The organism is Streptomyces shenzhenensis (genome assembly GCF_003688995.1).
In the GTDB taxonomy this organism is placed as follows: Bacteria; Actinomycetota; Actinomycetes; order Streptomycetales; family Streptomycetaceae; genus Streptomyces; species Streptomyces shenzhenensis_A.
The window spans coordinates 1-57,015 of the sequence record NZ_PENI01000040.1; the positions used below are offsets into that span (position 1 = coordinate 1).

A 57,015-nucleotide genomic window follows, 5' to 3' on the forward strand; every position below is an offset into this window, starting at 1 on the left:
CCCGCGGAGCGGGTTCCCTCCGGGCTACGCCCGGAGTAAGCGAACCCCCGCGCTGCGCGCGGGGATTGTGCTCCGCTGCGCAGAGCACTCATCGAAGGCTGCCCCCAGCACAACCTGACTGCTGCGCAGTCAGGTTGACGATCCGTCCGCTGCGCTCCCGGAACAGCGGGACGCAGTCCCGCTACCAGGCTTCCGCTCTGCTCCAGCCTGGCGGGCGCGTCCGCTGCGCTCCCCGCGCCAAGCGGCCCTTCCGGCTTCGTCTTCAGGCCTGTTAGGCCCGCTGACGCGGGCCAGGCTGGCTGCGAGGGAAGGGGGGCTCGATCGTGTTAGCGAATGCATCCGCTCTGATGTGCATGTGCCATTGGCGGAAACACAGGATACCCTGAGCCGCCCGGCCCCCGAGAGAAACGACCACAGATGACTGTTCATCATGAACCTACCGGAACCACCCCCGTATTGAGCAGCGATTCATGTGAAGGCTGATTAGGTATCAGGCTACACAGTGTCAACGCCCGGTTGAGACTATTCGCGCTCCTGAAGCCGCAGGGCAGTGGGTACCGACGGGACGAACAGCTTGGTGGCAGCAGTGGAGGCCAAAGCGGTCCCTGAGACATAGTCCGAGATGGTGGAGCTGGACGGCATGACGCCGGCCTCCCAGGGCAAGGTGCCCAAAGACAGCCGGGACCGGGGAGTGACAACCGTGAACGAGACCCCGGCACACATCACAGACCAGGAACGACCACAGCACAGCAGCACCGTTGACGGAGCCGCTGAACTCGCCGTACATCACGGACCCGAGACAGCATGAGCACGCCGGGCTGCGACACCCGGAAACGTTCCCACGGAAAACCGCACCGCCGCACACCCACCCCAACACCAAGAAACAACCACGCATCCCGAAAGCACCGAGTGAGACTGGCAGCGCAGCTACGCCGGAGTGGCACCGCTGGTGGCACTCGGCGCCGAGCTGGCCGACATCGTGGCGGGCGTGACCTCGCACGGGACAGACATAGGGCGGTGGCTTCAGCGGCAGCGTCGGCACGTGGTCTGGGAAGGGCTCGCACCGGGGCAGCGCGAGCGCCAGACCGCCCTTGGGCCCCGCCTCTGCCCCTGGAGCAGAAGACGCCTGCGAAGCCGTCCGGGGCGGCCTGGCGGCGTTCGAGCGGGGGGTGTGCAGCCCTGGCACAGTACCGGGAACGCACCGCACCGTACGGCCCGTCAGCCGCTCCCACATCGAGACACTGCCAGACGGGACCAAGGTCAAACTGGCAGTGTTCCTGTCGAACACCAAGACCAGGCGGGCCAAGCCGGAGCGGCTGGCTGACCTCGGACTGCAATGGGCGACGCGGACAGTGACCACGGCGTAGAACACGGCCCGGATCCAGTGGCGGGCGCTCGAGGGATCATCCCCGGGCGCCCGCCACTTCGTGTCGGCGGCGTCGTGTGCACCCCCGGGCAGACAGAAACCCGGACGCCGATCACTACGTCATCCGAGATGATCACTGAACTCGCACCTTCAGGACCGCTGCAACTCCCGCGGCTTCACGAAAACCCCAGCTCGGAACTGCACCGCATCCGATCACTGGATCCCCAGTTCAGCGCCTCGCTCATCCAGTGATCACCGATGGATTTGTGGCCGCCACCGGCAGCTCAACGCAGCGTGGCAAAGGTGAGTTACGCAGACGTCGAGCGTCGGCGAATGAGAGACACGGTGCCTCCGGCCGCGAGAACGGCAGCCGCGGCGCCCGCGCCGACAACGGGGTCGACCAGCGGAATGTCCCCGACGGGTACGGATGTTGCTCGGTTGTTTCCGGGGTTGCTGTCGGGCTCGTTCCCCGTGACGGCGGCCGCATTGCGCTTCCCGTCTGCGGCAGTGACCTCGATGACGGTGCTGGCGCCGACGGCCAGCGGGCCGCCCTTACATTCCAGGGCCTTCTGAGCGACGCCCCCGTGATAGCCGGTCGCGATGATTGCGCAGCGCGGGTCGGAGGACCTGATGTCGCCCGGGGCGTCAATCTGGGCAACACCATTCATGACATCGAGGACAGTCCACCCGGAGGACGCGTCAGGCCCGTTGTTCGTGACGGTGATCTGGTAAGCGAACCTCCCGTCCGGAGTCTGAGTCGGGCCGACCTTGGTGATGGACAGGTCAGCACTTGCTTCTGCCGCAACGGCGTGCGGAGCTCCCAGCAACCCGAGCACACCTCCGGCAGCACCTGCCGTCAACGCGAAGGCCAGCAGCCGACCCGAACGGATTTTCATCATGTCCCGCATCTCTTTCCCACTCTCGGAAGCCTCTCCACCTGCGTAAAGAGGCATCCCTTCCAAGACCCCTCATCCCTCGCTTCCATGACGATCAGGTTCGGCCAAACGGGTGAAGCCCGGCGGAGGTCTTGCCGGTGCGCAGGGCCCGGGATCCGGTCGATGGCCCGCCCAGCGGCTTCGATGCCGGTCAACAGTGCCAGTCCGCTGCGGCGGACCGGGACTCTGCGGCGGTTCGCCCTCAGATGTGGCGGCCGAAGAGTACTTTGAGGAGCCCTGGGGACTACTGGGCAAGGCCCGCCCGGCGAGTACGGTGCCGGCGCCGCAGAGTCGGCCGACTGCGCCGCGCCCGGGTGCTGGTCCCCGGTACGGGCCGGGGCTGGTGCCTGCCGGCCCCAAGCAGTTGCCAGACGCGCCCCTTCCCCGCGCTCCTGGTGAAGCCGTTCTTCGCGGGCGAGGCGGCGTTCTTCGTCGCGTGCGTGCCAGGCGTCGGCGTCGTTGGGGTTGGTCGGCGCGGCGGGGAGGTCTTCCCACCGGCCGCGCCCGCACCGCCACCACACCGCAGCGTGCGGGCCTCGGGTCTGGAGGCGTTCCAGGGTGGTGAACAGGACCGGGATCGCGTCGGCGTAGTCGTAGTAGCCGTCCCCGCTGCCCCCTCCGTACGGGCCCATGCTCTCGTAGCTACCGGACCAGATGACGCGCGTGAGTTCCATGACCTGGCTCATGCGGTTCTTCAGCCCGGCCGCCCCGAGCCGGGTGCCGGGGTTGAATACCACGGCGAACGGGCGGGTAGCCCTCGCGGCCGGTGGCCGGGTAGAGGGTGCGCCACACCGGGACGTTATGGCCCTGGTGGTCCCGGGTCTTCAAGCGGAAGAAGCGGCGGTACCTGTCGAACGGCCCCGGGCGCCCCGGTGGCCAGGCCGGTCATGCCAGCGGTCCGGCGGGGAACCGGACGCGTGGGAGGGCGGGGTGCGGGGGAAAGCGATGGCCGTCTCATTGACCGCCAGCGCATGCGGGGCACCGGAAGCCGATTTGACCAAACCGGCTGAGCTTCCATGGAGGACGCCCCGCGTTGCGAGCGTCTCGGGCGCGGGTTTCGCACGTAGCGGTGGAGTATCGCGGAGTTGGCCCCTATTGGTCCAGACCATCAAGCGGGGCATCAGAGATCAGTAGGTGAGTACGAACCGAATCGGGCTCTTCCGGGGCCTTGTTCGATGAAGCTTCGCATCCCGGTCTCGCGGTCCTCGGTGGCGAACAGCCCGGCGAACAAGCCGCGTTCGATTGCCAGACCGGCCTCAAGGCTGGTTTTCAGCCCAGCGTCAATGGCTTCCTTCGCGGCGCGAAGCGCGAGCTGTGGCCCACGCGCCATCTGCGCAGCCCAGGCGTGGGCTTCTGCGTAGACGCGGTCGGCTGGCACCACATGGTCTATCAGCCCGAAGGCATGTGCTTCAGGAGCCTGCACGGTACGACCGGTAAAGATCAGCTCCTTTGCTCTGGAGGGTCCGATCAATCGGGCGAGCCGCTGGGTACCGCCTCCGCCCGGCATCAGTCCCAGAAGGATTTCTGGGAGGCCGAACCGTGCGTCTTCTGCCGCGATTCTGATGTCGGCGCACAGCGCCAGCTCACATCCTCCGCCCAGTGCGTAACCGGCCACACCTGCCACCACAGGCTTGGGAATGCGGGTGACGCTGGTGAAGGCGTCCTGGAAGGCACGAACGCGCACCGCCATGTCCTCGTACCCCATGGCCTGCATCTCTGCGATGTCCGCTCCGATCCCGAACGTCTGGCCGCCCCACAGGACGACGGCACGCACATCGCTCCGGCACGCCGCCTCCTCAGCGGCCGTACGCAATGCGTCCAGGGTGGCCGTATCGAGAGCGTTCATCGGGGGGCGGGCCACACGGATGACACCGACACTGTCAGAGACTTCAAGGTGAACGGTCAACAGACGCCTCCTGGGAAACGCTCGCTATGAGAGGACCGCCCCGCGGAGCGGCGGGCCGCCGCTTGGTGCCGAGCCGGATGGCGGCGCCCCGGCCGCTCGTGCCCAGGGCCTTACTCGCAACTCGTACTTCACTGCGCGCAGACTCGGCGTGGTGGCTGCCTCGGCTGTGGCGTAGGCACGGCTCTCTGCCGGCTGCGCCGGTGGGTCCACAGGTCAGCTCGCCTACGTGGTGTCAGGCCGAGGGGCGGAGCGTCGGTAGGTGCGCATGGGGTAGAGCTCCACTTCGCCGCCGGGCATCTGGATGGGATCACCGACACGAGCGAATCCGGCGTTGCTCCAGCGCTCCATCGCGCCGAGCGAGGACGCTTCAAGGTAATGCTCGAGTCCCAGGGCGTCCGCGTATCCCTTGTGCCAGTTGATGATGTCGGCGATGGCCCCTCGCTCGTACCTGTCAGGCAGGACACCGCCGAGGCACCAGTGGATGTGGGGCGGGAGACCTTGCGGCTTCTTGTCTTCCAGAAGCTCCACGAAGGTGATGAACCGTTCTGCCGCGGGGCCGGTGGCTTGTGTGATCTCGTCGTGGAACCGCTTGATGTCGGCGTCGCTGAGGGGAGGGTCGTGGTAGGGCTCGGTGATGATCGCGCTAGCCCGGCTTGAATCCATGACGGCGAATCCTCCGTGGCGGCGGATGAACATGTGCCAGGTGTGGAGGAAGCCAAGAAGCCAGCGCTCACGCTCCGGCATGTCGAAGGGCGTGGTCCAGGCGAACGACGGGTCGGCGGCGAAGGCACTGACCATGATGTGATCGACGTGCTCGATGTCGTCACACAGGAAGACATCCCGTTGGCGTTCAGCCATGGTTCTGGTTCCCTTCTTTCGCTTCGCGGAAGATCCGGACGAATCCCTCGGCGACCTGTTCTGCGGTATGCACAGTGGTCTGCCAGCTGCTCACGGACACCCTCAGCGCGGGCTGCCCCTTCCAGGTGGTCGTGGTGAACCACCCCACCCGCTCGGCGGCGAGGCGCTCGGCGACGTGCTGGGTCAGCGTGTGGCTGCCCACGTGGATGAGTACCTGGTTGAGGCGTACTGGAGCAAGGATGCGGATGCCTGGCTCGGCTTCCAGGCGCTGGGCGATGCATTGTGCCGCGGCACATCCCTGCTGGATGAGCTGGGCAACGCCTGTCTTGCCGAGATGGTGGAGGGTGGCCCACAGCGGCAGGGCGCGGGCGCGCTGGGAAACTTCCATCCGGTAATTCATGGGATGCCGCACGTTCGATGTGGTGTTGTCGAGATAGCTGGCGCCGATGGCCATGGCGTGAGCCAGGACTTCCGGGTGGGCGCAGAAGACCATGCCGCAGTCGTACGGGCAGTTGAGCCATTTGTGGCCGTCCGTCGACCACGAGTCAGCCTTTTCCATACCGGTCACCAGGGGGCGGAGCTCGGGGGAGGCCGCGGCCCACATGCCGAACGCGGCATCCAGATGCAGCCAGCCCTCGTATTCGTCCCTGATCTCGCTCAGCTGGGTGATCGGGTCGATGGAACCACCATCGGTGGCCCCGACCTGCCCGATGATGATCAGCCCTTTGCCGTGCTGGCGGCGAGCGATCTGCCGTGCGTGAGTGGCGTCGATGCGGCCCTCTTCGTCGGTACGGGCATAGTGCATCTGTCCGCTCAGTCCCAGCAGATGCAGGCAGCGCGGCACACTGGCGTGTGTCTGCTCGCTGAGGATGACGGCCACACCCGGGGCATCCTGCATGCCGTCGCGATTTACGTCCCAGCCAAAACGACGCAGCTGGGCTTCGCGTCCTGCGGCGAGACCGACGAGATTTGCCGACGTACATCCGGAGGTCAGGCCCATCACGGTGTTGGCCGGCAGACCCAGCAGGTCCACGAGCCAGCGTTCACAGACCATTTCGGCCTGGGCGGTGACGGGGCTGGCGTTGTGGGTGATGGCCACCTGGTCCCACACCGTGGTCAGCCAGTCGGCCGCGATACCGACAGGCAGAGTTCCGCCGAAGACGTAACCGAAGGCGGTCGGATCGGTCGTGGGCTGAATGCCTGCCGTGCCGGCCTCCACGAGCCGGGCGATCGTCACGGCAGCTGGAGTACCCGCAACCGGCATCGCTGTGTCAAGCAGGTCGCGTGAGCGCTTGGGGTCACGCGGTCGGGCGCCTCGCTGGGAGCCGAGGTGTGCGATCGCCTGCTCATAAGCGGTCTGCAACAGGCCGCTGGTGTCCGTCTGTTCCGGAAACATGCGCATCTCCCGTGTGCGTGGGCGAGGTGTCTCAGTGCCCTTGCTTGGGCAGATGGGCCGCTTCCTGCCGACGTAGATACCCCTCGATCTCACCGAGTGTGTTACGCGAGACGAAGTGGCTGTCGTCCACCGGAAAGCCAAGACGCCGCTCCAATGCCTGAGCGATCTCCACTTCGGCCAGGGAGTCAACTCCGAGCGCACCGAGTGTGGCCTCGCGCGTGATCTTCTGCGAGTCCACTTTCGGGGCCTTTTCGACGATTGTTTCGGCGAGCTGGGCGAAGACGTCCATGAGGAACCTCCTGTTGAGTGTCGGTGCTGATCACAGATCAGTTGAAAGGCGAGACCGATGTGGGTTGATGTGCGCCGTACCGCTGAGCGGGGAGTGCGACAAGCCCAGTTGTGCGGTGAATGATGGCGCGGTTGCTCAGCTGGGGCCGGCGGTGATCAGGGAGTCAGGTGCACTTGAGGCCAATGCAGGGCCGCGGCGCCCCAGGTCAGCCCTCCGCCGAAGGCCGTCAGCAGGACCCGCTGGTCGGCTCTCAGCTGGCCGCGGGCGACTGCGTCGGCCAGGGCAAGAGGGATGGACGCGGCCGAGGTGTTGCCTACGCGGTCCAGATTGACCACGGCCCGTGCGGCCGGAATCCCCATCTGGGCACATACGGCGTGCACAATTCGCACGTTGGCCTGGTGAGCGACCAGCCAGTCGACATCTTCCGGCTGCCACCCCACCTTCTTCAGCACCCGGCATGAAGTGTCCGCCATGTGGAACACCGCCTGCTGGAACACTTCCCGGCCACGCATCCGGAAGTAGTGGTCACCCGGTCCAGGCGGGCGTCCGGTTCCACGTTGTCGAGACCCGCCGGCCATGACCTGGATCAGGTCGGCGCCGCTCCCGTCGCTGCCCAAGTCCATGCCCAGGAGCGCACCAGGCTCTGATCGGTGTCCTGCTCGCAACACCACCGCTCCGGCTCCGTCACCAAAGATGGGGCGCGTGGTGCGGTCCTGCGGGTCAAGGATGGTGCTGTAGGCCTCCGCACCTATCACCAGGACGGTCGTGGCCTGCTCGGTGGCGATCAAGCCCGCCCCCACAGCCAGCGCATAGATGAACCCCGAGCACACCGCGGCCACATCCATCGCAGGAATCCCGTCAAGGCCCAGGCGGGTGGCTACCGCAGGCGCCGTAGCCGGGCAAGGGTGATCCGGTGTCACAGTCGCCAGCACGAGTGCATCCGGTCTGAGCGGACAAGCCGAGGCGATGGCCCGCTTGCCTGCTTCAACCGCCAGGTCGGAGGTGGCCATGCCGGCTTCGATCACGTGACGGGTCACAATGCCCGTACGGGAGCGGATCCATTCATCCGACGTATCCAGCTCCTCAGCCAGCATGTCGTTGGTCACCACCCGCCTCGGGACCCACGCTCCAAGCCCAGCGATCACAGCAGCCGGCGTCACCCCCTTGTCCTCCCGTAGCGACCTCGCACGCTGCACCTCAATTACCCGATCACGGACCGGCATCGAACCACCCACTGCTCCTGCCATGCCTCGGCTGCCTGCCTAGAACCACGTGCACTAGAGGAAAGCCGATACAACTAGGCGGTAGTAGAACTAAGTGTCGGTCAGAACGTGAAAGCGTTGAAAAACATATAAATGAGCGAAAATAGAGCAAGTGTTCACAAGAGCTGGGCGAAGTCCCCGATGGCGACGTCCAGTTGGGTCATCGTCGGGGCAGGCGGCAGAAACTCTGGGAGGAGATCCTCCTGCCCCGAACTGGAAGCCCTCGCCGGCATCGACTGTGACCGCAACGCCGTCATCGCCGGCTTCCGCCGAGCCGGTGGGCGACGCGCTGTAAACGGTGCCGAGCAGGAACGTGCACCGTCGCGTGTCTTCCGCGGCCCAGTCGACGCCGAGCGCGGCAATCCCCGAGAGGCCGTACGGGCAAGGGAACGTTCGGGGGCATTGGGTGAACGGGCAACGAAGATCCGTCACTTAGGGTTACGATGTGTGATGGGGGCGGCCTAGCCTCCCGGCATGTCTGATGTTTCCCGCCGTAAGGTTCTCGGTGCGCTCGCCGGTGGAACCGCGCTCTCTTTTCTGCCTCCTTCGCTGCACCAGGCGATGGCCGCGCCCATGCCGCGCGGCGGCATGCGTGCGATCGAGCATGTGATCGTCCTGATGCAGGAGAACCGTTCCTTCGACAACTACTTCGGGACCCTCAAGGGTGTGCGCGGCTTCGGCGACCGTACTCCGCTGCGGCTGCCCACCGGAGGAAGTGTCTTCGAGCAGCCGCGGGCAGGTGGTGGTGAGGTTCTGCCGTTCTCGGCCCGGCAGGCGGCGGTCGACGCGGGGCGCCCCGAGAGCGACATCCAGTACCTGGGTTCGCTCGCGCACGGGTTCTCCGACGGCACCCAGGCGTGGGGGAACGGCTGGTGGGACGACTGGATCGCCGCCAAGAGCCAGAGCACGATGGCCTTCTACGACCGGCGCGACATTCCGCTGCAGTACGAACTGGCTGACCGCTTCACCATCTGTGACTCGTACTTCTGCTCCGTCTACGGCTCGACCAACCCCAACCGCAACTATCTGTGGACCGGCACGACCGGGTACGAGCCGGGCGGTGTCAACCGGGCCGTCACCAACGCCGCGTACTCCTACACGCATCAGGGGTACGACTGGACGACGTACCCGGAGCGTCTGGAGGCCGCCGGTGTCTCCTGGCAGATCTATCAGGAATGGGACAACTTCACCGACAACGCGGTGGAGTACTTCCGGCCCTGGAAGGAGATCGGCCGGAAGATCCTGGCCAAGGTCAGCGGCCAGTACTCCACCACCGAGCAGTTCTACGACAGCCTGTGGAACAAGACCGCGGATCAGCGCAAGGCCGCGCTGGCCGAGTTCCAGCGGGGTGTCGATGCGCTGACCGAGGCCGAGAGGCAGCTGTTCATGCGGGGCGCCTACCGCTCCGAGCCGGACACCCTCGTCCAGCGGCTCACCTCGGACATCAAGAAGGGCACGCTGCCTCAGGTCAGCTGGATCGTTCCGACGGCGGCGCTGTCCGAGCATCCCAGCAGTTCCACCCCCGTCGGCAGCGCCAACCTCGTCTACGACCTCCTCGATGCCATCGCCAGCGACCCGAAGACCTGGTCGAAGACGGCGCTGTTCATCAACTTCGACGAGAACGACGGCTACTTCGACCACGTGCCCGCCCCGGTCGCGCCGAAGCCGGCCGACGGCAATGGCGACGACTGGTTCAACGGCAGCCCGGTCGGTCCCGGCCCGCGCGTACCGATGACGGTCGTGTCGCCCTGGACGGTGGGCGGTTTCGTCAGCTCTGAGGCGTTCGACCACACCTCGGTCATCCGGTTCCTGGAGAAGTGGACCGGCGTCCGTGAGCCCAACATCAGCGCCTGGCGCCGCAGTGTCTTCGGCGACCTGACCTCCGCCTTCGACTTCGACCGCGCCCACCGGCAGCCCGAGGTGGAGCAGCCCGGCCAGGTGCCGGCGCCCGTCGGGCGGTGGAACCCCGTACCGCCCAAGGACCAGGCGCTCCCGGAGCAGGAGGCCGGCACCCGCCGGACGCGCCGCTCCCCGTACCGGCTGTCCCTGCGCGCGGACATCACCCGCTCCGCCGTACGCCTCCGGCTCGGCAACGAGGGCGGCACCGGCGCCACGTTCACCGCCTACCCCGGCGACGGCACCGCTCCGCGCACCTGGACCGTCCCCGCCGGCAAGAGCGCCACCGAAACGGTGGAGTACGGCGCCGACGGCTACGACCTGCAGGTCCACGGCCCCGGATGGTCGGTGTGGGAGCTGCGCGGAACCGGTGCGGGCGCCGAGGCGCGCCTCGTCGAGCACACCGCCCCCGGCCGGGTGAAAGTGGTGTGCTCCAACCCCTCCCCCACCACCCGTACGCTCCTCGTCGGTGAGTCGGTCTACTCCCGCAGGCACGGTGACCGCGTGCAGACCGTCACCCTCAGGCCCGGCCAGTCCCGCACGGTGCAGCTCCAGGTCCCGGACCACGGCTGGTACGACGTGGTGGTCGTCGACCGCGATGACCCGTCCTTCCTGCGGCGTGCGACCGGTCACCTGGCCGACGGCAAGCCCGGCGTCACCGACCCGGCGACCGGCACGGCCCCGGCGCTGGCCGCGACGATCGGCCTGCCGGCGGCGCTGCCGTCCCTGGGCACGCCTTTCGCGCAGGGCAACCCGACCGATGTCACGGTCACCGTGCAGAACCAGGGCGCCCACCGGCTCGACGCTCTCTCCGTCGCCCTGCTCGCCCCGTCCGGCTGGACGGTCCGGCGGACCGGTAGGACGCCGGCCGTGCTCCGGGCCGGTGACTCGGCCGAGGTGCGCTTCGCGGTCACGCCCGCCCCCGACGCCACCGCCGGGCACCTGGTCGTCGCCGCGCACGCCGACGGCGACGGCCTGCTCAGGCTCGCCGACGCGCGCGTGCAGACCAAGGTCGCCCCGGCCATGAGCGTCGCGCTGACCGGTCCGGCCAGTTCCCCCGGGACCGACGGCACCGTGCTGTCACCGGGCAAGCCGGTCACCGTGACGGCCACTGTCACCAATGCCGCCGGCACATCGCTCACCGGCCTGACCGCCACGCTGTCCCTCCCGGAGGGCTGGACCGCCACCGCCAAGGGCAGCGCGCCGACGTCGGTTCCGGCCCGCTCCTCCGCGTCCGTGGCCTGGGACGTCGTCGCGCCCGCCGCCGCGGCACGTGTCTCCGGCAGCCTCAAGGCGACCGTCACGGCGAAGCTGAGCGGCGGCGACGCGGAGGCGTCCGCGTCGCTGTCCGCCAAGACCGGGCCCGTCATGACCGGTTACCTCCTCGCGGAGGACTTCGAGTCCGTCGCCCCCGCGCTCGCTGCAGCGGCCGACCTCAGCCGGCCCGGTCTGCTCGGCTGGACCCGGACCACCCCCGAGGGCTGGACGATCACCGATGCTCCGGGCATGCCGCAGGGTACGCGGGAGCTGCAGGGCTGGACGTTCCTGTCCAAGCAGTTCTGGTTCCCCGGCGGGCAGGACCGCCCCAGCTTCAGCCGGGCTCTCGGCGTGGTGGCCGTGGCCGACCCCGACGACTGGGACGACACCGGCAGCCCGTCCGGCCGGGGCCGGTTCGACTCGACCCTGACCACCCCGGCGGTGGCCGTCCCCTCGGGCACGTCCACGCTCCACCTGGGCTTCGACTCCCACTACCGGCAGGAGAGCCCGCAGGAGGCCGAGGTCACCGTCGTGTTCGACACCGGCGAACCGGTGCGGCTGCTCCACTACAGCAGTGCGACGTCCGGGAACACCAACCTGGGCCAGGACCAGCAGAACCGGCTCGTCCGGCTCTCCTGCCCCGTCCCCGCCGGGGCGACGTCGGCGAAAGCCAGCTTCCGGATCTTCAACGCGGGCAACAACTGGTTCTGGGCGATCGACAACGTCCGTCTGGGCACCAGCCCGATCGCCGACGCCTGACCGGCCGTAGGCGGACCAGTTCCGGTGGGGCGGCAGGCCAGTGGCCCGCCGCCCCACCGTTGCGTCCCGGCCGTGGCCCTCCGCGGCTCTTCCGGTCAGGAAGCGGGACGGGTGAGGGTGCGGTACAGGGTCAGGTGACGGTGGGCCGTGTCGGTCCAGGTGTGGTGGGCCGCGAGGTCCTGGCCGGCGGTGCGGCGGGCCGGGTCGTGGTCCGTGAGCGCGGCCGCCAGTTCGCGGGCCAGGTCCTCAGGGGTTGTGGCGAAGCGGGCGGCAGGGCCGAACACCTCGCGCAGTACCGGCAGTTCGCGTACGACCAGGGGTACGCCCGCGGCCAGTGCCTCCATGGCGGCCAGTCCGAAGCCCTCCTTGACGGAGGGGAAGGCGAAGGCGTCGGCGGCGGCCACCAGGGACGGCAGCTCGTCGTCGGGCACCGGTCCCTGTACGACCGGTGCCAGGCCGAGTTCGGCTGCCCGCCGCTCCCAGCGGGCCCGGTAGTCGCGGTAGTCGAAGAGGGTCTCGCCGCCCGCGACGACCAGCCGTACGTCGGGGTGTTCGGCGCGCAGCAGGGCGTACGCCTCCAGCAGGTCCAGGGAGCCCTTGCGGGGTTCGATGCCGCCGACGGTGAGGATGTAGCGGCCCAGGCGGGAGCGCCAACTCGCCCTCGCCGCCCGGTCGGTGGCGGCGAACCGGTCGTAGGCCACCCCGTTGGGGATGACGGTGGCCTCGATGCCCCAGCCGTCCGCGAGTTCGGTGGCCACGGCCGCCGACACGCACACGTGTGCGTACGGTTCGACGATGGCCCGTTCGTGGCAGGCGGCCAGTTCGGGGGTGGTGAAGTGGTCGATGTGGTGGACGGTGCGCACGCAGCGGCCCACGGCGTTGGCGCTGATGCAGTCCTGGGCGTGCACGATGTCGTAGGGCGCGGGGTCGAAGGCGGCGCGGAGGGCGGCGATGGAGCGCAGGACGCGTGCGCCGACCGTCTCGCCGGCGGGTCCGTCGGGGAAGGGGACGATCCGCAGCCGTACCGCCGGGTCGACGGGGCGGAAGAAACCCGCGTCGCCGCCCCGGCCCAGGGTCCACACGGTGACGTCCTCGCCCAAGGCCGCGAGGGCCTCGGCGAGGGCGAGGGTGTGGACGACGCCGCCGCGCGGCTTGGTGGAGTAGCTGAGCAGGGCGATCTTCACGAGGGGTGCTCCCGGTAGGCGGCGGGGCGCCGTTCGTCGAGATGGCGCAGGACGCGGCGGGCGCGGTCGGTCTCCGCGGCGACGTCGAGTTCGGCGACGGCGAGGCCGGCCTTGGACCAGGTCCGGGCGAGGATGTCGCCGCCGGGGCCGACGACCTTGGCCTGGCCGAGGAAACGCATGCCGCCCATGGCGCCGGTCTGGTTGGAGGAGGCGAGGACGACCTGGTTCTCGGCGGCGCGGGCCTGGTCGTACAGGTCGAAGAGCTTGGCCTGGCGGTCCTGGGCCAGGCGCGGGGCGCGGTTGGTGATGCTGGTGGGCCAGGCGGACAGGCAGGCGAGGATCTCGGCGCCGTCCAGGGCCAGGGAGCGGGCCGACTCGGGGAACGTCTTGTCGTAGTCGATGAGCATGCCGAGGCGGCCGACGGGGGTGTCGAAGGCGGCGAAGCGGTCGCCGGCGGTGTAGGCGGCGACCTCGCCGGCCGGCAGGTGGACCTTGCGGTGGCGGCCGAGGATCCCGTCGCCGCTGACGCACACGGCGGCGTTGTAGCGTTCGCTGCCGCCGTCCTCGCAGTAGCCGACGCACACCAGCATCTCGGCGGCCAGCCGGGCGACGTGGAGGATCAGCGGGTCGTCCGGTTTGAGGGCCGGGGGCAGGGCCTCGGGGTCGGGGTGGCGCAGGTCGGCGAGGTAGCCGCCGAGGGCGGCGTCGGGCAGCACGAGCAGTCCGGTGCCCAGGGCGCGCGCGTCGTCGATCAGTTTGGCGATGCGGGCCAGGTCGAAGTCCAGGTCGCGGCCGAAGTGGGCGGCCGCGGCCGCGATCCGGATCGTGCTCATGCGGTGACCGCTCCTGCGTACGTATAGGTGTCGGGCCGCCGGTCGCGCAGGTGTCCCATGGCGCGGCGGGCGGTCTCCAGGGCCTGTACGACGTCGAGTTCGGCGACGGCGAGGCCGGCTCCCACTCCGGTGTCGGCGAGGATGTCGCCGCCCGGGTCGACGACCTTGGCGCTGCCGACGAAGCGCAGCGAGCCGAAGGTGCCCGCCTGGTTGGCCGACAGCCACACGATCTGGTTCTCCAGGGCACGGGCCCGGTCGAACAGGTCGAAGCGGCGCTTCCAGCGGTCCTGGGCGAGGTCGGCGGCGGGGCTGGTGCGTGCGCCCGGCCAGGCGGAGACGCACACCCCGATCTCGGCGCCGTCCAGGGCGAGCGCCCGTGCCGACTCCGGGAACGCCTTGTCGTAGCAGATCATCATGCCGATCCGGCCGACCGGGGTGTCGAAGGCGTGGAAGCGGTCGCCGGAGGCGTACGACGCGTCCTCGTTGAGCGGTTGGTGGACCTTGCGGTGGTTGCCGAGGACGCCGTCGCCGCTGACGCAGACGACGCTGTTGTAGCGGGTGTCGCCTGCACTCTCGCAGTAGCCGGCGACGACCGTCATCTCCCCGGCCAGGGAGGCGAGTCGGCGGATCTCGGGGCCGTCGAGGGCGAGCGCGGGCGGGCCCGTGTCGAGGGCGGTGTCGTCGTCGAGGCTCAGCAGGTATCCGCCGAGGCATGCCTCCGGCAGGGCGAGCAGCCGTACGCCCTGGTTCCGGGCGTCCTTGATGAGGTGTTCGACGGTCGCGAAGTCTTCTTCGAGGTCGCGGCCGAACTCGGCGGCCGCGGCCGCCATGCGCAGGGTGGTCATGCGGCTCCCATCCCGGTCACTGTCGAGGCGACCGCTTCGGTGATCTCGCCGTCGGGCCAGCGCAGCCCGACGCCTTCCCCGGTGGTCAGTTCGCCGCACTCGGCGCCCGTCGCGGGGCCCGCGGGCAGCGGTGCGGTCCCGGGCCGGTCGGCGGTGAGCATGGCGAAGCCCGGGAAGCAGGTCAGCCAGTCGCCCATGTCGGCGGTCCGCGGGCGGGGCACGGCGGCCATGTCGAGGACCGCGCGGCAGCCGCTCGCCTCGGCGAGCATGCCGAGGGTCCCGGCGATCCCGGCCATGGAGACGTCCTTGGCGGCCGCCGGGCGGGCTGCCTGCACCGCGCCGGTCATGGCGCGCAGTTCGTCGGTGCGGCGGTGGCTGGTGGTGTCCCACTGGCGGCCCGGGTATCCGGGTCGCCAGCCGCCGCCGAGGTCGGCGGTGAGCCGGACGGCGTGCCCCGGCCGTCCTCCGCCGCCGGGTACCGGATGCGGGGTGCGGCCCAGCGCGGTGACGGACAGGGCGGCGGGGACGCCGAGTTGGGTGTGCCCGCCGAGCACGGGGACGCCGTAGGCCCGTGCGGCCCGGCCCAGCCCGGCGAGTACGCGGGCCGCGTGTGCGGCGTCCCGTGCGCCGAGGGCGTCGAGCAGGCCGAGGGGTGAAGCACCCATCGCGGCGAGGTCGTTGACGTTGACGAGGACGGAGCACCAGCCTGCCCAGTCGGGGTCGCGTTCGACCATGGCCGGGACGATCGCGTCGCATGCGGCGATCATGTCGGTGCCGGGCAGGGGTGCGCCGTCGTCGCCGATGAATCCGGCGCCGCCGAGGACGGCCCGCGATGCTCTGTCCGGGGCCCCGCCGACCGGGTCCCGGGCGGCGCCGCGGGCCGCCGGTTCGAGGAGCCCGCCGAGCAGCGGGCCGAGGGCGGACTTGGTCGCGGCGGCCTGCGCCGCGATCCGCCGGATGGGCCAGCGCATCAGGACGTGCGGCGTGTTCGCGACCGTGGCCGGACGCACGGACCGCCAGCCGAGCCGCCGGAACAGGGGCTCGTTGCGCCCCTGCACGGTCGCGTCGAAGCGCAGCACGCCCTCGGTCTCCGCCCGTGCGCAGGCCGCGCGTACCAGGGCGGCGCCGATGCCGCTGAGGCCGCGGGCGCGCCGTGCGACGACGAGCCGGCCGCCCGTCCACCATCCGAGGTCCGGTCCTTCGGTGGCCGGCCCGAGCCGTACCCCGCCGACGACCGTGCCCGTGGCGTCCTTGGCGACGAGGACCAGGGTGCGCGGGTCGGCGTCCCGGTCGTCCAGGTCCTGGCCGCGGAAGAGTCCCTGCTCGTACACGAACACCTCCCGGCGCAGCCGCCGGTACGCGGCCAGTTCGCCGTGCCCGCAGGCCTCTTCGACGTGGAACGAGGGTTCGCGTGCGAGGGTGCTCCGGTCGCCCAGCAGGGCCAGGATGTCGTAGGGCCCTTCCGTCGCCGCCGGTGCCGGGGATCCGTCGAGCAGCATGCCGCTCACCCGCCCGCTGCCGGCAGGACGCTGCACGCTCCGCAGGCGGCGCAGCCAGCCTGCTGGTCGGCGCCGCGCATCCCGGCCGCGCGCAGCTTGGCGGCGACCGCCTCGGTGACGTACCGCAGCAGTTCCGCGTCCGGCGCCGGGACGCCGTCGCGGGCGGCGAGTGTGCCGCGCATGGGCCGGAAGGGGACGACGAACGGATACACCCCGCGGCCGATCAACTCGCCCGCTCCTGCGATGAGTTCGTCGGGGTCCTCGCCGAGGCCGACGAGCAGGTACGTGGAGACGCGGTTCGCTCCGAAGACGCGCACGGCCTCGTCCCAGGCCGCCCGGTACTCGGCCAGCGGGACCGTCGACTTGCCGGGCATCCAGCGGCGGCGCACCTCCTCGTCGAGGGACTCGGCGTGGATGCCGATCGCCGTGGCTCCGGCGTCGTGCAGGGCGCGGATCCAGGCGAGGTCGCGGGGTGGTTCGCACTGCACCTGGATCGGCAGGTCCGGTACGGCCCGCAGCACCGCGCGCACCGAGCGGACGAGGTTGCGGGCGCCCCGGTCCGCGCCGGTGGTCGTGCCGGTGGTCATGACCATCTGCTTGATGCCGTCGAGCCGCACCGCCGCCTCGGCGACCTCGGCGAGCTGGGCCGGTGTCTTGGCGGCGACCGTGGCACCGGAGCGCAGGGACTCCTCGATGGTGCAGAAGCGGCAGCGGTCGGACTCGGCGTAGCGGATGCAGGTCTGGACGACGGTGGTGGCCAGCACGTCCGCGCCGTGCAGCCGGGCGATGTGCTCGTAGGGGATGCCGTCGGCCGTGGTGAGGTCGTAGAACCGCGGGCGGTGTACGGCGGTGAGGGTGAGGCCGGTGTCCTCCTCGCCGAGCCATACCCGGCCGTCGCGCACCCGGTAGGTGCTCGCGGGGTTGGTGGGCAGGGCGGCGTTGGCACCGTCGACGAGGACATGGCCGTCGTCGCTCGGGCCCGCTCCGTCCGGCCGGCGCACGGGTGCGTCCGACGCCACGCCGTGCAGGGCGAGTTCGGCACGCGTCATGATCCGCACATCCACCGCCGTACTGGTCGTACCGGTGCCAACGCTCACGGCTGCCCCCTTACAGCTGGTAGGTGGAGTTGATGACGGCGCCCTTGCGCGCGTAGTGGATCAGCGCGTCCTGGACGTCGAGGGGGTGGGTGGGGATGACGCCCTCGATGAGGTCCTCCTCGCGTGCGCCGTGCAGGGAGAGGCCGAACCGGCAGCAGTAGACCTTGCCGCCCTCGGCGATGAACGTCTTGAGCTGGTTGTTGATGTTGTGCTCGCCGGGGAAGGCGGAGTTGCCGGTGGTCGGGAAGCCCCGGGTGGCCAGGCAGTTGAGGGAGCCGGGGCCGTAGAAGTAGATGGCGGTCTCGAAGCCCTTGCGCAGCGCGCGGGTGGCCTGCAGGACGGCGACGAAGGACACCGAGGACTCGTGGGCGATGCCGTGGACGAGGGTGAAGTAGCTCTCGCCGTTCTCGGCCTGGTAGTCGGGGAAGACCTTGGTGGAGCCGTAGATGCTGGAGCCCTCGGGCAGGGAGGGGTGCGGAATCTCGTTGAGGGACTTCTGCTCGACGTCGCTGAGCTGAGCGGTTCCGGACATGGGGTGTCTCCTTGCGCGAGGGGGTGGTTGGGGGGCGGTCAGTCGTAGAGGGCGGCGAAGGTGTCGCGGAAGACGAGGCCGGCCAGGTCGCCGCCGCCGGTTGCGGCGGTCATCCGGGCCAGCTCGCCGGCGAAGTCGCCCCACGGCTGGTCACTGGCGAAGAGCACGCGGTCGTGGCCGATGCCGCGGTGCTCGATCTCCTGGGCCAGCCAGTACGGCAGGAAGCCGATGGCCCAGGAGAGGTCGGTGTAGACGTGTTTGCCGGCGGTGATCCAGTCGAAGAACCGGGCGCCGGCGAGCTTGATGTGGCCGCTCATCCCGCCGCCGAAGTGCACGAGGTGGACGCGGACCTGGTCGGCGTACCAGTCGACGAGGTGGCCGACCTCGTCGATGTCGGAGGCGGCGCCGGGCGAGGTGTGGATGTGCACTACCAGCCGGTGCCGGGCCGCGGTGGCGAAGATCTCGTCGAGGAGCGGGCGGCAGGCCGGGTCCGTGGGCCGTCCGCCGAGCAGGAAGCTCAACTTCAGTGCTCTGACGCCCCCTTCGCCGGCCAGGGACAGGGCGCGGGCGGTGCGTTCCTTGTCCTCGGGGCGCGCGGACACCCACAGTCCGGCACGGATCCGGTCGTCCGTCTGTGCCGCCTCGATCACCAGCTCGTTGAAGCCGAAGGCGATGTCCGGGTCCGGTACGCCGTAGTTGGGGATGACCAGGGCGCGTTCGGTGCCCTCCGCGTCCAGGTCGGCGACCAGTTGCCTGATGGTGGCGCGCGCGGTGGTGTCGGGGTGGACCGGCGGGCCGCCGTAGAACGGGTGGGCGGGCAGGACACCCAGGTGGCGGTGTGCGTCGAAGACCATGTTCTTCAGCCGATCGGGAGGGCGGAGGCGAGTTCGCTGGGCGCGCCGGTCAGGGTGCCGCACACGTCGGCCAGGCGGCGCGAGGCGTCGATGTGGCCGGCGAGGAACTCGGCGTCCCGGCCCACGGCCTCCAGCCGGCCCGAGCCCCAGGTGAACTGCCAGGGCAGGCCCAGGAAGTACAGGCCGGGGACGCTGCTGACGCCTCGCCAGTGCATCGGGTAGCCGCGTCCGTCGAAGGCGGGGATCTCGATCCACCGGTGGTCGCGGGTGAAGCCGGTCGCCCAGACGACGGATGTGATGCCGGCGGCGGCCAGGTCGAGGGTGCGCGGCTGCTCGCCGGGCTGCCACACGGGCCGGTAGCGGGCCTCCTCGGGTGCCTCGATGCCGTGGGCCTCGATGTGCGCGTCGATCGCGTCCTTGATGCCCTCGGCCACGGCGTCGGCGTGGTCGAGGTTGGTGGCGAGGTCGTCGGCGAACTCCAGCGCCGGGCCTTCGATCCCCGTCAGGCGCCCGTACAGCCGCATCCCGTCCCGGGCGAAGGCGCGCAGGTCGATGTCGCGGCCGCCGTCACGCCCGGTGACGTAGTGGTTGACCCGCAGGCGCACCGCGTCGGCGTCGTCGAAGTCGTCGATGCTCTTCCGGTAGTGGCCCATGTCGTCGAGCCAGGCCACGCAGTCCCGGCCGCGGTAGAAGCGCGCGACCCGGGGCGCGCTGCCGACCGCGAGGTGCACCTGCCGGCCGGCCAGGTGGAGGTCCTCGGCTATCTGGCAGCCGGACTGGCCGGTGCCCACCACGAGGACGGCGCCGTCCGGGAGCCGGTCCGGGTTGCGGTAGTCGGAGGAGTGCACCTGCTCGACGGCGGCGGGCAGGCGCTCGGCCATCCGGGGCAGCTTCGGGGTGTGATACGGGCCGGTCGCCACGACCACCTGGTCGGCGGTGAACTCCCCTGCCGTGGTGGTGAGTTCGAAGACACCGCTCGCCGAGCGTCGCAGCCGGGTCACGGACACCCCCTCCACCAGCGGCGGGCGGAAGGCGGCGACGTACTCCTCCAGGTACCGGACGACCTCGTCGCGGACCATGAAGCCGTCGGGGTCATTACCGCGGTAGGGGTGACCGGGCAGCCTGCACTGCCAGTTGGGGGTCACGAGGCAGAAGGAGTCCCAGCGGCGCTCCCGCCACTCGTGCCCTACCCGGTGGGCCTCGATCACCACATGGTCGACACCGCGTGCGCGCAGGCCGTGGCTGACCGAGAGGCCCGCCTGGCCGCCGCCGATCACGGCCACCGCGTGGTGGGCGCCGCCGAGCCGGGGTACCGCCGGGGTCACCGTGTCGTCCCGTCGGCGTCGAGGAGCGCCTCGACCGTGACCTTGCTGCCGGCCGGGAAGGCGCGGACGCGCGCCGTCTCCTCGATCTGCTCCAGCTGGCCGGAGGCGCCGGTGCAGAAGAAACCGAATTTCTCCCGCACTCTCTCCCCGGCGATTCCGAGCGCGGTCCTGCTGCGCTCCAGGAAGTCGGCCAGGTCGTACTGCGCACCGGCCGTGAAGTAGTCCTCGATCACCGTGGAGGGGGAATAGCAGCGCTGGGTCGCACCGTCGGGCCAGCGCACATCGAAATACATCTCGGGCATGACATCCTCCATGCCGGGCGCCGAGGTCGGGACGCCTCGCCGCTGTGTGTGAGCACCACTTCAGCCAGCGGCGATTACCGAACCAAGTCATCCGGAATAAAGCGGAGTTACGGAAGCCTCACGCTCGGCCAGGGATGTTGTACGCAGAGTTGCCTCAGAGGTAAAAACAGGGCTCTTGGGGCGCGCAGAACCAGTGGAGCCGGGGCGCCGACCGTTTGCCAAGCTCTCGATGAACGGCGAAACGGGGAATCCGCTCGTCGGTCCGGGAATCTCATCGCGGCCGTTTTCCGCGCCGCTGGGTGGTTTCCATGGATACGACGGTCTGGTGTCGTATGCCGCGAGCTCGCGGAGGCCCGGCATGGACACGCTGGTGCGGGGCACCGTGGTGTCGCCTACGGGGCCGGTCGTGGCGGGGGCCGCCGGCCGGGCCGTCGCCGGCTGCGTGAACCCGGGTCCTGCCCGAGGGCTGGGTCCGTGACTCGGTGACCGTGGCCGTTTCGTGCCTCGCAGCGGGACGTGTCCTTGTCGCGGGGTGTCCTGTCGGCGTAACCGCCGGTACGGCACCTCACCCCGGCGAGGGAGACCGTCGGGTTCCTCAGGGGCATCGCCCGGCGGAACAGCTGACCCGGAGGGGGGGAGGTCCACGGTGGAGGAGGTACTCCCCCGCTCCCCCTCCAGCGGCGGCTGGGGTGCGGGGTCCACCCCGGCTGAGTCTGTCCGAACGACAGTCGCTTCAGTCGCTTCGGTCGCTGGACGGCGCAGCGGCCGGGCTCCCCCGGGCCTTCACTTTCTGACGGTGTCGTCGGGCTCGGCGCCCCTTTTGCGCTGGTGTTCGTTGAGGATGTGCAGCATCTTGTCGAACTCGGTGTCCCCCATCCTCTTGATGAGGTGCATGGCGATGAAGGTGCCGTCGTCGTAAGGGAGCTTGGGCGGCGTGCCCGCGGGGCGCCGGGCGGCGGACTGGGCGTCACCGCGCGGCTCGGGAATCGTGTCTGTTCGGGAAGCCGCTTCCTGCTTGGGCCGCGGCGCATCTCCGGCCGACGCTGCCGGGGGCTCGCCCTCGGTGATTACGTCGTAATCACCCGGCCGGTGCTGCGGTTCGGGCCCGGCGGGAGCAGGGGGCCCGGCCGGCGAGCTGAAGGCTTGGACCTTGAAGGCCGCCTTCTCCACTTCCTTGCGGGCGCGTTCGGCCTTGAGTTCCTCCAGAGCCGCGATCTGCTCCTCGTGCGGCCGGTTCCCGACCGCGCGCAGCAGCTCGATGGGCTCCTCACGGATGCGCGCCTGCAACTCGGGCGTGAGATTGAGCAGGGCCAGCCGCTGCGACACCCATCCCTGGGAGCGGTGCAGCCGCTTGGCCAGCGCGCGCTGGCTGCCATGGATGGCCAGCAGGCGTTGCAGGGCACGGGCCTCGTCCAGCTCTTCGAGGTCCTGGCGGTGGATATTGGCGACGAGGGCTGATTCGAGGAGTTCCTCGGAGGTGGCGCCCTGCTCATCGCTGACCATCACCTTGACCGCGGCAAGTCCGGCCTCGCGGGCGGCGGCGAGGCGGCTGCTGCCGTCGATGACGACGTACGCGGTCTCCGGCTCGATATCGGCTTCCCGGTCGGGGTTGGCCTTGACGTAGGCATCACGGTTCATGACCGTGATGGCCTGCTTCTGGCCGTGGGTCTTCAGGCTGCCCGCGAGATCGGTGAGATCTCCGAGCGTCGAACGCGGGTTGTCAGGGTTGAGGCTGATGCGATGCGGGGGCAGTTCCGTCGGCGGGGCGATGCCCGCGGTGGGGACACCGGTGGCCGCGGCCACGGCCTGGCGGCGGGCGCTGACGGTGCGCACTCCCCCGCCGAAACGGCCGGCGCCCAGCTGGTCGGCCTTGCTCACAGCACCTCCCTGGCAAGAGCGCGCATACCGATCGCCTGCTGCGACTTGGGGGCGTACGACAGCAGGGGCTGCTTCACTCGGACGGCCTCCTTCTGTTCCTTGAGGTCTCCGATGAGCCCGACGACCCGGGGATCCTTTATGTCCACCCATCCCTGGAGGGACGAGGTCGCGATGTAACCGCGGCGGGAGTCATAGAGGTTGACGACAATGCCGAGATAGTCGATGTCGACCTGGAGGTCGCCGCGCAGGTCGTCGAACTGCGTGGTGAGCAGGTCGTAGGCGTCCGCGGAGCTGTCCTCGGCCTGGACGACGATCAGTGCGCCCGAGTTGCCGGGCCGTTCGCTCTCGCGCCGGCGACCGTAGTAGGCCGCCGCGTCCATGCTGAGGCCGAGGCTGGGCGGGCAGTCGACGATGATTACGTCGTAATCAGCTTCGAGGGGCGCGAGGGCCCGCTCGAGTCCGGCCTCACGCGCACGCACCGCCGAGAGGCGTACGTCGAGAAGAAAGGCGTCGTGGCAGGCCGGGAGGAGATGAAGCCTGCCGTTGAACCCCTCCTCGTCGACCGAGACGATGAGGTCACGGAGGTCGCCCTTGGGGTCGCCGGCCATGTGATTGGTGAGGCTGTCACCATCCATCGGCAGGGGAGTGGCGCCCAGTTGGTTGGTGAGGTGGCACTGCGGGTCGAAGTCGACGAGGAGCACACGCTGGCCGGGGCCCGGCAGGTTCTCGATGTCGAGCGGGTTCTCGTCCTGCGCCGGTTCGTCGGCATGCGTCTCGCTCTGCCGCAGTGCCTGGGTCAGTGCCTTGGCGACTCGTACGGGACGCAGTGCATCGGGATCCTCGGCGAGCGCTTCGCCGAGGCCGGCGGTGATGGCCGTCTTGCCGACCCCGCCCTTCTGATTGCACACGACGATACGGCGCGTGATCTCGGGGCGGGCGACGTGGGGCGCGGGGTTGGTGTCGAGCCACAGCTGTACGGACTGGGCGAGTCCCTGGATCAGGGAGACCCGTCGGTCGGTGGCGATCTGCCGGAAGTCCTCCCACTGTCCCGGGGGCAGGAAGGTGGAGAAGGAGTCGGCGCCGGAGGTGTCAACGGCCGTGGTGGCAGAGGCCAGATTGCACCAGTCCCTGATGCCCTGTTCGACCGCGGCCTGGATCTCGACGCCGTGCTGGGCGGCCCTGATCTTCAGACTCTGACGGAGCCATCCGGGCAGCTTGCTGACGACCTTTTCGCGGTCGCTGGTTGCTGGTGAGCTCATATCGGACACCATACTAACGCCGGTGATCCTTAGGGCCGCCAACACGTTAGTTATCACTAGTTCGTGGCCAACCAGCCGCTCAGCCAAGGTAGCGGGGGAGTGATTACGACGTAATCACCTCGGCCGTTACGCCGTGGGCGTGTCGCGTCTGCCTGCCGTCCCAACTGCGGCCAGACACGGCTTGCTTCTGACGGACGGTCCGGTTCTCGGGCTCGCCGGCCACGGTCCTCCGTGCAGGGAAGCGCGCCCGGGGGAGCCCCGCCTTCATGGTCTGCCGACGCCGGGTGATTACGACGTAATCACCCGGCGGGTCCGGCTCGGGCCTACGGCAGGGCGGCGCCGGCGCTTGCCCCCTTCTCTGCCCTCACCGGTCCGCGTCCTGTCGGCGAAGGCCTTCGAGGATGACGTTCATCAGAGGCCGTGCCGTTGATTCCCACTCGTCCCGGTCCAGCCGGCTGAGGTAGGCGATGAGCAGGAGGACCCCGTGGGCATCCACGTCCGCGCGGAGGGAACCGGCCGCTTTCCCGGCGTTCAGCAGGTGGCCGAGGGCGCCTTCGATGGGGTTGTGGCTGTGGGCGACAAGGTCCTGCCACGCCGCCGGCTCGAGCGCCGCCAGGACGCCGCGCTTGACCTCGGCGTAGTCGATCACTCGGTCGAGCCAGTGCCGCAGGGCTTCCACGGGCTCGTGTTCCGCCAGGAGGGCGGAGGCGGTGGTTACGAGTTCTTCGACGTCGCGCCGGTAGACCTCGGCGAGGAGCGCTTCACGGTTGGGGAAGTTCCGGTAGAGCGTTCCCTGTCCCACGCCGGCGCGCTTGGCGATCTCGTTGAGGTGGATGTGGTGGGACTCGGCGAGGGCTGCGCGGGCGGCCTCCACGATGCGGGTCCGGTTCTGCACCGCATCCGAACGGCGTGCCGATGCACTCATGGGCCTCTCCTGATGTTCCGCCTCGACCAAGTGGACACGTGTCCGGTAAGCTGAACCGCGTAGCGGACACGTGTCCACTTTACTTGGAGGCGGCAGTGCTCTCTCTTCACGGCAAGATCGTCGCTATCACCGGAGCGAGTGGCGGCATCGGCGAAGCCACGGCCCGGCTGCTCGCCCGGCGGGGCGCCGCGGTCGTCCTCGCGGCGCGCCGCGGCGACCGCATCGACGCCATAGCCCAGGACATCCGGGAGGCGGGGGGCCGCGCCGCCACGTGCGTCGTCGACGTCACCGAGGCCGCGGATCTACGGCGGCTGGTCTCCGCCACCGTCGACCGGTACGGCCGTATCGATGTACTGGTGAACAACGCCGGCATCGCCCCGATCAGCCCGCTGGCCGACCTCGACACCGAAGGCTGGTCGGCCATGATCGATGTCAACCTCCGCGGCATGCTCAACGGCGTCGCCGCCGCGCTGCCCGTCTTCCGCGCGCAGGGGTCGGGCCATCTGGTCACCATCGTCTCCGTGGCCGGCCTGGCGTCCGTGTCGCCCTCGATGGCTGTCTACGCCGCGACCAAGAACGCGGTACGCACCGTCCACGAGGGGCTGCGCAGGGAGTCCACCGACGGGGTGGTGCGCACGACAGCCGTCTCGCCGGGATACGTCCGTACCGATCTCGCCGACTCCATGGCGGACCCGCGCCTCCGCGCGCAGACGCGGAAGAACATGGACGCGGTGGGCATCTCTCCGGCCGCGGTGGCCCGCGCGGTGGCCTTCGCCATCGAGCAGCCCGGCGACGTCGAGATCGGTGAGATCAACGTGCGCCCCACCGTCCAGGCCTGACACGGCCCCGAAGTCCTGGCTCGGACGCCCCGGGGTCGGTCACAGTCGACTGACTTACCGGGCGTCGCTCAGAGCCATCCCGTGTCCGAGAGCGCTCCATGCCGTCGCGAGGATGTGCGGCCGGGTCTCCGGGGAGGCGGGCGCAGCGGCGTCATCCGGTCCGGCTACGGCGAGCGTGCAGAGGGCGCCGAGCGCTCCGATCACCCGGCACCGGCGTTCGAGGCTCCCTTGTCCGGGCCCGGGCAGGCAGAACATGCGGCAGATGTCGCTGCCGAGAAGTTCGACTTCACGCTGCAGGTGCGGCTCCTCCAGGGGGGTCGCGAAGGCGGAGACGAGGCTGATGTAGCCCGGCCGGCGCAGCGCGAGATCGGTCAACGCGACGAGGGAAGCCGCGTCGCGTGCCGGCCCGCAGGGCAGGTCGCTCACGGAGCGCAGGACGGCGTGGGTCTGACTCCGGCACTGCTCGACCGACTTGCCGATCAGTGTGTCCTTGCTCGTGAAGCGGTTGAGGATCCCGGCCTTGGAGTAGCCCGTGGCGTCGGCGACGGCCTGGATCGAGGTGCCCTTCACGCCGCGGCGGGCCAGCAGTCCTGCGGCGACGTCGAGGACCGCTGCGTCGATCTCCTCTTTGGAGGGTCGGATTCCCATGCGGCCACCCTACCCGTCCCTGAACAGCCCAGACAGTGACTGACCAAATCGATAATTGCCTGACCGAATCGGTCATATACTCTGGCGGGCGGCGCGTATCGGCTCGTCAACGGCAGCCGCCCGCAGGCACTTTCCGTAGGAGGAGATCGCTCATGCCACAGAACGCATCGTCGACGCCCGGCGTTCTGATCGTCGGAGCCGGAGCCATGGGCCTCACATCCGGCTACCACCTGCAACTGGCCGGCACTGAGGTGACGTTCCTGGTACGCCCGCAGCGCGCGGAGAGTCTGGCCCGCCCGCAGGTGCTGTACTCCTACGACGACGCAAGCCTGAAGCGTTTCTCCGGCTACCGGGTCCTCTCGGATGTCGGCGACGCCGGCGATCGGGCCTACGACTACGTCATCGTCACTCTCGACGGCGCGTCCTCACGCTCCGCGGAGGGCACGGCTCTGCTGAACGGCCTCGGTGACGCCATCCGTGACACCGATGCCGTCGTCATCGTCGGCGGCATCGGCCTCGACCTGCGCCTGCACTGCCTGGACGCCCTCGACATCGGCGAGGAGCGCGTCATCAGCGGATGGCTGGGCCTGCTGGCCCACCAGGTGGCCTCCGCCGACCTGCCCGTCCACCCGCCCACCGATCCTCACGTCCTGGCCCGGGCCGACATGGCTTACCGCACCCTGTCCGCAGGCGGTTTCATGGTCGAGGACAGGTTCCCGGGCGTAGCGGCTCGCTTCAAGGCGCTGTACGACGGCTGCGGCGTGTCGCGTTGTGACATCGTCGACCACGACCACTTCCCGGCCCAGGTGGCCGGCCTCTTCCCGGTCTTCCAGGCGTGCCACTTGATGGGATGGCCGCCCGCGGCACGGCTGACCGACCACGAAGAAACCTGGAGGCTTGCGGTCGACGCGGTCCGGGAGGTCGTCTCCGTCCATGGGGACAGCCGTACGGAAGCGGTCAGCGGGAAGAATCTGACGCGGATGCTGGTGGCCTTCGAGAAGGAATCCCTGCCCCTGGACTGGAACGGGTTCAACGCGTTCCACCATGGCGCAAAGGTCGCACGGCAGGATCTGAAGCTGCTGCGGGACTATGTGGCAGCCGGAGAGCGCCAGGGCAAGCACATGGTGGCGCTGCGGGAGCTTGTTGCCGCAGCGACGGCATTTCACCGGCAGAACGCCTGACGGGCGGCCGGCCCGGGAGCAGGGCCGGACAACCGATCCGGGGGCCGGCATCCTTCGGTCACCGGTCACGGGAGACGACCACCGGCCGACTAAGGTCCGTGGATCGAGAGCCTGTTCGGGAGGAGAACATGGATGCTGCGGCACCTGCGCAGGGCGGCCTGTGCCGGACTGGTCGGGGTGGCGGTTGCCGTGGCTGGGTGCACGAGCCGTTCGCCCGAGCCCGCCGTTGCCGAGATGTCGCCCAGCGCGCGGGCCTACTTGTCGAGGTCGCTGGACATCATGGAAAAGCACTCTCTCCTCCGTCACGAGGTCGACTGGGCGGACGTGCGAAGCAAGGCGTACGTGCGTGCACGCGGCGCGCGGAACGCGGCGGACACGTACGGGGCGATCGAACTGGCTCTGCACTTGCTGGGCGACGGACACAGCGTCTTCTGGGAGCCGGATGAGGCAAAGGACCGTCTGGGGGCCTCGGCGGGCGAGTTCGACTGTCTGGAAGGCCGTTCGCTGAAAAGTGGCGTGGGCTACGTTTCCCTGCCCGGCGTGCAGGGGTCGCAAGAGGCGTACGACCAGTACGGGCGGCAGGGCCGAAGTGCCGTGGCGAAGGCCGACGAGGCCGGAGCCTGCGGCTGGGTGGTGGATCTGCGCTCGGGCACCGCGGGCAACATGTGGCCAATGCTTGCCGTCGTGGGTCCGATCCTGGGCGACGGCGAGGTCGGCGCGTTCGTGGATGCCGACGGTGGCAGAACCGTCTGGTCGATCAGGCACAGCAGCCCCTACCTGGACGGCGTGTCGGCCGGTTGGGGGGAGGGCCGACCGCTCGCCAGAAGCGGCCCGCCGGGCGCGGTCCTGACCGGGAAGCGGACAGCCAGTGCGGGGGAGGCGGTCGTGGTGGCCTTCCGAGGGCGTCCCGGCACCCGGTTCTTCGGCGAGCGGACCAGCGGGCTTCCCACGGCGAACGAGGGGCACCGGCTGGCCGACGGAGCCGTGCTGGTCCTCACGGGAGCCAAGCACGCGGATCGCACGGGCCGCGCCTATGACGCGCCGATCCCTCCGGACGTGGAGATCGTCAAGGATCCACGCCCGGTGGCCCGGCACCGGGACGAGGTCCTGCAGACGGCAGAGAGCTGGCTCCTCGATCAGGCTGCCTGCCGTCGGTCGTGAGGAGGCTGCGCCGGTTTCCTCGGCCGGCTCGGGGACGCGCTTCTCCGGGCCGGCCAGGGGGACGGAGGCAGGCCTGACGGCGGGCCAGGTGGGGGAGTGGGAGCCCGTGTGGGTGCATCCAATTGGGTGGGGCTTGTCCGGGGGCCGGTCGCTTCAGTCGCTTGGGTCGCTGGCTCTCAGGGGGCTCCGGAGGCACAGCGACTGAAGCGCAGCTACTCAGCGACTGTTCGGTCGCTGCCCTGGGGCAGGATAAAAGCGCAGGTCAGCGCGGTGTCGTTGCGGAGACAGCGACTGAAGCGACTCAAGGCCCGTATATATGAGGAAGTTAGTGTGTGTGCGTGTGCGTGATATATAGAAGCCTTCAGTCGCTTCAGTCGCTGTTTCGGGTAGAGCACCCAGTCTGACCTGCGGTTTTCTTCTGGCTGTTGAGTAGCTACTGAAGGGCCTTCAGTAGCTGCCCTTTTCCTTCAGTCGCTGCCGGCTGCTGGATCTGCCTGTCGGGGGACGTGTTCCACGCCCCCGCGGGCCCCATTCGCTAGTCTGTGTCCGTCGTTGAGTCGCTTCGGTCGCTGATAGGGGGTGCAGATGCCAGCTGATCTGCGGTTTCTTTCCAGCGACTCAGCACGGGCCGCCCCCGGTCCTCCGGTCGCTGAGCTGTCGCTGGCCACCGCCCGCTGGTGTGCCCGCCGAGGCTGGCCCGTCCATCCCCTGGCCAAGGGCCGCAAGACCCCGGCTGCGAACTGCCCCGACTGCCGGGCGCATCCCCATCCGCCGGCGGGCTGCCCCTGCCTCCAGGCAGGCCGCTGGTGCCACGGCTTCCACGCGGCCACCCTCGACCAGGACCGCATCCAGCAGTGGTGGGGAGCCAACCCGGAGTTCGGCATCGGCGTGGCCTGCGGCCTGGCCGACCTGATCGTCATCGACATCGACGCGCACTCCGCCGAGCCGCCCACTCGGGACCGGATCCTGCCCGGCATCCCCATCGCCGACCACATCGACCTCACGGGCCTTGCCAGCGGCTTCCACACCCTCGCCGTCCTGGCCGCCCTGCGGGGCCGTCCCAGCCCCGCAGACGACGAGACAACGCTGCGCGTCCGCACCCCCTCGGGCGGCCTGCACGTCTGGTACCGGGCGGACGGCCGCCGTTGGCAGTCCTCCGTCGGCTCCAGCCCCGGCCGGGCCCTGGCCTGGCAGGTGGACGTCCGCGCGCACGGCAGCTACATCATCGCTCCCGGCACCACCACGCAGCACGGGACGTACACGCCCGTCGGCGAGGCCCGCGAACCGGCGGCGCTCCCGCTCTGGCTCGCCCAGGAACTGGAGCGCACCGGACATCTGCCCGCACCGGACATCCCCGCGCCCAGGCCGGTCCCGCCCCGCGCCCGCCAGGCCGTGCTCGCCGCGGGCGGCGGACGTGAGCGGGCGCGGCACACGCTCGACACGGTGCTCGCGCCGGTGGAGGCCTGCGGGCAGGTCGCCGAGGGCGCCGGGTTCTCCGACGCCCTCAACCGCGCCGCCTACACGCTCGGCGGGCTCGTCGCGGCCGGCCGCCTGCCCCGCGAGGAGGCCGTACAGGCGCTCAGGGACACCGCGCTCGCGGCCCGCCCCGGTCAGGAGCGGCGGATCGACCAGATCGTCCAGAGCGGTCTGACGGCGGGTCTGAAGCGGCCTCTGTACGGCTCTGGGAGGCGCCTGTGACGTCCCCCAGGCCGGAGACGCTCTTCGAGTTCGACCCCGAGGCCGTCGCCGCTCAGATCAGGGCTCAGGGAGCCACCTCGGTGCCGCGCCCCGCCCAGGCCGACGACGGCCGTGCGGCCGCCGGGGAGGCGACCGCGACCGGGCTGCTGCCGGACACCCTGTCCGACCGCGGCAACGCCAAGCTGTTCGTCAAGCTGTACGCCAATGACTACCGGCACGTTCCCGGTATCGGCTGGTACCGGTGGGACACCACCCGCTGGCAGATCGACGAGGACGACACCGTGCTGTGGGCGGCCGGCGACCTTGCGGAGAGCATCACCGGCCATGATCCCCGCGGCGTCTTCACGACCACGGCGCTGCAACAGCACCGCCGCCGGGCACTGTCGACCACCGGTATCAACGCCATGCTCGCCCAGGCCAAGTCGGCCCCCGGCATGGTGTTGAACGCGGCTCTGCTGGACGCCGATCCGTATGCCCTGTGCACGCCCGACGGCATCGTCGATCTGCGCACGGGACTGGTGAAGAACCCCGACCCGAACAAGGACTTCCACTCCCGTTCCACCACCGTCGGACCGCGGCACGGGCCCACCCCGCGCTGGGAGAGGTTCCTGACCGACACCTTCGGCGACGACGCCGAGGGCCGGGAGATGATCGACTACCTGCAACTGCTGCTCGGGTACTCCGTCACCGGTGACGTCGGCGGCCAGATCCTCCCCTTCCTGTTCGGTTCGGGGAAGAACGGCAAGTCGGTTCTGCTGGATGTCCTGATGAAGTTGTTGGGGGATTATGCGGATGCGGCTCCTCCTGGTTTTTTGATGGCGCGGCCTTATGAGGGGCATCCGACGGATCTGGCGGAGTTGCATGGTCGGCGGGTGATCGTGTGTTCGGAGGTGAAGCCGGGGGACAAGTTCGATGAGGCCCGGGTGAAGCTTCTGACCGGTGGTGACCGGATCAAGGCGCGTCGGATGCGGCAGGATTTCTTCAGTTTCGAACCCACGCACAAGCTCTGGCTGTTGGGCAACCACCGGCCCGAGGTCGGCACGGGCGGGTTCGCTTTCTGGCGCCGTATGCGGCTGATCCCCTTCGAACGTGTCGTCCCCGACCACCGCAAGATCGACAACCTCGCCGACATCCTTGTCACCGAGGAGGGCCCGGGTATTCTCGGCTGGCTCATCGACGGCGCCCGCCGCTACCTCGCCAGCGACCGCGACCTCACCGGTCCCGAACGCGTCCGTATCGCCACCAACGCGTACGCCGAGACCGAGGACCACACCGGCCGGTTCTACGACGAGTGCTGCGTGCTGGGCCCCGATCTCCGGGCCGAGCAGACGGCCCTCTACGCGGCCTACAGGACGTGGTGTCAGAATGAGGGCGCGCCGGTCATGTCCTCAAGGGCGTTCGCCGCCCGCACCCGGGAACTCGTGGGACTGGCTTCGCCCAAGGAGATGATCCTGTCCAACCAGCGCAAGCATTACCCGGGTATCGGACTGCTCACCGACCAGGAAAGGGACGCCGAGGCATGAGCTCCCTGATCGCCGAGGACGAGATCAGCCACGAGACGGAACTCGTCTGGCTCGAGGACATCGACAGCCTCGACTACGTCCGTCAGAGCCTGGACCGGCTGCCCACCCGCAGGGGCAGGCCGCCCTACCACCGCGACGGCCGCATGGTCGGCTACGCCCGGCTCGGCGCGACCGCGAAGCCGTCCCGCCAGTCCGGAACCTTCCGCCGCCGGGTCTTCTGGCTGCTGCCGCACGACCGCGACAGCGTCCCCGACGGCCTCTACGCGAAGAGCGCCCCCGCCGAAGCGGTCGACCCCCACACCCTGGCGCCACGGAGCAAGGGGTACAAGACGGAACGCTCCGAAGGCGGCCCGCCCTCCAGCGCCATGCAGCAGCTCGGCATAACGCTCCCGCTGTGACCGCCGTACGTGCCTTCGCGGCCGGCCGCCGACAAGGAATCCCCGCGTCGAGCGGAGCCCCGGGCCCGCGAGGCGCCGCGGCTCGGGCGGCCGAAAGCCGGGATGCCGGCTCTCCGGTCGCCCTCACCTATCGGCGGGCAGGTCATGGATGCGTCCTGCCGTGCGTCGAGTGCACCTGGAACAGCCGCGGCTGCACATCGGTGGCGATCTTCGCCGCCTGGTCCATGTGGACGCGGGCCTCGGGGTTGGCGAGCATCGTGCGGTAGTGCTCCTCGGACTCCCACTGGGCGTAGTTGATGACACGCTCGCCGTCCTGGGAGGCGTGGAAGTTGGCGCAGACGAAGCCGGGCTGATGCTTCATCGTCTCCTCGGTGGCGTGGGCCAGCAGCGCGAGGAGTTCGCCCTGGCGGTCGGGCGAGACGGTGAAGGTGTTGATCAGAGTCGCCACCGGGCGGCTGCTGTCGATGCGTGCGGTAACAGTCATGATCCTTTCCCTCCCCTTACCCGGGGTGCGGGGAGGCGAGCGAGGGGCCGCTTTCCACCGATCGGACGCGGACCTTCACGCAAGCGGCGCCGATACCGCCGTAGCGGTCGTACGCGATCCGTACGGCATCGGTACGCGAGGCGTACGTTCCGTGGGATGATCGAGGGGCAGGAGGTGACCATGTCCGAGCTGTTCGACCGGGTCGACGCGCTGATCGCGTCCCGGTCCCCGCTGCCGCCCCCGGCCGAGCGCAGACGGCTGCGCCAGGCGCACGGTCTGACGCTGGACGAAGTGGCGTCCGCGCTGAAGGTGCGCCGGGCCACGGTGTCCGGCTGGGAGTCCGTCAAGAAGCCGACCGAGCCGCGCGGCCCGGAGCGGGAGGCGTACGCGCGCCTGCTGGACAAGCTCGTGGACCTCTACCCGCCGGACGCCACGACCACGGCGCCCGCTGAGGACACGGCTGTTCCCGTTCCGGTTCCAGAACGGGAACAGGAGCGGGAACCGCTGACCGTGTCCGCGGACCCGGCCGCCGGTGCCGCGCCCCCGGCGGCCGGACCGGACTCCCAGGCCCGGCCCGCCGCCCCGGCCACCGCCTCGCGGCCGGCGCGCGGCACCAGGCCGCCGGCGACGCCACAGCGGCCGGCGGCGAAGAAGGCCGCCCCCGGGCCGGCCGCCACCGCGGCCGCGGACCCGCGCTTCGAGAACGGCCCGCTCGCCGTGATCGACGCCGACGCAGGCGGCCAGGTGCTGGCGTACTGCCCCGGCGGTCTGATCCTGGACGTACCCGCGAAGTCCCTGCCGGCCCTGGTCGACTGGACACTGACGGAGGCCAGACTCGGGCAGCCGAGGCTGTCCGGGCCGGGCAAGGACGCCGATCCGCTGCTCGTGCTCACCGAGGCCGCGCTGGAGCGCTACGGCCTGCCCGGCGCCCTCACGGACGAGGAACGGATCGCCGGGCGGCTGCCGGAGGACCACAAGGCCGTCAGGCAACTGGCCCGCGCCGACTGGAAACTGACCAAGCGCGGGCTCGGGCCGTGGGCGCGGATCTACCGCCCCGCCCGCGGCTCCGAGCGGGCCTGCGTGCAGCTGTGCATCCCGTCCTGGCACGCGCTCGACGCCCGGCACTGGGGCACGGCCGCCCAGCTTCCGCCCGCGGAACTCGCCCGGCTGCTGGGCGTGTACGCGTCCCGGGTGATGACACCGCGCGGCTCCACCGCCGTCACCGGCCTGGAACTGATGACCGCGCTGCACCCGCCGACCCGCGCCTCCGAGCCCGACGCCGACGGCCGCCGGCACTCCGAGCACAACCCCGGCAGCCTGGGCACGGACCCGGTCGACTGCGCGCCGTGCGAGGCCCCCGACGGACACCCGCTCCTGGCGGACCTGCCGCGCTTCCACGTCCGCGGACCGGCGGAGAAACTGTTCGAGGAGGCGTACGACTGGGCACGGCCGATGACCGACGCCGAATGCACCCGGCGGCACCTGGTCGGCATCGACGTCAACATGGCCTTCGCCGCCGGCGCCAACGGCCTGGTCGTCGGCCTCGGCGCGCCCACCCACGTCAAGGCGCCGGTGTTCGATGCGAAACTGCCCGGATCGTGGCTGGTCGACCTGTCCCATGTCGACCTGTCCCGCGTGAAGATCGCCAAGGACACGTGGGCGGACCTGGACGGCGAGATGCTGCCCAGCCCGTTCACGCCGAAGGGCGACCGCCCCGAAGGCCCGGCCTGGTACGCGACGCCCACCGTCGCCTACGCCCAGGAGCTGGGCTACGAGGTGCGCCCGGTCGAGGCATGGGTGCGCCACGACAACGGCCGTTACCTGGACGGCTGGTACAACCGGCTGCGCGACGCCTACCTCGCCACGATGGCCGACCTCGGCGTCACCGCCGACCTGCCGCCGGCCGGCTTCCTGGCGGCCATGGACGGCTACAAGGAACGCGACCCGGAACTGGCGGTCGTCGTCTCGGCGGTCAAGGCGACGGTCAAGGGCGGCCTGGGCAAGCTGCGCGAGCGGCCCCGCGGCGAGGGCTGGCGGCCCGGCCGGCCGTGGCGGGCCCTCGCCCGGCCCACCTGGCGGCCGGACATCCGCGCCGCGGTCATCTCCCGTACGCGCGTCAACCTGCACCGCAAGATCGTCAAGCACGCGGCGTTCACCGGGCAGTACCCGGTCGCGGTCCTCTCCGACTGCGTCGTGTACGCGGCCGACGGGACGTCGCCGCTGGACTTCCTTCCCTACCGGGACGGCAAGCCGCTGCCCGGCGGCTTCAAACTCGGTGTCAACCCGGGCCTGGTCAAGCACGAGGGCACCCAGAGCGTGCTGTGGGGCGAGGAGGTCCGCGAGCGGTTCGGCGCCCCGGAGCTCAACCTCGCCCGGTACATCAAGGACGGCACCGTCACCGACGTCGACAACGGGGAGTAGGCAGGCATGACCATGTTCGGCGACGGCCTGGAAGCGGCGGTGCAGAAGGCGTTCACCCGCCCGGCACCCAGGAGCGCGGGCGCGCAGATGCGGTACCTGGTCAAGCAGCTCAAGGGCACCAGGCAGGTCGCCCAGCTGCTGCGGATCTCCCAGCGCACCGTCGAACGGTATGTGAAGGACCAGATCAAGAAGCCCCGCCCGGACCTCGCCGCCCGCCTGGAGCGCGAGGTGCGCAAGCGGTGGCAGCCGCAGATCCGCGCCAGGGCCCGCGCGAGGGCCGCGACGACCGACGGGATCGTGATCGACACCCGTGCCCGCATCGGCTACACCGCCCCGGTCGGCACCACCGACGACGCCCGCCTCCGGCATCTGACCGTCGCGCTGCCGCCCCGCTACGCCGCCCGCCTCTTCGACGCCCACCAGGCCGGCGCCGGAGACCAGCAGCTGCGGCAGATCGCCGCCGAAGGACTCAGGGAGATCTACTTCCAGGACAGCGGCCGCCGCGCCGGCAGCTTGGAGGAGGTCCGCCTCACCGACGTCGAACACGTGGAGTTCGACCTGTAGCCGCCCCTGCGGACGCGGGCCCCGGACCGTTCATCCCTGTGAATTGCTGAATTTAGCAATTCGTTGGATGCTGGGCCGACTGCGCCCGCAGGTAGCCGTGGGCGCGGTCCTCTGTGTCGGGAAGTCGAGGCGCCGTGTCCGTTCCGCCTGCGCAGTCGCTCGCGCTGGGCTTCGGCGTCTCGTCCGGGCTGGGCGCCGTGGCCGAGCACATCGTGGCGTGCCGGATCGACGGGCCCTTGTTCTTCGCCGCCGCCCACCGCTTCCTGCCGGAACTGCCGCGCCACGAGGGCCAGGACCACGCCACCACCCCCGACGCGATCCGCCCGGTGAGCACGTCGCGCACACGGTGCACAGGGCCGAGATGCCTGGCGCACGCGCGTCGCGAGCAGGCCGTCGTCCGGCCCGCCCGGTGCGTGGGGGAGTGCCTGGCCGTCCGTACCCCCGTCCCGGGCACCGTCACGTACCACGCGGACGGGATCCGGGGGAGCGGCGGCGCAGGGACCGGCACCCGGTCCGGCCCCGCCGAAGTGATCGCCGGCCGGGCCGTGGGCCGGGCCGCCCACCACCGGCGCGCCCCCGGCCGGCCGGACCTGCGGCCCGCACGACACGCTCCCGCTCATCCGTCCGACGACGGTGAGCGGCTTTTGACCCATCCGCCCGGAGAAATGACACGCATGCAGCCGCACGACCTGCTCCACCGGCATGTGCTCACCCTGCCCGCCGAACCGAACGCCGTCCGCCTCGCACGCGAGACGGCCGAACAGGCGTGGACGGAATGGGGCATCAGCCTGCGCCACCCCACCATAGGCCCGGCCCTGCTGATCCTGAGCGAGCTCGTCACCAACAGCGTCCGGCACGCCGCCGCTCTTTCCCCGCAGGTCACGGTGATCTACGCGACCGGCCCCGGCCGCCTGGCCGTCGCCGTCCACGACCGCCATCCCTACCGGCCGCCGCTGTACGCGGCGCTGTCCGGCGCCGGCACCGGGGGACTGGCCACCGTCATGGAACTCACCATCGGCCTGGACGGCACCGCGGACGTGCAGGCGGACGCCGACAGAGGAGGAAAGAGCATCTGGGTCACCCTGCCCCTGTGAGCCGCCCGGGCCGCGGCGGCCCCGCCGGCGCGGATTCGGTGCTGCCGCTGTGGCAGGCGAGGATGGGCCCATGCTGTCGATGAGTGGGTGGAAGCCATGGACCGACGTCCGGCCGGTGCGGCCGTGCCGCCGGGAAGGGAAGGGAACGGCCCGGTGAGTACGCCGCTGTACCAGCTGAAAGCCGAGTTCTTCAAGACGCTCGGCCATCCGGCGCGGATCCGCGTCCTGGAGCTCCTGAGCGAGCGCGAGCACGCGGTCGCCGAGATGCTGCCCGAGGTGGGTATCGAGCCCGCGCACCTGTCCCAGCAGCTCGCGGTGCTGCGCCGGGCGAACCTGGTCAAGACCCGCAAGGAGGGCTCGAACGTGTACTACTCGCTGACCAGCCCGCACGTCGCGGAACTGCTGCGCGTGGCTCGGACCATTCTGTCCGGCGTCCTGGCCGAGCAGGCCGAACTCCTCGCCGGCCTCAAGGCCGCCCAGCGGGAGACGAAGCAGCCGTAGCGGCTACGGCCCCGGTCTCACAGCCGTTCGATGTGCGGGGCGTCCGGCATGACGCCCCGCGTGTCCAGCACGTACCCGCTCTCCGCGGTGACACGCGCCAGGTCGAACCCGTCGTGCACGGTGAGCAGCACCACGGCGTCGTAGGACGAGTACGGCAGCGGGGCGCACAGCGGGTGCGGCCCCTCCGTGATGAGGGGGTCCACGACGTCGACGAGCGCGCCCCTGCGCTCCAGCTCGACGACCACCTCGGCGGCGGGTGACCGGCGCGAGCCGGTGACGGTCCTGCAGGCGAGCCCGAGCGCCAGCACCCGGGCACCCTCGAGGTCCTTGCCGTGCCGCGTGTCGAGGCCTTCCTGGAGGCGGCCGACGACATAGGCCGGCTGCGCCTCGTTGATCTCCTGGGCCAGTTCGACCAGCCGGAACGCCTTCTCCTGCGGCGCCCTGCCGTGCTGGCTCAGATGCACCGGGTCGACCGGCAGGCCGTGGCCGTCGGCCCCGGGCCCCGGCGTGAACGTCGCGAAGCCGACCGGGTCCGAGCCGGACAGGGCGAGGGCGTGCCCGGCCGTCACGTCCAACGTGTGCGCCACCCGGCACAGCTCGTTGACGAGCGCGATGTTGACATACCGGAAGGCGTCCTCGAACACCTTGGCCAGCTCGGCCTCTTCGAGGCTGTTCGCCGGCACCACGTTCTGCGTGATGCCGGTGTAGAACGCCTCCACCTGGTCACGGCATTTCTCGGTGAGCCCGGAGACGATCTTCGGAGTGTGCGTGAGCGACCACTGCTCGTTGCCCGGTTCGACGCGTGCCGGGCTGAACCCGAGATGGAAACTGGTCCCGGCCCGCATCCACGAGAGCGCCTCCAGGATCGGGCGCACGATGTTGCGGGTGGTGCCGGGATGCGCGGCGGTGGACTCGAGGACGACCGTGGCGCCCTTGCGCACATGCCGCGCGAGGGCCTCCGCCGCCTCCCGCACGGCCCCGAGGTCCGCCACCCGCGCGTTCTGCGGTGTGGGCATGGCGATGACGGCGACGTCGAAGCCGGCCAGCAGTTCCTCCTCGCAGGTCACCCGGTACCGGCCGGACTTCAGGGCCGCCTCCAGCGTCTGGTCGGGGATGCCCTCGACGGGGGAGACGCCGCCGCGCAACTGCTCCAGGCACCGCGCGTCGGGCTCGAAACCGATCACGTGATGGCCCGCCTCGACGGCTGCCATGGCCAGCGGCAGACCGATAGGGCCCTGTCCCATGACGGCAATGTTCACTGGTCTCCCTTTCCGGGATGTGCGCCGGTGGTTGCTCACACAGGAAGAGGCCAGGGCGGCGAATATATGATGATAGATCGCTCATGTGGCGTAATGATCTTGGAAAAGTGCATACGACTGGTGCATAAGTGATGCAGGTCACGTTTGATCTGTGCGGATTCCGCGTAATACGAGACGTCTTCGCGGGTCTTAAGGGCACGTCGGCATCCGTCGGCGTCGGCCTCAACGTGGAGAAGGACCCATGGACATCACTGTCGAGCAGCCCGTCCGCGCCCGACTGATCACCTCGGAGAGCCAGGAGCTCCCCGTGTCGGCCACGCTGCAGTACACCTCGGGAGACCCGTTCGCCGTCCACATCGGTTTCCCGCCCGACGTCTCGCTCAGCGGCACCGACGTCACCTGGACCTTCTCGCGTGAGCTGCTGCAGGCAGGACTGGACGCACCGGCCGGCCAGGGCGACGTGCACATCTGGCCGTGCGGCCGGGTCCATACGGTCCTGGAGTTCCACGCGCCGGAGGGCCTGGCGCTGATCCAGTTCGACACGGACGCCCTGCGCCGCTTCCTGAAGCGCACGTTCGCCGCCGTGGCCCTCGGCAAGGAGAACATCGACGTGGCCGTCGACCGCGGCCTGGCCGCCCTGGTGGGGGGAGTGTGAGCGGCGCCGGCCGGGGGAGGGGGCGGCGCGGCCGTCAGCCGTACGACAGGTTGGAACACGGGTCGTCGTCGGCGGACCGGACGTTGCCGGTCACCGGGGTGGGCTCGGGGGCCGGGGTATGTGCTGTATAGGACCGGCCCAGGATCACATTGATGCCCAGCGCGCCGATCGACTGGAGCCGGGCCCCGGGGAAGAGCCCGGCGACCGTCCGGGCCTGGGACTCGAGCCCCGTGCCGTACTGGACCACGGTGGTGGTGTGGTCCTGGCCGCGGGCGTTCGCGGTGCCGGCGACGGTGAAGCCGCTCTCGGTGAGTTCCGCGGCGGCGGCCGCGGCCAGGCCGGACGTGGCGGTGCCGTTGTAGACGGCGACGCTGATGCCCGCTCCGGAGACGGCGTCGGCGGCGCCCGGTGAGGCGGAAGCCGACCCCGGTGCCGCGTCCTTTCCGCCGTCGGTGCCCAGGTCGTCGATGGGGCGGTCGTTCTTGAGCGCGGCCCACAGCCGGTCGGCGTCCGGCTGGACGATCGCGATGCGTGCCCCCTGGTAGCGCCAGGGAACCGTGACGAACTTGGTGTCGTGCAGGTCGATGTCCTTGAGGGACATGGCGAACGAGATGAGCTTGTGCGCGGTGCCGAGGCCCCGGTCGACGGTCATCGACTTGGTGACGGCGTCGGCCAGCGGCAGCAGCTTGGCCGGGGTGAGCCCGTCGCTCTTGACCTTCTTGACCAGACCGGCGACGAACGCCTGCTGACGCTTGATCCGTCCCATGTCGGAGCCGTCGCCGATGCCGTGCCGGATACGGACGTAGTCCAGGGCCCGTTGCCCGGATACCGTCTGTTCGCCCTTCCGGAACAACAGCTCGCCCTGGGTGCCGCGGTTGGGGTCGAGGTCCTTCGCGTAGACGTCGTTCGGCACACACACCCGCACCCCGCCGACCACGTCCGTCACCGCCGCGAAACCCTTGAAGTCGACGACCAGGGTGTGGTCGACATGCAGCCCGGTCAGCTGCTCCACGGTGTTCTGGGTGCAGGCCGGGTTGCCCTTCTCCGTCTGCCCGACCGAGAAGGCGGCGTTGAACATGGCGTTCGTCCGGGCCTGTGTCCAGCTGCCGTCGGGCAGCCTGCACGGGGGAATGGTGACCAGGGTGTCCCGCGGGATCGACACCGCGACCGCGTGCCTGCGATCGGCGGGGATGTGCAGCAGCAGCACGGTGTCGGAACGGCCCGTGTCGTCCTTGTGGCCGCCGCCCAGCGCACTGTTGCCGTCGTTGCGTGCGTCGGAGCCGATGACCAGCACGTTCTCGCCCTTGGAGGAGCGGGCGTCGGGACGGTCCTCGGACAGGCCGTTCCCGTCGAAGGTACGGATGTTCCCGTTCAGCCTCAGCTGGATCCAGCCCACGCCGACCGCGCCGAGCACCATCAGGGTCAGCATGATGAACAGTGCCGACCGCAGCCGGTTGCGGGTACGCCGCCGTGCCGCTCGCCTGCCGCGGCGCGGTTCGCCCTGGCGCCGGTGGCGGGAGGGGGAGGGCGCAGCCCGGTCAGTGGTGGTCATCCGAGCGTCCTCATTCGTCCGACTGGTACGGAGGGGACGGCCGACACCACCCCGGGGCCCTGTCGGACTGCGGTGGCACGCACGGGGCACGTGCCGGGGTCGGGCGTGCTGCACCCCACACGGCCGGGGCGAGGGCTGACACCCCCGCCCCGGCGGAACTTCATTGCCTCACCGCGCACATGAGCCCGTACGTCGCCCTGCACGGGAACCCGTGCTCCGGCGGCGACGGCGGGAATGCGCGGTGAGGCATGTGTGCGACGCATGCCGCGCGAGGCGGCAGGACGTCCGGACGCGCTGCTGCGCGGCCGTTATCAGAAGAGCAGGTCGTCCGGGGCCAGGTCGCCGACGACACCGCCGGCCAGGCCGTCGGCGACACCGTCGGCCGCGTCACCGGCGACACCGCCGACGACACCGCCGGCGACATCGCCGATCGCACCGCCCGCGACACCGTCGACCGCACCGCCCGCGACACCGCCGACCGGGGCGGTGTCCTGCGGCTGGGCCGCGTGCTTGCACCCGTTGTTGGCACCGGACGAAAGGGGCTCAAGCCCGAGGATGCTGATGGTGTTCCCGCACACCGTGACCGGAATGTTCAGCGGCAGCTGGAGCAGGTTGCCGGACAGGGCCGAGGTGCCGTTGCCCGAGTCTCCGGGAGCGGCGGGCGCTGCGGCAGCACCCAGCGCACTGGTCAGGACCAGCGAGGCGGAGGAGGCCCCAAGGACGGCAGCCGTCATGATCTTGCGCACGGATTGTCTCCAGATCTGGTTGGACGCTTCCTGGCAGGCTGCGTGTCTGTACTCGCTCAAGAAGGCATGCGGAGCACCCGGGCCGTGGCACGGCCCCGGCAGCCTGTAGTGAAAGAGAGGCCACGAGAGGGGTTATGACGCGGGGCGGCAACGTAGGTTGACGTCTATCCGGTTCACTGCCGTACCGGCCCGAATGCCAGGGGTTCACACCACCCGTTCGGCGCAAGTGTGGTTTCCCGCGAAGGCCATCGGCGTTGTGCGGGGAGAACCGCGGGATCCCCTGCCATGGCGCGGCAGGGGACCCCGTAAGGTGAAACTTCCTCAGCTCCCCATGACGGCCGGCAATTGGTTCCCGCGGCGCGTTACCCGGCCGCCGGGTCACCCTGTGGCCGGGTGAATACGGTGACGGCTCGGCCGCGTGTCACAGGGCCTCCGGAGAAAGGGTATTCTGGGCGCGTCCTGGGGAGTGTGGCGGAACTGGAAGACGCGCCGGATTCAAGTCCCGGTGTCCTGTGGCGTGAGGGTTCGAATCCCTCCACTCCTACTTCGACGGATTCCCGCGAGCTGTGGGTGAATATGCCCGCAGACTCGCGGTTTCGCGGCTGCGTCGCTGGTGACCGCAGGACGCTCCGGATCCCGGCTGCTGGCTGGATGATCTGAAAAAGGCCTTTGCAGCGCCTTTTCATTCCCGTGGTGACATATCACATGCGATACGTAGGCGCGGAGTCGCCGATGGCAGCGGAAGACTGAGTTCCGTTCAGTATGGCAGCGCGAGGCGGCCGTCACCTATATCTCCGGCGGGAGCACTGAAGGTCGCTCACGGCCACATACTCCGGCCGGTTCGGGGAACGCTCAGAGCGACCGTACGGCCAGGCCAAAAGAATCAAGGTTCACGTCGGGCGCCGTGGCCAAATATCGCCAGTACGCTTGTCTGATCTTGACGGAAAGAGATCGGCGTTGTGTTGACAAGTAAATCACTCGGGAGGGTGTATTACCCGATACGGTGAACTTGGCGCGAAACCCCGTGGGTCCGGACCGTGGCCACCCCTCTGCGAGGTAGGTTGATGGCTGCTCAATTTTCCACGCCGACTTGAGGGGGATCCCTTGGGGAGCCCAACGCACCGGGGCCCTGACCGACGCCCGGGTCTCACATCCGGGGAAATCGCCCGGATGTCAGGTACGGTCACGCGGCCCACGGTCGCTTCGGTGGCGACGACCGCCGGAGTGCCGGGACATGGAGTCCGCAGAGGGATCTCCCAGGAGAACGGCCGGCGCATGGCGGCCGCGATGTCCGTCGGCCTGCTGACCGAACGTTCCGCGCGATGCATCGCCGAGGATCCGCAGGCGGTCATCAGGGCGGCACAGGAGCTGCAGGCCCTGGTGTGGGAGATCATGCGCGCCAGATTCGAGGAAGAAAGCGCTGACACAACGGCAATTGCCTAGGTAGGAAGACACCGGCCCGGCCGCACCTCAGCCAAAGAAGCATCCGAGCCGGTGTCCACAGATAGTTCGCTCACCGGGCCCATGTTCGGTCATGGGACGCAAAGGTGACGAACCACTGCTAGGGGAAAGAGAATACCCATGTCTGCGGCAATTCGGGGGAGCGGACTGCCAAGTCTCCTCAACGTCACTTTCACGGCATCTCCGCATCAAGACGGAGGAACTGGGCCCGCCATGACGGCCGTTCCCGGATGTCATGGCTGGTGGTATGCAGTTCCGACGGAGCGTCAGGAGAGCGGGGTCTGGAACCGATCCGGAGATCGGACGGTGCAAGTTCTCACCTGGTGCCCGGAAGTACTCGCCAGGCTCGCGGCACTGGACGCCGACGGCACCTGCCACCGGCAGCACTTCGTGGTCCGGGTGAACCAGCAGCTGGCCCTGCTCTGCGACCGGGACCTCCCGGACGGAAAAGGCTGGGAGCAGTTCACGGCCATCGACATCTGGGAGAGCCTCGCCCTCAAGGACCTCCTGGCCGACATCGTCCACGACCAGGCCCGGCAGCTCCCCCGGATCGTCGTCCGGGAGGAGGACCGGTGACGGTCGAGACCCTCGCAGGCGACGTGTCCGCGGCACCGTACGCCGGCTACGCGCGGGGCAGGGAAGCGGAGCAACTCGCGCACGGCGGCCGGGACCACCTCGCCCCGGTCCCGGACGGGGAGGGGGACCCCGGCGACGGACCCCCGGGCCGCCCGGTCATCGGATCCGCCGGCTGGTACTACGAGGCCCATGAGGACCACGGCACGGTCTGGAAGGCCAGCCGCGGCAAGGAGGCCGGCTGGGACGTCGTCCTGGACTGGGCGCCCTACGTCTCCGAACGCCTGGTGCTGATCGGCGAGGACGGCAAGTCCGCCGGTCGCTACTACACCATCACCATCGGAGCGGACACCCTCACCAAGAGCCTCTCGGACCTGCGCACCGCCGACGGCTGGAACGACTTCAGCGACGACAGCGGCGCCGCTTCGCGCGCCATCCGCGAAGTCCTCATCAACATCATCACCGACCAGGGCAAGCGCCTGCCCCGTACCCCCGTGGTGGCCCACACCGGCTGGCACCGCCTGCCGGTGGCCGGCCTGACCTATGTGTACGCGGATGGCCGCAGCTACCCCAGCACCGGCTCCGTCCGTGTCATCGGCGCCCCGGAACCCCTGCGGCAGGCCGCCGCCCCCCTCGAACGCACCGCCACGGACGAGGAGTGCCGCCGGGCGGTCGACGACATCGCCACCCACGGCTGGGCCTCCCTGATGACCCTGGCGGTCGGGGCCCGTTCCCTCGCCTACTCGCTGCGCCCGGTCTCCGCGGCCTTCGTGCTCGACGCCTCACCCAACTCGGGCAAGACCTCGGCCGCCAACACCGCGCGCAGTCTCCTTCTCACCTCCCGGCCCCACGCCTGGCCCCCGGTGCCGACCAAGGGCATGAGCAGCACCGCCACGGACATCGAGTGCGCACTCGATTTCGAGGGGGACATCCCGACCCTCCTCGACGACATCCCCCTCACCCGGGCGTCGTCCGCCGCGCAGATGCGCGACATGGAGAAGAAGCTCGAACTCGTGATCCGCGCGGCAGGGAACGCGACGGAGATCAAGGGCCGGCGCAACCGCGATCTGACGGCCAGGCCGGCCAACCGGATCCGTTCCATTCCCGTCATCGCCGCCCAGATGCTGCCCCCCACCATGCAGGAATCCCTGTACCGGCGCTCGGTGGTCATCTACCTCTCGCGGGACGGCGGCGAAGTCGACTGGCGCTGGTACAAATCCGGCGGCGGACAGAGCCTCACCGTTCCCCTTCGCACCCTCGGCGACCGGATCATCGCCCATCTCCACGCCCTGCCGGACGCCGACAGCTACCTCGCGGAGCTGGAGAAACAGGCCCACGAACGGCTCAGCCCCCATGTGGACGCGGTCCTGCCGGAGCCGGGCGACACGATGGACGGCGTCATCACCGCCGCGGCCGCCATGCTGTCGGGCCTCGGTCTGGTCGCGGCGGTCACCGGCACGAGCATGTCCGACCTGGTCGATGTCGTGGCCGCGCCGCTCGCCGCCTCGCTCGCCCGGCAGGCCGCCTGCATGGACGCGCAGAGCACCGCCCAGGACGGAGTGGCCACCGCCGTCGGCGAGGTCCTGCGCAGGGCCTTCTCGCGGGGGCGGCTGCACATCCGGGACGAGAAGGGCGTCGTACGCCCCGCGGTTTCCGGGCAGGTGGAACAGGACCAGGGCCTGGTCCGCAAGCGGGACGGCAGCGGCTGGGAGGGCAAGGGGCCCGCCGCCTACTGGCTTCCCCAGCGCGGCCCGGCCCTGGGCATCACCACCAAGAACCTCAACATGCTGCTCAAGGCCAGCGGGGACTCCCGGGTGAACTGCTACGTCGACCGTTCCCTGCCCGACGCCCTGCTCCAGGCCGACGCGATCCTGCGGAACAACAGCCAGAAGGACCGGATCGCCTCCCACCGTGTGCGCGTGGGCACGGAGAACCTGCGGCTTCTGCTCCTGAAACCGGACCTGATCTGGGACTTCTAGACGGAGAGCGGAGCCGTGACCTCCTGCTGCAGCCCTGACACCGCAGCAGGAGGTCACGGGGCAGGAGGGGCCGGCACCGGCTGCCGCTACAGGTGCTGGTCGCGTTGGTCCTCCTGTTCGACGGCGAGGAGGCGTGCGCGGCAGTGCCGTTGCACGCTGCGGTGGTCTCCCGGCGTCCTCAGCGTCAGATCCTGCGCGAGGCTGTGGGCGACGTCGTGGGGTCCGGAAAGGGGTGCGGTGATTTCGGTGTACTCCAACAAGTCCTTCAGGGCGCGCAGTTCACTGTGCCGGATGGGCAGGAAGAGGACCCGGTCGTCTCCGGAGGCCAGCGCTTTGAGGACGCGGTCGCGGTAGGCGGCGCCCTGCGCCTCCACGAAGCGGTACTCATGGTTCGTCTGGGCGAGCGGGGTGTGCTGCGCTCCGGGCGCAAACCTGGTGAAACCGGCCGCGAGCTCGTGCAGATGATCGCCGGAGGTGCGATAACAAGGGCGTTCACTGCTTCCGGCCGTGTCGGGATCGACGCGAACGGCGGAGACGAACGCGGCCACCCGGTCGGGAGAGGGCAGCAGGCCCGCGTCGAGCCAGCGGGCGTACTCGGAAGGGGAACCGGCGCCCGTTTCATGGTGGATGGTCCGATAACACCAGCCCGACGTGCCCACCCAGTGCAGGAAGGACTCCGCCGGCCCGTTGAGACTGGTCTGGAAGGCCTTCTGGAAGTGAATGCTCCCCTCGATATCGTTGTCATCGATCAACCGCTCGTCGTCGGCGGCATAGGCATAGAGAGACGTGATCGGCAGTCCGTCGGCGAGAAGCCGCTCCGCCACGGCGGCCAGGTAGTGGCCGACACCGGTTTCGAGTTTTTCCTTGAGGCCCTTCCAGCTCGCATCCTTCGTGGTCTCTCTCATGCGGTTCCTCCCGGTGCGCATTCGGTGATCGATGGGGGCTGTCCGACCGGAGCCGGAAAGATACCGGTGGGTCGGTCTGTTCATGGGAGCCTCCAGAGCTTCGGCGGATGCCCCGTCAGAAGCGGTTCGAGACAGGGGCCAGCCACAGGCCGACGATCGCATCGATCAGGCCGGCGCTGGTGTCGTGCCAACTCGGGCGGGACGAGGGCGTGTTGTCGGCCAGGGCGCTCTCACGCTCCGCGCACATGTGCACGATCAGCTGGAGAGCCATGCCGACGCGCTCGGCGTGCACCTGGGCCGGCAGATCCATGCGGCATCGGCGCAGCCCTTCGAGGACGCGGTGCAGCGCGGGGGAGTGGTGCGCCTCCCGGTCCGCGATGTCGCGCAGCGCGGGATCGATCATCACCTGCGCGCAGAACCGGGCGTACCAGCTGGGGCTGCCCAGGGCTGTCAGGTGTTCGGTGACCGGTTGCACGAGGCAGGCCACCCAGTCCCGTACGTCCCCGGAGTCGCCGGTCTCGGCCAGCAGGCGCACGCGGATCCGCTCGATGCTCTCGCCGTGGGTGCGGACGATCGCCCGCACGAGGTCGGCCCTGGAACCGAAGCGGTGGTCGGCGGCGCCGTGCGTGAGCGGCTCGCCGCCCTGGCGGTGGGCGAACGCGGGGACCCTGCGCTCGGCGAACAGCCGCTCGGCCGTCGCCAGGATCATCTCCCGTGTCGCGTCGGCGCGTTCCGCGTGTCCGGCTCGGCCCACCGCGGTCGCCTCCCCTCCGGACCTCCCGATGTGCTCGGGTGCCCGAGATCGCCGAACCGCGCAGCGCCGATACGCCAACGAACGCGCGGAACTGCGGTTCGCTGATTGGGGAGTGCGGCTCGGCCCTCTGGGGAGCGTTGCCTGGAAAGCCCTCATGGACAGATCAACGCGCTACCGACACGGCAGTTACGAGTGAACTCTTTAACTTTTTTTCAACCGACAAACAGGTCATGAATATGTCATCACTATCGACAGAATGTCAATAGTGGGATTGAGTGGGGGCGGTGTTCCGCCCATGCCTCTGGCGGCCGGAGACAAAGCGCCATTGCTTCGCTCCGACCGCCTCGGACACGGGTTCCTTCCGCCCCCGGAAAAGGTTACCTGCGCACGGCCGGCAGGCCGTTTTACCGCGCTTCCTCGCCGGTGTTGCGCCGACGGCGGAGGACGACGGTGCCGAGTGCGCTCGCGCCCGCGACGGCGGCCGCACCCACGGCCGGGTCGATGAGCGGGACGGGTACCACCTCGGTGGTCGTCTTGGATTCGTTGTTCTCGGGCTTGGGGTCGGGGTCGTTGCCGCGGACGGTGACGGTGTTGTCCAGCACGACACCGCCGGGGATGGGCGCCATGCCGGTGACGGTGATGGTGGCGCTCTCCCCCACGGGCAGGGCCCCGCCGGTGCAGGACATCTGCGAGCCGGTGATGGTGCAGCCCGGGGTGGAGGTGGTGGGGTTCTGGAGCAGGGTCGGCAGGGTGTCGTTGACCGTCCAGCCCGAGGAATCGGCCGGGCCGTTGTTCGTCACCACGATCTGGTAGCTGACCGGAGCGCCCTCGTCGACCTCGAGCGGCGCGACCTTGATCACCTGGAGGTCCGCCCGCGCAACGAAGCACGCGGCGCCGTCGACGGCGCTGGCCGCGGCCGCCTCCTGCGAGGAGACGAGGGTGAACGTGGGCGCCGCGGCGGCCGGGTTCTTCACGGCGATGCGGTTCAGGGTGCCGCCGTTGTCGAAGAAGCCCAGGTCGTTGTTGCCGTAGGTGAAGGCGCCGCCGTATCCCTGCTTGGTGGCCGGGACCATGCCGGAGAAGTTGGTGACCTTCCCCGACGCGGGATCGATGCGCTGGATGAAGCCGTCGATCGTCGCGCTCCAGAAGTAGCCCGACGCATACGTGATGTCGCCCACGCCGCCGCCCAGCGGAGCGCTCAGCGTCGTCTTGGAGATGACCGTGCGCTGCTTGATGTCGATCTTGTACAGCGGGGTCTCGTTGCCGGCGACGAAGAAGTCGCCCGCCTTGTCGAAACCGCCGATGTAGTAGTCCGTGCTGGACGGCAGGCCGGCGATCGCGCCGAGATCCTTCACCGTACCGGTCTTGTTGATCTGCAGGAGGTGGTTGTTGTCGCGGCGCATCGCGAAGATGTACTGCGTGTCGGGGTCCACCCCGATGGCGTTGTAGCCCGGACCGGTCGGCCCGAGGGGGGAGAAGTCCACGGTGCCCGGCCCGACCGTACCCGTGTACAGCTTGACAGAGGTGGTGGAACCGGCCGACTGGAAGATCTGGCCGTCGCACTCGAAACCGTCGGAGGCCGGCGCCGCGGCGGCCTGCGGCGCGAGGAGCCCGAGCGAGCCTCCAGTCACACCGCCTACCGTGAGCGCGATTGCAAGTAGCCGACGTGAAAGACGCCTGTTCATGTGTCTTACTTGCCTTCCGTCTTCGGAGGGGACATGCATGTAAGACATGTGTGCTGCCTCTGACGTGACGTACGGCTGATCTGAACAGGTGACGCCCTGTGCACCCGAAGGGCTCAGGTGTCCTGGCTCGTCATGCCCCGTGCGCCGCGGTCGCGATGACGCACCAGACCCAGCCGGCGTCGTCGACGCCCCACGCGTCGGCCAGCGCGTCGACGAGCAGCAGGCCGCGTCCGTCCTCGTCGAGCAGACCGGGATCGCGGGCCGTCAACGTGTTCACCGGGCCGCTGCGCACTTCGATCCGCACCTCCACCGGGGTGTGCGAGAGGCGCACGCCGACCTGGCTGCCGGATCCGTGCTGGATCGCGTTGGTGACCAGCTCGCTCAGGAGCAGCCGTACGGAGTCGTCGAACCGCTCCAGCCCCCAGTTCCGCAGCTGCGCGCCGCAGATCCGCCGGACCTCGCCCACCCGTACGAGGTCCTGGGCCGGGGGATTCTCGGCCGCTGCGACCGGGGTGCGCGGAAAGACGAGGGCGATACGCCCGCAGACTGTCTGGTCGGTTTCGGGCAGTGTGAGCCGCTCGATCCGACCGGTCGCGGTGGGGAGCATTATCTGCCGCCTCCCGTCCGGGGGCCCGGCTCGAAGCCCAGCCGATCGCCGGCCGCCACCTTGCTGCCTAAGCCGCGGACGGTCGTACAGGGGTCGTCCGGCAACGACGCACACAGCAGGTGAATGCCTGACATCTGGAGCTCCCACGAGCAGGACGGAGAAGGGCACTCAATATACGCGGCTGTTAAGCGTGCGGGCATGCGCTTCCGTGATGCCGGGTCAACTGTCAGGTGCGGGTCATTCAATTCTGGCGAACTGGTGTTCCTGGCACCGGAAGAATTCCGAGAAAAGGGAAACTCGGCATTCGCGAGGGTGAAGATCCACGAGTTCTCGGTCCGCGGACATGTCATGCGGTTACTCTGTCCCGGATGCCCGAACAGCTGTCCGCTCATCGCCACCGGAGGGTGATCTTCACCATCCATATGACGCAATGATGCACCGTTTTCCGGCCTTCGGTCGCTGCCGACGAGTGCGTGGTGAGCGGAGTACGTCGGCCGTCCGGCGGGGCTCGGCCGCCGGCTCGGACGGACTGAAAGCGCAGGTCACCAGGGGAGTCGGGTACTCCGCAGCGACCGAGGCGACTGGAAATTCGGTAGAGGAACACATTCACGTACACATGTGCTTCCCCTGCGCGCGGCCGTGCCCACCTGAGGCGGTGTCATGCCCGGAGCATCCCAGGTGAGCTGCGGTTTCTTTTCCGTGTTCCGGGGGCGGGCCCCGAATGGCCGAAGGGCGATTCCGCTGTGTCCGGTGGCTGGGCTTCTTCGCCGTGAATCGTATGATCAGTGAGGCCGCTCCGTTCGTACCCGGGTCCGCGCCGCCTCACCATGGCTTCGCTAATCTGCGTCAGTCGTTGAGTCGCTTCAGTCACTGATAGAGGGACTACATGCCTGCTGAGCTGCCTTTTCCCGATCGCAACTCGCGGCAGGAGCCCTCGTACGCCCTGACTACTCATCGGCGGTCACCGCTGATCGTCACACGGCGCGCCCGGCGAGGCCGGCCCGGTCACCTGTTCGCCCCCGCCGGCGGCCGTTCCGGCGCGCACACCCTCCCGGAAAACGCCCGCAAATCCGCTCTCCTGCCGTCCCGGCTCGCGCACGGACTCGAACACACCCTCCGCGTGGACGCCTCCCGTATAGACACCCCCGACGCGGTCCGCTCCCGTCGGCTGCTCGCCGCCGGAGCGCGGTGCGCCCCGCACCCAGGGAGCCGTTCATGACGGTTCCCGGCAACGAAAACGTCCTGTTCGACTTCGACCCCCAGACCGTTGCCGCCCAACTGCTCGCCCACCGGCCGGCATCCCTGGATTCCCGGTCGGCTGCCGACCAGGCGTCCCTCGCCGGCCGGGCGAGCGAGCGCGGCCTGCTGCCCGACACGCTCAGCGATCGCGGCATGGCCAAACTGTTCGTCAAGCTGTACGCCGGCGACTACCAGTACGTGCCCGGCCTGGGCTGGTACCGCTGGGGCGGCACCCGTTGGCAGGTCGACGAGGACGACACCGCGCTGTGGGCCGCGGGCGACCTCGCCGAGAGCATCGCCGTCAGCGATCCGCAGGGCCTGCACAGTACCCAGGCCCTGCGGAAGCACCGCCGCCGGGCGCTGTCCACCGCCGGTATCAACGCCATGCTCGTGCAGGCCAGGTCCGCGCCCGGCATGGTGTTGAACGCGGCTCTGCTGGACGCGGATCCGTATGCCCTGTGCACGCCCGACGGCATCGTCGATCTGCGCACCGGCAGAATGAAGAGGCCCGATCCGACCAAGGACTTCCACTCCCGCTCCACGGCGGTCAGCCCCCGGCATGTGTCCACCCCACGCTGGCAGCGCTTCCTGGCCGACACCTTCGGCGACGACGCCGAGGGCCGGGAGATGATCCGCTTCCTCCAATTGCTGCTCGGGTATTCGGTCACCGGCGATGTCGGCGGCCAGGTGATGCCCTTCCTGTTCGGTTCGGGCAAGAACGGCAAGTCGGTTCTGCTGGACGTGCTGATGAAGCTGTTGGGGGATTATGCGGATGCGGCTCCTCCTGGGTTTTTGATGGCGCGGCCTTATGAGGGGCATCCGACGGATCTGGCCGAGTTGCATGGTCGGCGGGTGATCGTGTGTTCGGAGGTGAAGCCGGGTGACAAGTTCGACGAGGCCCGGGTCAAGCTTCTGACCGGTGGTGACCGAATCAAGGCGCGTCGGATGCGGCAGGATTTCTTCAGTTTCGAACCCACGCACAAGCTCTGGCTGTTGGGCAACCACCGGCCCGAGGTCGGCACGGGCGGGTTCGCGTTCTGGCGCCGGATGCGGCTGATTCCCTTCGAACGAGTCGTCCCCGACCACCGCAAGATCGACAACCTCGCCGACGTTCTCGTCACCGAGGAGGGCCCGGGTATTCTCGGCTGGCTCATCGACGGCGCCCGCCGCTATCTCGGCGGTGACAGGGACATCACCGGTCCCGAACGGGTGCGCATCGCCACCAACGCGTACGCCGAGACCGAGGACCACACCGGCCGGTTCTTCGACGAGTGCTGTGCCCGCGGCCCCGACCAACGGGTCGAGCAGGCCGGTCTCTACGCGGCCTACAGAACGTGGTGCGAACACGAAGGAGCCACGGCCATCTCCTCCCGGGTCTTCGCCCAACGGGCGCGCGAGCTGGCCGGTCTGGCCTCACCCAAGGAGATGATCCTGTCCAACTCGCGCAAGTACTACCCGGGCATCGGACTGCTTTCCGACGAGGCGATGGTATGAGTTCCCTGATCAGCGAAGACGAGATCAGCCACGAGACGGAACTCGTCTGGCTCGAGGACGTCGGCTGCCTCGACTATGTGCGGCAGAGCCTGGACCGGCTCTCCACCCGTCGCGGCAGGCCGGCCTACCGCCGTGACGGCCGGATGGTGGGCTATGCCCAACTCGGGCCCGGGGCAAAGGCGTCACACTGCTCCGGGACCTTTCGGCGCCGCGTCTTCTGGCTGCTGCCGCACGACCGCGACAGCGTTCCCGAAGGCCTCTACGCCAGTGGGGCCCCGGCCGAGGCCATCGATCCCCGCACCCTGGCCCCGGGCCACAAGGGACGCAAGACGGAGCGCTCCGAGGGCGGCCCGCCGTCCCCCGCGATGCGGGAACTGGGCCTGGAACTGTCCTGGTGACACCGCGTGTCCGGCGGGCCGTTCCTGACCCGCTGTCGGGCGGCCGCCGGTCGGTCCGCGCACGACGTCACCGTCCGTTCGGGCTGTGTCCGTTCCGGCCGGCCTCTCGACGGAGAGCTTCCGCCGTTCGGCGCGCTCGGTTCTCCCGGAGAGGACGCGCACCCAAAACGGGCCCGGAGACGGCCTCGGCCGGGGCGTCCTGATCCGGATTCACTCGCGCGCAGCTCCACGGCGGCGGGCCGCAATACAGCGCGCCAGCCAGGCCAATGACCGCCGTCGGCTTCTTCCCCGACGTCGGTGCCGGCGATTTCCTGCCCCGTCCGGCGCCCGGCCGGGGCCGGTATCTCACGGGCTCACCGGCGCGCGGGTGGCTGCCGGGGGCGTTCTCCGCGCGGCCTGGCGACCCATCATGTGCCGCGCAACCGTGAGCGTCGGCGCTCGTCCTCGACCGGCACTCCCGTCAGTCCGTCGAAGGGGTCACCTCGTCACAGCGCCACGGTGTCACAGCGCCACGGCCGGCGCCGGCGGGCGTCGGACCACGGTCCCGGCGCGGGAACCGTTCCCGGGTGAAACGGCGGGCGGTGAAGCGCCCTGGTGTCGGAAGGGCGGAGCCTTCGGCAGGTGTGGTCATGCCGAATTCGCCCGGGAACGTATCGGGGGGATCTCCAGCACCTCCACCGTGTTCGGGCCTGCGGTGTAGTAGGCCCTGAGCACCCCCGCCTGCGAGAGCTTGTCGACGCAGCGGGCGCAGGGCCGCGCCAGCATGGGCACGCAGGCGGCGTTGACCCGGGCCACGAACACTATGCTCACCGGGGCCCCGCGGGCGCGCCGGAGCGCGGCGTCCTCCGCGTGGAACGTGCTGTTGCGGTGATCGATGAGGGGCGAGTTCCGGTACTTGTTGGAACTCGCGACGACGACGCGGCTGCCCGCGGCCAGCACGGCTCCCACCCGGTGACGGCATTGTGACCTGATGGCTTGCCGGATCGCCAGGCGGATCAAGTTCATCGAATTCCTTGCAGTCTGAGGGCGCCCTGCGTACGGCTCGGGCGGTGGTGAAGGGCTCCCTTGAACGAGAGGTGCCCGTCGGGCGGATCCGCTCAGACTGGTAAGAGGTCGTTCAGTTCGTCGATCTCCCGGTAGAGACCGGCACATGTGTCGCAGCCGTCGAGGTGCACCATGACCTCTTCCGATCCGCATTCGCCGAGCCGGCCGCGGGAGTACGCGGCGAGCCGGCCCACGTAGTAGGAGCACCGGCTGGGATAACTCTGGTGGTCCAGGTGAACCGAGAGGTAGGCCTGCCGTAACCCCTCTTTGGCCCGGTAGGCCAGGGCGGCGACACTGTTCGGGCTGATGCCCATGGTGTCGGCGATCGAGGCGGGCTGCTGGGACTGGACGATGGTGCACCACAGGATGGTTCGCCACCGGTCCGACAGAGAGGACAGCGCCTCCCGCACCAGTACGTGCTCGTACTTTCTGAGGGCCTCGTTCCCGGCGGACGCCGCGTACTCCACCTCGTAGGCGCTCACGTCCGGCACCGGCACCTGCCGCCCCGAGTTCCGTCCGGACTCGGTCACCAGATTGCGCAGGACGCGCAGCAGATAGCTCCGGAACGAGGTGGACGGGCCGCCGCCCGATCTGAGGGCCTGCAGCACACGGAAGAATGCCTCGGCGACGAAATCCTGTGCGGTGTACGCGTCATTGGTGTGCATGGAGGCCAGCCGGTAGGCGGCTCCACGGTGGCGGTTGAAGAGCTCGGCGAAGGCTTCGGTGTCGCCGCCTCGGACTAACTGGGTCAACTCCTGGTCACTGAGGTTTTCTGTCGGAGGATCGGCATTCTGCCGGCCCGGCTGGCCGGCGGACGTTGCGTAGTGTCCGGCCGAAGAATACAAGGCGGCTCCTGGATGAGGGATCATCGCGAGCGAGTTCCGGAGGTCGGATCCACGGTCGGCGTGTGAGCGGCGGTGATGCGACATCGCACATCGAGCAGGGCTGGCGAACAGGTGTCACATACGCCGCCGAGACGCCGCCCGAGCCTGGAGGAGGGCAGGTCTGACTCAGGACATCGGCGCAAGGACTCCCATGGTCGAGTGAGGGATTGTCACCCCTTTATAGAGCCTTCAGATCATCCCAGAGCTAGTCACGCCACGCATTCGGTGGAAGATTCGTCATTCGGGCCCTGGGAATATCGGATCATCCGACCGGATGTTATGCCTGCCGCCTTTGTGAAACGCGTCGGCGGTTCCTGCGCAAAATGGGTGATTGGTCGAATTGGATCGAGTATTGCCGGGGTTCTGACTGCCCCGACGTGAAAAGTGAGTCCACATGGATCACTTCGACGACATGGATCACCGGATCCTTGCCACGTTCCGTGCCCGCGGTGCCGATCCATGCCTCGCGTCCGCCGCTCGCGGTCTGTCGCTGGCCGGTGAGCACGGCGCGCTGTGGCTCGCGGTGGGGCTGACGGGGGCCGCTGTCGACAGGGCGCGGCGCGCCTCGTGGGTGCGCGGGACGGCGCTGGTCGCGGGCGCGCATCTGGCGAGCATGGGGGTGAAGCGGGTGGTGCGCCGTGCGCGCCCCGCGCATGCGGAGCCTCTGGTGCGTACGGCGGGGCAGCACTCCTTTCCGAGTTCGCATGCGGCGTCCGCGGCGGCTGCCGCCGTGGCCTTCGGGGCACTGGGGGCGCACGCGGTGGCGCCGTTCGCGGCCGCGATGTGCCTGTCCCGGCTGGTCGTGGGGGTCCACTACCCGTCCGACGTCGCCGCGGGCGCGGCACTGGGCGCGCTCACGGCGCGCATCGGAACGCGCTGGATGAGGGGGCAGACCGGTGGCTGAGACGGCACAGCTCGAGCGTCGCACGCACAGTCCGCGACAGGAACGCCCCGAACGCCCGGTCGGAGGCAACCTCTTACGCGGGATCCTCAGAACCGCGCGGCCCAAACAGTGGGTCAAGAACGTCCTGGTGGTCGCCGCCCCGGTGGCGGCAGGCCAGCTCCTCGCGCCCCATGCCCTGGGTCGACTCGCCCTTGTCTTCGTGCTGTTCACCGCGTGTGCCGCGGCGGTCTACCTGGTCAACGACGCGCGCGACGTCGAGGCCGACCGCGCGCATCCCACCAAGTGCCGTCGTCCGGTCGCGGCCGGGGACGTGCCGGTACCGGTGGCGTATGCGGTGGGGAGCGTGCTGGCGGTGGTGGCGCCGCTGGCCGCGGCCTGGCTGATCTCGCCGGCCGTCGCGGCGCTGCTGGCGGCGTATCTCGGCATGCAATGGGCGTACTCCGTCAGCCTCAAGCATGTGCTGGTCGTCGATCTGGTGATCGTCACGACGGGCTTCCTGATGCGCGCGATGATCGGCGGGATCGCGCTCGGTATTCCGCTGTCGCGCTGGTTCCTGATCACCACGGGTTTCGGGGCGCTGTTCATGGTGGCGGCGAAGCGGTACTCCGAGGCGCTCCAGATGGCCGGGAAAACGGGTGCCACGCGGGCGCTGCTGACCTCGTACACGGCGAGCTATCTGCGCTTCGTGTGGCAGCTGGCCGCCTCGGTCGCCGTCCTCGGCTACTGCATGTGGACCCTGGAGGACGGCGCGGTGCACGCGGGTGTGCTGCCGTGGCGGCACCTGTCGATGGTCGCCTTCATCCTCGCGGTGCTCAGATATGCCGTCTTCGCCGATCGCGGCACCGCCGGTGAGCCCGAGGACGTGGTCCTGCGCGACCGGGCCCTGGCCCTGATCGGGGTGGTGTGGCTGGCGTTGTACGGTCTGGCGGTGGCCCATTGGTGAGCCGGCGCGAGCTGCTGGGTTTCGCCGGCGCCGGCCTTCTCGCGTACGCCGTCGACCTGGGCCTCTTCCTCTGGCTGCGGGGTCCAGCCGGCCTCGGCCCGCTGACCGCGAAGGTGCTGTCCTTCGCGGCGGGCTGCACGGTCGCCTACCTCGGCAACATGCTCGGCACCTACCGGCACACGCGGACCAGGGGCCTGCGCTCGTACGGCGTCTTCCTCGCGGTGCACCTGGCCGGCGCCCTCGTCCAGCTGCTCTGTCTCGCCGTCAGCCACTACGGCCTGGGCCTGACCTCACAGCGTGCCGACACCGTCTCCGGCGCCGGGATCGGCATGGCGCTGGCGACCGTCCTGCGGTTCTGGGGCGCGCGGACACTGGTCTTCGGCGGCGGGGGAGGGGCACCTGCGCGTGACGCCGGGCCGGGCACGGCTGACGTACCGGAAACAGTGCGGTACGGCCCGGTCGGACCATAGGAAAAGAATGTGTCGAACGCTCCTCGGATCCACTGAAGAACGTGTTCGAGGAAAACGGCCGGAAGGAAGGTGAATACCGCGGGGCTGTCCGTGTGGTGAGGGAAATGCGTGATACTCTCGGCGAGTCAAATCCGGGTGCTGCTCGTTGCATTCGGAGAGGCGATTCCGTGCTGCCCGAAAAAAGAGATGCGGGCGCCACGGAATAATAATCGACGTGCAGTGAACAGCTGACTTGATTGCTGGACTGAGCACCGGTACGGGTGCTTTTCCTTTGCGTCGGTCGGCGGACCGAGTTTCCTGGCCCAGTGACTGGAGAGGGCTGAGTCGGGAAAACGGGAGTGGTGCTTTGCTCCGTGAGCATCGCTCCGCCGCCGGTAGCCCGGAGTTGCCCATGGCTCCGGGCTATTGGCATGACGGCTTTTCTCTGACCGGTGTGTGTCGCCGTCCGTGCAGCAATATGAGGACGGGCACCTGCCGTCGGCAGAGGGAACAGT

At 69.6% G+C, this 57,015-nt stretch carries 49 protein-coding genes and 1 tRNA gene; 21 read left to right on the forward strand and 29 right to left on the reverse strand.

The window, feature by feature from the left end; genetic code table 11:
* Positions 1–1,674: 1,674 nt before the first annotated feature.
* The 6 genes from CTZ28_RS39330 to CTZ28_RS39355 form a co-directional block, all read right to left on the reverse strand.
* Complete coding sequence (locus tag CTZ28_RS39330; RefSeq protein ID WP_121894567.1) at positions 1,675–2,274, reverse strand: DUF11 domain-containing protein; 600 nt, start codon at positions 2,272–2,274, stop codon at positions 1,675–1,677.
* A gap of 1,147 nt (positions 2,275–3,421) precedes the next feature.
* Complete coding sequence (locus CTZ28_RS39335) at positions 3,422–4,207, reverse strand: enoyl-CoA hydratase/isomerase family protein (protein WP_121894568.1); 786 nt, start codon at positions 4,205–4,207, stop codon at positions 3,422–3,424.
* Positions 4,208–4,429: 222 nt separating this feature from the next.
* Positions 4,430–5,065, reverse strand: coding sequence for a hypothetical protein (locus CTZ28_RS39340; protein WP_121894569.1), 636 nt, complete (start codon positions 5,063–5,065; stop codon positions 4,430–4,432).
* Positions 5,058–6,461, reverse strand: coding sequence for a pyridoxal phosphate-dependent decarboxylase family protein (locus CTZ28_RS39345; protein ID WP_183154813.1), 1,404 nt, complete (start codon positions 6,459–6,461; stop codon positions 5,058–5,060). Before CTZ28_RS39345 ends, CTZ28_RS39340 begins: the two co-directional genes overlap by 8 nt.
* Positions 6,462–6,492: 31 nt before the next feature.
* Entirely contained in the window at positions 6,493–6,750 is a 258-nt protein-coding gene (locus tag CTZ28_RS39350) for an acyl carrier protein (protein ID WP_121894571.1), read from the reverse strand.
* A 155-nt stretch (positions 6,751–6,905) separates the two neighbouring features.
* Positions 6,906–7,910 carry a beta-ketoacyl-ACP synthase III gene (locus CTZ28_RS39355; protein ID WP_121894633.1) on the reverse strand — a complete coding sequence of 335 codons (1,005 nt, stop codon included), beginning with the start codon at positions 7,908–7,910 and terminating at the stop codon, positions 6,906–6,908.
* Between the two features lie 576 nt (positions 7,911–8,486).
* Here CTZ28_RS39355 and CTZ28_RS49400 point away from each other — a divergent pair.
* Positions 8,487–11,924, forward strand: coding sequence for a phosphocholine-specific phospholipase C (locus CTZ28_RS49400; protein ID WP_121894572.1), 3,438 nt, complete (start codon positions 8,487–8,489; stop codon positions 11,922–11,924).
* A 95-nt stretch (positions 11,925–12,019) separates the two neighbouring features.
* Here CTZ28_RS49400 and CTZ28_RS39365 read toward each other — a convergent pair whose 3' ends face one another.
* From CTZ28_RS39365 to CTZ28_RS39420, 12 genes are all read right to left on the reverse strand, one after another.
* Positions 12,020–13,108, reverse strand: coding sequence for an MSMEG_0565 family glycosyltransferase (locus tag CTZ28_RS39365; RefSeq protein ID WP_121894573.1), 1,089 nt, complete (start codon positions 13,106–13,108; stop codon positions 12,020–12,022).
* Positions 13,105–13,941 carry a carbon-nitrogen hydrolase family protein gene (locus tag CTZ28_RS39370; RefSeq protein WP_121894574.1) on the reverse strand — a complete coding sequence of 279 codons (837 nt, stop codon included), beginning with the start codon at positions 13,939–13,941 and terminating at the stop codon, positions 13,105–13,107. Before CTZ28_RS39370 ends, CTZ28_RS39365 begins: the two co-directional genes overlap by 4 nt.
* Positions 13,938–14,786 (reverse strand): carbon-nitrogen hydrolase family protein, encoded by an 849-nt coding sequence (locus CTZ28_RS39375; protein ID WP_121894575.1) that lies wholly within the window; start codon positions 14,784–14,786, stop codon positions 13,938–13,940. The genes CTZ28_RS39370 and CTZ28_RS39375 overlap by 4 nt, the downstream gene beginning before the upstream one ends.
* Complete coding sequence (locus tag CTZ28_RS39380; protein ID WP_259472016.1) at positions 14,783–16,321, reverse strand: MSMEG_0567/sll0787 family protein; 1,539 nt, start codon at positions 16,319–16,321, stop codon at positions 14,783–14,785. The genes CTZ28_RS39375 and CTZ28_RS39380 overlap by 4 nt, the downstream gene beginning before the upstream one ends.
* Positions 16,291–17,382, reverse strand: coding sequence for an MSMEG_0568 family radical SAM protein (locus CTZ28_RS39385; RefSeq protein WP_259472017.1), 1,092 nt, complete (start codon positions 17,380–17,382; stop codon positions 16,291–16,293). Before CTZ28_RS39385 ends, CTZ28_RS39380 begins: the two co-directional genes overlap by 31 nt.
* A gap of 10 nt (positions 17,383–17,392) precedes the next feature.
* Complete coding sequence (locus tag CTZ28_RS39390; protein WP_121894577.1) at positions 17,393–17,914, reverse strand: MSMEG_0572/Sll0783 family nitrogen starvation response protein; 522 nt, start codon at positions 17,912–17,914, stop codon at positions 17,393–17,395.
* A 38-nt stretch (positions 17,915–17,952) separates the two neighbouring features.
* Complete coding sequence (locus tag CTZ28_RS39395) at positions 17,953–18,768, reverse strand: amidohydrolase family protein (protein WP_121894578.1); 816 nt, start codon at positions 18,766–18,768, stop codon at positions 17,953–17,955.
* Positions 18,769–18,773: 5 nt separating this feature from the next.
* The gene (locus CTZ28_RS39400; RefSeq protein WP_121894579.1) at positions 18,774–20,093 is read right to left on the reverse strand and encodes an MSMEG_0569 family flavin-dependent oxidoreductase; all 1,320 of its coding nucleotides are present in this window, start codon (positions 20,091–20,093) and stop codon (positions 18,774–18,776) included.
* On the reverse strand, positions 20,090–20,395 hold the full coding sequence (locus CTZ28_RS39405) for an MSMEG_0570 family nitrogen starvation response protein (RefSeq protein ID WP_121894580.1): 306 nt from the start codon (positions 20,393–20,395) through the stop codon (positions 20,090–20,092). Before CTZ28_RS39405 ends, CTZ28_RS39400 begins: the two co-directional genes overlap by 4 nt.
* A gap of 783 nt (positions 20,396–21,178) precedes the next feature.
* Positions 21,179–22,273 carry a ParB/RepB/Spo0J family partition protein gene (locus tag CTZ28_RS39410; RefSeq protein WP_121894581.1) on the reverse strand — a complete coding sequence of 365 codons (1,095 nt, stop codon included), beginning with the start codon at positions 22,271–22,273 and terminating at the stop codon, positions 21,179–21,181.
* The gene (locus CTZ28_RS39415; protein WP_121894582.1) at positions 22,270–23,532 is read right to left on the reverse strand and encodes a ParA family protein; all 1,263 of its coding nucleotides are present in this window, start codon (positions 23,530–23,532) and stop codon (positions 22,270–22,272) included. Before CTZ28_RS39415 ends, CTZ28_RS39410 begins: the two co-directional genes overlap by 4 nt.
* A 364-nt stretch (positions 23,533–23,896) precedes the next feature.
* A complete protein-coding gene (locus CTZ28_RS39420) occupies positions 23,897–24,457 on the reverse strand; it encodes a TetR/AcrR family transcriptional regulator (protein WP_121894583.1) in 561 nt (186 codons plus the stop codon).
* Between the two features lie 95 nt (positions 24,458–24,552).
* Here CTZ28_RS39420 and CTZ28_RS39425 point away from each other — a divergent pair, with 95 nt between their 5' ends.
* Positions 24,553–25,296: an SDR family oxidoreductase gene (locus CTZ28_RS39425; RefSeq protein WP_121894584.1), complete on the forward strand. Its 744-nt coding sequence runs from the start codon at positions 24,553–24,555 to the stop codon at positions 25,294–25,296.
* 54 nt (positions 25,297–25,350) lie between these two features.
* Here CTZ28_RS39425 and CTZ28_RS39430 read toward each other — a convergent pair whose 3' ends face one another.
* Positions 25,351–25,944, reverse strand: coding sequence for a TetR/AcrR family transcriptional regulator (locus CTZ28_RS39430; RefSeq protein ID WP_121894585.1), 594 nt, complete (start codon positions 25,942–25,944; stop codon positions 25,351–25,353).
* A gap of 152 nt (positions 25,945–26,096) precedes the next feature.
* Here CTZ28_RS39430 and CTZ28_RS47455 point away from each other — a divergent pair, with 152 nt between their 5' ends.
* The 5 genes from CTZ28_RS47455 (at position 26,097) to CTZ28_RS39455 (ending at position 31,905) form a co-directional block, all read left to right on the forward strand.
* Complete coding sequence (locus tag CTZ28_RS47455; protein WP_183154814.1) at positions 26,097–27,125, forward strand: ketopantoate reductase family protein; 1,029 nt, start codon at positions 26,097–26,099, stop codon at positions 27,123–27,125.
* Positions 27,126–27,359: 234 nt separating this feature from the next.
* Positions 27,360–28,286: a S41 family peptidase gene (locus tag CTZ28_RS39440; protein ID WP_121894635.1), complete on the forward strand. Its 927-nt coding sequence runs from the start codon at positions 27,360–27,362 to the stop codon at positions 28,284–28,286.
* Positions 28,287–28,871: 585 nt separating this feature from the next.
* Positions 28,872–29,984 (forward strand): bifunctional DNA primase/polymerase, encoded by a 1,113-nt coding sequence (locus tag CTZ28_RS39445; protein WP_121894636.1) that lies wholly within the window; start codon positions 28,872–28,874, stop codon positions 29,982–29,984.
* Positions 29,981–31,507: a DNA primase family protein gene (locus CTZ28_RS39450; RefSeq protein ID WP_121894586.1), complete on the forward strand. Its 1,527-nt coding sequence runs from the start codon at positions 29,981–29,983 to the stop codon at positions 31,505–31,507. The genes CTZ28_RS39445 and CTZ28_RS39450 overlap by 4 nt, the downstream gene beginning before the upstream one ends.
* Positions 31,504–31,905: a DUF6009 family protein gene (locus CTZ28_RS39455; RefSeq protein WP_121894587.1), complete on the forward strand. Its 402-nt coding sequence runs from the start codon at positions 31,504–31,506 to the stop codon at positions 31,903–31,905. Before CTZ28_RS39450 ends, CTZ28_RS39455 begins: the two co-directional genes overlap by 4 nt.
* A 142-nt stretch (positions 31,906–32,047) precedes the next feature.
* Here CTZ28_RS39455 and CTZ28_RS39460 read toward each other — a convergent pair whose 3' ends face one another.
* Entirely contained in the window at positions 32,048–32,389 is a 342-nt protein-coding gene (locus CTZ28_RS39460; protein ID WP_121894588.1) for an antibiotic biosynthesis monooxygenase family protein, read from the reverse strand.
* 180 nt (positions 32,390–32,569) lie between these two features.
* Between CTZ28_RS39460 and tap the strand changes: the two genes are divergently transcribed.
* The 4 genes from tap to CTZ28_RS39480 all read left to right on the forward strand — a co-directional run bounded on the left by tap (position 32,570) and on the right by CTZ28_RS39480 (position 36,969).
* Positions 32,570–34,810, forward strand: coding sequence for a telomere-associated protein Tap (gene tap, locus CTZ28_RS39465; RefSeq protein WP_121894637.1), 2,241 nt, complete (start codon positions 32,570–32,572; stop codon positions 34,808–34,810).
* Between the two features lie 6 nt (positions 34,811–34,816).
* Positions 34,817–35,374, forward strand: a complete 558-nt coding sequence (gene tpg, locus CTZ28_RS39470; RefSeq protein ID WP_121894589.1) for a telomere-protecting terminal protein Tpg — start codon at positions 34,817–34,819, stop codon at positions 35,372–35,374.
* A 674-nt stretch (positions 35,375–36,048) separates the two neighbouring features.
* Positions 36,049–36,468 (forward strand): ATP-binding protein, encoded by a 420-nt coding sequence (locus CTZ28_RS39475; protein ID WP_121894638.1) that lies wholly within the window; start codon positions 36,049–36,051, stop codon positions 36,466–36,468.
* A 153-nt stretch (positions 36,469–36,621) separates the two neighbouring features.
* Positions 36,622–36,969, forward strand: a complete 348-nt coding sequence (locus CTZ28_RS39480) for an ArsR/SmtB family transcription factor (protein WP_183154815.1) — start codon at positions 36,622–36,624, stop codon at positions 36,967–36,969.
* A gap of 17 nt (positions 36,970–36,986) precedes the next feature.
* Here CTZ28_RS39480 and CTZ28_RS39485 read toward each other — a convergent pair whose 3' ends face one another.
* On the reverse strand, positions 36,987–38,213 hold the full coding sequence (locus CTZ28_RS39485) for a nucleotide sugar dehydrogenase (protein ID WP_259472019.1): 1,227 nt from the start codon (positions 38,211–38,213) through the stop codon (positions 36,987–36,989).
* A gap of 256 nt (positions 38,214–38,469) precedes the next feature.
* Between CTZ28_RS39485 and CTZ28_RS39490 the strand changes: the two genes are divergently transcribed.
* Positions 38,470–38,883, forward strand: a complete 414-nt coding sequence (locus CTZ28_RS39490) for an SsgA family sporulation/cell division regulator (protein WP_121894592.1) — start codon at positions 38,470–38,472, stop codon at positions 38,881–38,883.
* A gap of 34 nt (positions 38,884–38,917) precedes the next feature.
* On the opposite strand, the gene CTZ28_RS39495 is transcribed toward CTZ28_RS39490, so the two are convergent.
* Both CTZ28_RS39495 and CTZ28_RS39500 read right to left on the reverse strand, forming a co-directional pair.
* Positions 38,918–40,435, reverse strand: a complete 1,518-nt coding sequence (locus CTZ28_RS39495; RefSeq protein WP_121894593.1) for an LCP family protein — start codon at positions 40,433–40,435, stop codon at positions 38,918–38,920.
* A 311-nt stretch (positions 40,436–40,746) separates the two neighbouring features.
* Positions 40,747–41,181 carry a chaplin gene (locus CTZ28_RS39500; protein WP_121894594.1) on the reverse strand — a complete coding sequence of 145 codons (435 nt, stop codon included), beginning with the start codon at positions 41,179–41,181 and terminating at the stop codon, positions 40,747–40,749.
* 462 nt (positions 41,182–41,643) lie between these two features.
* Between CTZ28_RS39500 and CTZ28_RS39505 the strand changes: the two genes are divergently transcribed.
* The 4 genes from CTZ28_RS39505 (at position 41,644) to CTZ28_RS39515 (ending at position 45,194) form a co-directional block, all read left to right on the forward strand.
* Positions 41,644–41,725 (forward strand) — tRNA-Leu (locus CTZ28_RS39505).
* A gap of 662 nt (positions 41,726–42,387) precedes the next feature.
* A complete protein-coding gene (locus CTZ28_RS46715; RefSeq protein ID WP_147481265.1) occupies positions 42,388–42,624 on the forward strand; it encodes a hypothetical protein in 237 nt (78 codons plus the stop codon).
* Between the two features lie 324 nt (positions 42,625–42,948).
* Complete coding sequence (locus CTZ28_RS39510) at positions 42,949–43,218, forward strand: hypothetical protein (RefSeq protein ID WP_121894595.1); 270 nt, start codon at positions 42,949–42,951, stop codon at positions 43,216–43,218.
* Positions 43,215–45,194: a hypothetical protein gene (locus CTZ28_RS39515; RefSeq protein ID WP_121894596.1), complete on the forward strand. Its 1,980-nt coding sequence runs from the start codon at positions 43,215–43,217 to the stop codon at positions 45,192–45,194. Before CTZ28_RS39510 ends, CTZ28_RS39515 begins: the two co-directional genes overlap by 4 nt.
* 86 nt (positions 45,195–45,280) lie before the next feature.
* Here the strand turns inward: CTZ28_RS39515 and CTZ28_RS39520 are convergent, their stop codons facing one another.
* The 4 genes from CTZ28_RS39520 to CTZ28_RS39535 all read right to left on the reverse strand — a co-directional run bounded on the left by CTZ28_RS39520 (position 45,281) and on the right by CTZ28_RS39535 (position 49,145).
* On the reverse strand, positions 45,281–46,099 hold the full coding sequence (locus CTZ28_RS39520; RefSeq protein ID WP_121894597.1) for a DUF6292 family protein: 819 nt from the start codon (positions 46,097–46,099) through the stop codon (positions 45,281–45,283).
* 115 nt (positions 46,100–46,214) lie between these two features.
* Positions 46,215–46,808, reverse strand: coding sequence for a TetR family transcriptional regulator (locus CTZ28_RS39525; RefSeq protein WP_121894639.1), 594 nt, complete (start codon positions 46,806–46,808; stop codon positions 46,215–46,217).
* Between the two features lie 449 nt (positions 46,809–47,257).
* On the reverse strand, positions 47,258–48,484 hold the full coding sequence (locus CTZ28_RS39530; RefSeq protein ID WP_259472020.1) for a DUF11 domain-containing protein: 1,227 nt from the start codon (positions 48,482–48,484) through the stop codon (positions 47,258–47,260).
* A 184-nt stretch (positions 48,485–48,668) separates the two neighbouring features.
* The gene (locus CTZ28_RS39535) at positions 48,669–49,145 is read right to left on the reverse strand and encodes an ATP-binding protein (protein ID WP_121894599.1); all 477 of its coding nucleotides are present in this window, start codon (positions 49,143–49,145) and stop codon (positions 48,669–48,671) included.
* Positions 49,146–50,360: 1,215 nt separating this feature from the next.
* Between CTZ28_RS39535 and CTZ28_RS39540 the strand changes: the two genes are divergently transcribed.
* Together CTZ28_RS39540 and CTZ28_RS39545 are read left to right on the forward strand one after the other, a co-directional pair.
* Complete coding sequence (locus tag CTZ28_RS39540) at positions 50,361–51,878, forward strand: DNA primase family protein (RefSeq protein ID WP_121894600.1); 1,518 nt, start codon at positions 50,361–50,363, stop codon at positions 51,876–51,878.
* Positions 51,875–52,276: a DUF6009 family protein gene (locus tag CTZ28_RS39545; RefSeq protein ID WP_121894601.1), complete on the forward strand. Its 402-nt coding sequence runs from the start codon at positions 51,875–51,877 to the stop codon at positions 52,274–52,276. Before CTZ28_RS39540 ends, CTZ28_RS39545 begins: the two co-directional genes overlap by 4 nt.
* 627 nt (positions 52,277–52,903) lie before the next feature.
* On the opposite strand, the gene CTZ28_RS39550 is transcribed toward CTZ28_RS39545, so the two are convergent.
* On the reverse strand, positions 52,904–53,281 hold the full coding sequence (locus CTZ28_RS39550) for a hypothetical protein (RefSeq protein ID WP_183154816.1): 378 nt from the start codon (positions 53,279–53,281) through the stop codon (positions 52,904–52,906).
* Between the two features lie 92 nt (positions 53,282–53,373).
* Positions 53,374–54,072, reverse strand: a complete 699-nt coding sequence (locus tag CTZ28_RS39555) for an RNA polymerase sigma factor (RefSeq protein WP_183154817.1) — start codon at positions 54,070–54,072, stop codon at positions 53,374–53,376.
* Between the two features lie 526 nt (positions 54,073–54,598).
* Here CTZ28_RS39555 and CTZ28_RS39560 point away from each other — a divergent pair.
* From CTZ28_RS39560 to CTZ28_RS39570, 3 genes are read left to right on the forward strand one after another with little or no spacing between them, the layout of a single operon-like run.
* Entirely contained in the window at positions 54,599–55,108 is a 510-nt protein-coding gene (locus tag CTZ28_RS39560) for a phosphatase PAP2 family protein (protein WP_121894604.1), read from the forward strand.
* On the forward strand, positions 55,101–56,051 hold the full coding sequence (locus CTZ28_RS39565; protein ID WP_121894605.1) for a decaprenyl-phosphate phosphoribosyltransferase: 951 nt from the start codon (positions 55,101–55,103) through the stop codon (positions 56,049–56,051). Before CTZ28_RS39560 ends, CTZ28_RS39565 begins: the two co-directional genes overlap by 8 nt.
* Entirely contained in the window at positions 56,045–56,521 is a 477-nt protein-coding gene (locus tag CTZ28_RS39570; RefSeq protein ID WP_121894606.1) for a GtrA family protein, read from the forward strand. The genes CTZ28_RS39565 and CTZ28_RS39570 overlap by 7 nt, the downstream gene beginning before the upstream one ends.
* The last annotated feature ends 494 nt before the right edge of the window (positions 56,522–57,015 follow it).

Coding starts and splice junctions, on each gene's coding strand:
- CTZ28_RS39345 (WP_183154813.1), bottom strand. CDS start 6,461: ATGTTTCCGGAACAGACGGACACCAGCGGCCTGTTGCAGACCGCTTAT.
- CTZ28_RS39525 (WP_121894639.1), bottom strand. CDS start 46,808: ATGATCCTGGCGACGGCCGAGCGGCTGTTCGCCGAGCGCAGGGTCCCC.
- CTZ28_RS39545 (WP_121894601.1), top strand. CDS start 51,875: ATGAGTTCCCTGATCAGCGAAGACGAGATCAGCCACGAGACGGAACTC.
- CTZ28_RS39490 (WP_121894592.1), top strand. CDS start 38,470: ATGGACATCACTGTCGAGCAGCCCGTCCGCGCCCGACTGATCACCTCG.
- CTZ28_RS39440 (WP_121894635.1), top strand. CDS start 27,360: ATGTCGCCCAGCGCGCGGGCCTACTTGTCGAGGTCGCTGGACATCATG.
- CTZ28_RS39550 (WP_183154816.1), bottom strand. CDS start 53,281: ATGAACTTGATCCGCCTGGCGATCCGGCAAGCCATCAGGTCACAATGC.
- CTZ28_RS39375 (WP_121894575.1), bottom strand. CDS start 14,786: ATGACCACCCTGCGCATGGCGGCCGCGGCCGCCGAGTTCGGCCGCGAC.
- CTZ28_RS39395 (WP_121894578.1), bottom strand. CDS start 18,768: ATGGTCTTCGACGCACACCGCCACCTGGGTGTCCTGCCCGCCCACCCG.
- CTZ28_RS39475 (WP_121894638.1), top strand. CDS start 36,049: ATGCAGCCGCACGACCTGCTCCACCGGCATGTGCTCACCCTGCCCGCC.
- CTZ28_RS39370 (WP_121894574.1), bottom strand. CDS start 13,941: ATGAGCACGATCCGGATCGCGGCCGCGGCCGCCCACTTCGGCCGCGAC.
- tap (WP_121894637.1), top strand. CDS start 32,570: ATGTCCGAGCTGTTCGACCGGGTCGACGCGCTGATCGCGTCCCGGTCC.
- CTZ28_RS39390 (WP_121894577.1), bottom strand. CDS start 17,914: ATGTCCGGAACCGCTCAGCTCAGCGACGTCGAGCAGAAGTCCCTCAAC.
- CTZ28_RS39330 (WP_121894567.1), bottom strand. CDS start 2,274: ATGCGGGACATGATGAAAATCCGTTCGGGTCGGCTGCTGGCCTTCGCG.
- CTZ28_RS39485 (WP_259472019.1), bottom strand. CDS start 38,213: ATGGGACAGGGCCCTATCGGTCTGCCGCTGGCCATGGCAGCCGTCGAG.
- CTZ28_RS39430 (WP_121894585.1), bottom strand. CDS start 25,944: ATGGGAATCCGACCCTCCAAAGAGGAGATCGACGCAGCGGTCCTCGAC.
- CTZ28_RS39405 (WP_121894580.1), bottom strand. CDS start 20,395: ATGCCCGAGATGTATTTCGATGTGCGCTGGCCCGACGGTGCGACCCAG.
- CTZ28_RS39445 (WP_121894636.1), top strand. CDS start 28,872: ATGCCAGCTGATCTGCGGTTTCTTTCCAGCGACTCAGCACGGGCCGCC.
- CTZ28_RS47455 (WP_183154814.1), top strand. CDS start 26,097: ATGCCACAGAACGCATCGTCGACGCCCGGCGTTCTGATCGTCGGAGCC.
- CTZ28_RS39420 (WP_121894583.1), bottom strand. CDS start 24,457: ATGAGTGCATCGGCACGCCGTTCGGATGCGGTGCAGAACCGGACCCGC.
- CTZ28_RS39540 (WP_121894600.1), top strand. CDS start 50,361: ATGACGGTTCCCGGCAACGAAAACGTCCTGTTCGACTTCGACCCCCAG.
- CTZ28_RS39340 (WP_121894569.1), bottom strand. CDS start 5,065: ATGGCTGAACGCCAACGGGATGTCTTCCTGTGTGACGACATCGAGCAC.
- CTZ28_RS39560 (WP_121894604.1), top strand. CDS start 54,599: ATGGATCACTTCGACGACATGGATCACCGGATCCTTGCCACGTTCCGT.
- CTZ28_RS39495 (WP_121894593.1), bottom strand. CDS start 40,435: ATGACCACCACTGACCGGGCTGCGCCCTCCCCCTCCCGCCACCGGCGC.
- CTZ28_RS39350 (WP_121894571.1), bottom strand. CDS start 6,750: ATGGACGTCTTCGCCCAGCTCGCCGAAACAATCGTCGAAAAGGCCCCG.
- tpg (WP_121894589.1), top strand. CDS start 34,817: ATGACCATGTTCGGCGACGGCCTGGAAGCGGCGGTGCAGAAGGCGTTC.
- CTZ28_RS39535 (WP_121894599.1), bottom strand. CDS start 49,145: ATGCTCCCCACCGCGACCGGTCGGATCGAGCGGCTCACACTGCCCGAA.
- CTZ28_RS39455 (WP_121894587.1), top strand. CDS start 31,504: ATGAGCTCCCTGATCGCCGAGGACGAGATCAGCCACGAGACGGAACTC.
- CTZ28_RS39460 (WP_121894588.1), bottom strand. CDS start 32,389: ATGACTGTTACCGCACGCATCGACAGCAGCCGCCCGGTGGCGACTCTG.
- CTZ28_RS39520 (WP_121894597.1), bottom strand. CDS start 46,099: ATGAGAGAGACCACGAAGGATGCGAGCTGGAAGGGCCTCAAGGAAAAA.
- CTZ28_RS39415 (WP_121894582.1), bottom strand. CDS start 23,532: ATGAGCTCACCAGCAACCAGCGACCGCGAAAAGGTCGTCAGCAAGCTG.
- CTZ28_RS49400 (WP_121894572.1), top strand. CDS start 8,487: ATGTCTGATGTTTCCCGCCGTAAGGTTCTCGGTGCGCTCGCCGGTGGA.